Genomic DNA, 57671 nt, shown 5'->3' on the forward strand with positions numbered 1-57671 from the left:
CACCGTGGTCGTCGGAGTCAGACTAACGGATGGGCTCAAAGGCACCATAGTTCAACGACCTTCTTCACCAGCCATTAAAACATTATCGACATAGAGACCAATTTTCATTCTCTGTGGTGAAGCGCCGATTTTGCGCTTCATGGATGGCTAACGGGTGCATTAGCTAAAGATCAGAGCTGTCTTTAAGGCAGCTTTTGTCACTCTTTCGAGTTGGGATGAAGCGAGATCATATTCCTCTAATAGCTGTTCCAAGTGAAGTTTATACGCATCAAGGGCTTGTTTCGTACCAATTGAACGCTTGGCCAACGCAAGCAGGGAACGGGCTTTTTTATGCCCGGAATGTCGCTTCATACATGATTTCCACCCGGTTACGATATCTTGAGGCTGTAAGGAACATAATTCAGCTGGGGTAGGAAAGAGGCGTAGGGTTGGGATTGCCCCTTTACATGATACGTCTTTAAACACTTGCCGGAGCTCGGGAAAGACCACATCCACCCAGCGATTAATTAGGTTGATGGAGCTAACAAGACACTTAACGATCACATCTCGGTTAGCCATAAGGACACGAAGTTTTTCAAATGATTCTGAAGTGGAACGAACGAAGGTATGGAAGCCATTCTTCACCATATCAGCGATGAAAAGGGCATCTTTTTTATCACTTTTGGATTGCGTATTATCACGGTTTTCTTTGTTTCTTTTGACATGGTGAGGATTGACGGTGACGACATCCATGTTTTGTTTGACTAGCCACTTTGAAAGGTTTATCCCATAATGTCCGATAGGTTCCATTCCGACTATCGTTTTGTCTAGGTTTTTTCATGTGTTTTAGTTCCTGGATCCAGTTTAGTAATCGAGTAAAACCCTCTTCGATATTTTCAAAAGACAAGGGTTTCCCGACCACAATGCCCCTAAAGTTTACAGCACGGGCCACGTGTACGTGTTGGGCAATATCCACACCAACAACTAGATGTTGAGGCGTAATTCTCTCAATTAGTTGATTTTGTTTGTTTTGCATTTTAAAATTTATAGTAGGGCTTCCTCCTTAAGATTTTGAGTTAGATTGGTCTCTATACTCGTATCTTAGTGAGGGGCTCTATTTTTTCAAACCTGATATGCAAACGGGGCAGGTTAGTTGAATTAGCGTAGTGTATTCGTACTGCGACAATGCAAAATAACAGCAACTGATGTTTCTGTTTCTTTTTTGATTTGGAGAATTATAAATAGGGATAGTCCAATCACTATCCCTAACAATACATATTATTTCGATTAACGAGTTCTTCCGCCTAATTGTTGTTCAGCCATTTGCACTAAACGTTTTGTGATTTCTCCACCAACAGATCCGTTTGCACGAGATGTTGTATCAGCGCCAAGTGTAACACCGAATTCACTAGCGATTTCGTATTTCATTTGTTCTAGAGCTTGCTCTGCACCATTAACTACTAATTGATTATTGTTGTTATTTCTAGCCATGTTGTCAGCTCCTATGAATATAATGTGTTGCTAGTCATAGGTTTTGATATTGTTAAGGGTTATATACATAGAATTTAAAGTAAATTAAGGCAGCGATTAAGTAAAGTAAAACTCACCTGTAGCTCTAAAAGGGAAGGCCACTGGAAAACATTGAAGCCAGCGGGTCACAAGGTACGGGTTTCGGAAGCTCCGAGGCAACTGTAAATCCTGCCGGTAACTATCCATAAGGGAAACGTGTACTCCTCTAGCTTATGCTTCCCGTCAGAGTCTTTCTTCTGCTATTGCACAGTTTGTTTCAACTCTACAATAAGTCTTAAGAAACTAACGGGTTCTTTACCTCAGTAAAGAATGAGTTTTCTTATCGCACTAACGGGGCTCGATGCCAATTACTAAAACGTGTGGTAATCGTTTTGGTCGGAACAACGAGGAGATTCTAAAAGAGTGGAATGACATTACAAAAAATATCCAGGCGGATATCGTCGTTTTGGATATGCCATTGCTCGATACAACGCAATTTAAAGATAGTCCCGGTACATTCATTGCAGATTTAGTTTTGCAAATTCTTTCCTGGATGGAGGAAGAATAACGGGATAGGATCCGGAAACGGCAGCGTGAAGGAATTGATGTGGCTTTGCAAAACGGTGTGCCTTTCGGGCGACAGAAGCTCAAGTAATAGAAGAAACCCGTCCAAAAATTAGCCGGCCATCCTTAGATATTTCGCTTTATTGGGGAGGATATCCATTCTGGGTGAATGAAGGCATATACACTTTCAGCCCTCCTTTTAGAATTCGTATGAACATAAAAATAATTAACAAAACAAAAATCGAAAAGTGTCGAAAAAAGAAATCTCCAATTCATGAAGAAGCAAAATAAAGAAGAACCGTTTAATACAGAATTGGCGGATACTTTGGAAAAACTGAAATTCGATAAATAAATGGAACTTTTTGCATTCCTCTTTCCATGGAAATTGTCACACAGATTATGTACGCCAAATAAGCGCGTGATGTTCGAGAAAATGGAATAGAAATAAACAAGAGTTGCTGCTTGTTTAATCGAAGCAGCAACTCTTTGTTTTATAAGATGGGATATAGGAAATCCCATACATTTTAACTAATTATTTTAATGGTTGTCCTTCAAATGCGTTAACAATTAAAGGTGATGAGAGGAATTCTTTAGCTTTACCAACAAACGAGGTGAAGTGCTCACTTGAATTATGGCTTGCAACCGCTAGATGATCTTGCCAAACTTCAACCATTGTAAACTCATTGTCTTTTTCTGTAGCTTTGTGAAGATTGTAAGAAACATTTCCACTTTCCGCTCTTGAAGCTGCGATTAGCGGTTGAATCTCCTCTAGAAATGCATCTTGTTTTGCTGGATTAATATTGAATACGGCATGAATGATAATCATTAAACGTCATCCTCTCATTTGTTAAGCATAATAAACTTAATATATAAAAATACATCTCGGTTGAAATTTTATGAATGGATTCTTTACTTCCATTGAGCAACTTTATCAATTGGAAGACGAACTGATTGATGGCCATTATCTGCTGCTTTACCGATTGAAATTAGCATAACTGGTACGTATCGATCTTTATCTAATCCAAAAGCTTCTGCGATCTGGTCTTTTTCATAGCCACCGATTGGATTTGTATCATAGCCATAAGCACGAGCCGCAAGCATCAGTTGCATGGATACAAGACCACCATCAACTAGAACGACGTCTTTCATCTCTTCACTAGTGATTTTTTCGAAATATCCAGCAAATGAGGCTAATATGTTTTCTTTTACTTCTAAAGGCATAAGCCCTAAATCTACAGCTTTACCGTAGATTTCTTCGCCGTTATCAAAATTGTTCATATCACCAAATACGGCAATTACTGCGGAAGATGTTTCAACTTGATTTTGGTTAAAGCGAGCAAGAGGTGCAAGTGTTGCTTTTCCCTCAGGACTTTCAATTACAAGGAAGCGCCATGGTTGCATATTAACTGAAGAAGGAGCAAGTGTCGCTAACGTAAGTATTTCCTCCATTTCTTCCCTACTGATTTTTACGGATTTGTCGTAATTTTTTATGGAGCGGCGTCCTGTGACAATTTCTTTGAAATCATTTGTTAATTGTGCTGTAGTGGTCATAGTTGATAGTCTCCTCTTTTTAACTTTAGTAGTTTAATTTAAGCAAGTGTTAGACTTGGCTTATATTTTTTTGGATGCGTGTCAGCATATCTGTTAACTCTTGACGTTCTTCTTCTTTAAAATCTTTAAGCATTAAAGTGACAAAACGAGCCTTTTCAGCTTGGTAGAGAATAATCTGTTTGCGACCATGATCTGAAAGACAGACAAGAGTAAATCGATTATCCTCCGGATCTTTGCGTCTTAAAATCATCCCAGTCGCTTCAAGTTGTTTTAAATGCCGGGTAATCGCTGCACTGTCAATGTTAACCTCTTTTTGAAGTGCAGTTTGACTAATTTCATCAACTTGATAAAGCTGATATAAGATATCATGTCTTGATTGACTAATGCCTGTACAACTTTCAAATTTTGAACTTATCTGTTTGTTAAGGCAGTTCATTTTATATAAAATAATGGATTCATTAGAACATGAATTCGTCAAGAAACACCCTCTTTTCATACGTTAGACAAATTAATTGATAGCTCAATAGTTGATGCATCAATTAATATACTATACCCTAAATAATAAAGCAAGTATTTTAGTACTGCAACTTTTGCTTAAATATGATCTAGACCAAAATGGTGCTCTATCTTCTTTTTGATTAGGCAATCTTTTCAAGAAAGCTCAGTAAACCTTTGGAGCTTTTAGCCAAGGTATAAGTATGATAATCACATTGTTATAAAAACTGCCCTTAAATAAGGTGGAAAAGTTCATCTGATAGTCGTAGACCAAGACTATTCTTCGATTTATGTGCCATAATACAGAAAAGGAAGGAGCGAATGCTCCAATCGATTAAATTTCATTGAGTGCGATGCCTGAAAATTATATTCAAGTTCCTTGTCAGTTATTTGTGTGGGGATTTAAATATAATGGTGTAAGTGCAATGAATGGGCTCCTATTATCAATAAATCCAGCTAGACATAGAAGGGTTAAGTTTAGAACCATACTTTTCACATCTCATCATACCTAAGGAAATATATGGGGATAAAGTATTCGTACCAATAGATTTAAAGAGACTTTGGAAACGTTTATAGCAATGAAAAAAAGCAAAAGTTTGGATATAGAACGGTTGCTTTTTTATAAACTGTGGCCTAGGAGTTTTATAATAGTCCTCTCGGGATTCCTTCGCAGGGTGCAATACTGAATATGTATTTACAAATCCAAGTACGGAAGTTCAACATTTGGGGCTGATCTATTTACTATGCTCAATATAAGGTATCAGAAAAGTGAGCTTTTTTAGTTTGCATAATACTGATTAGAGGAAATCAAAAAGCACATGAATTTCATAGGATTCGAGGGATTTCCCATGTAACTTGGCCGTTGGGACAAACTTCAAAACAGTTATACAGATTTTTACTAATTTAGCGCATGGAAATTATTTGTAAATAATTTTATGTTTCTGATGTAATGAAAAATAGGATAAAAATTCAATTATTATTAACTGAAAATTCTTAATTCACACAAAAATAAGTGTATAATATTATAAAACAGTTATCTAAGTTTGTGGGTTACTATTTCTTAATAAGGAGGCGATTCTCTTAAACATGTATGGAAATTTAAAATATTAGTAGGGAGCAGAAAAGGAGAAATTTATTAGTCTAGAAAGGAATTTAATCAGCTACAGTAGCCAATGCGGGTTTAGGTATTGGGTTAATTAATACATATTTTAATTGATTACAACACGAAATGACTCGCTAAATGGCTGAACAAATCCTGTTGAATGCGATTTAATTTTATTATGTTGAACAAACCACTTCTTTAAAAATATTCTTTATAAAATTTGATAAGCTCCCCCAGCAAGTAACACTACATAAATTTGACCTTCCGAAACTAGTGCTGCAATAGGAGAGCGAATCCCAATAAAATAAACATTGAACGATCTGATGGGATATATACAAAAAAATCACTATATACATACTGGAGGTTTAAGGGTGAAAAAGAAAAAAGCACTATCCGGCCTGATGGCTGTGAGTTTATTAACAGTAATTCCGTGGAGTTTTGGACATGCTGAGAAACCTCAATGGACAAATGTGAATACATATGAGGAACAGGACGGAAGCAAGTTTAATAGCGAAAACTATGACTTTGTGAAATTTTCACAAATTGGTTCCAAATTAAAAGAGATTGAAAAACTTTCAAACCGTGTGAAAGTTGAAGTCCGTGGAACATCAGCTGATGGAAACCCACTCTATGTTGTCACGATTGCCGACCCAACAACACAAGGGAAGTTCGGAAAAGTGAAGGCACTTAGAAAGCAAATGTTTAAGAATCCAGGCAAAGCTCAAGAATGGGTTGCCAATAATCCTGACTTTAAAGTTCCAATCATGATTAATGGTTCTATTCATGGGACTGAATTTGTCGGAAGCGATGCAATCCTTCAATTAATTGAACGTTTTGCTACCCAAAATGATGCAACAACCAAAGACGTTTTAGAGAATAATATTCTTATTTTCAATGTCGTACAAAACCCTGATGGACGTATTGATGCCACCCGCTTTAATGGTGAAGGAATTGACATAAATCGTGACTTTATCACCCAATCGCAGCCAGAAACAAAAGAGATGGTTGAGCTCATTAAAGAATGGAACCCGATGGTGTTCCTAGATACTCATGGATATGTGAAGGATTATCAGCCAAATCTGCAGGGGTTAATTGAGCCTTGTACGCCACCGCATAATCCTAATTACGAGTATGACTTATACGGAAAATGGGCCTATAAACAGGCAGAAGCGATGGAAGCGGAAATAATGAAGGATCATGAGAACTATTCAGGATCCTTGTATCAAAACATGAAAGGTACCTATATTCCGCTGCGCGATGACTCCGCTGGCTGGGATGATTACCCACCAATTTTCACACCAATGTATGCGATGTATCATGGTGCTTACGGTCATACATTAGAAGCTCCCACAAATGATTGGGATGGCGTACGATGGATGTATAATTCGATTATGGGAGCACTGAAATTTGCAACAGCTAACAAGCAATCCATGATTACTGATCAAATTGAAATTTTTAAAAGAGGAATTAACTTTGACCATCCATTTCATAAGGAAGGGCTATTTCCAAAAGCCTACATACTTCCACTAGACCCTAAGGATCCGACTGTTACGAATAAGGCTGTAAATCATTTGATCAATAATGATATTGAAGTTGTTCAAGCTGTGAATGCATTTGAAGCGGATGGAGAGTTATATCCAAAAGGAACTTATCTTGTTGAGATGGATCAGGCGAAAGCCGGATTAGCAAACACGATGCTCTGGGATGGGGAAGACATCACGAACGATACCCCAGCAATGTACGACATTTCCGCATGGAGCTTACCGGAGCTTTGGGGATTCGAGGCAGTAGCCACACAAAATCCTATTAACGTCAATGCAACGAAAGTAAACCAGATTACAGGTCAAGGCAAGGTTTCAGGAAAAGGACCGTTTATGATACCGAACAGCTCTGTCCAATCGGTAAATTTAGTAAATGCATTGCTTAAGCAAGGAATACCTATTGTACGTGATGCACAAGGTAACTTCTTTGCAAAAACAGTAGCTAATCAGGTATCAGCAGCGGTGAAAGAATCTGGGTTACAGGTTGGAACTGCTGATGTACCGGCAGATGCAGTGGCTATTACGTCTTTAAGAGTGGCTATATTAAAGGATGGAGGTATGGGTAAACAGAAATCACACGCAGGAACAAAGCTTGCTTTGAAAAGACTAGGTTTTGATGTGACAGAAGTTACGCCAGTCGAAGTGGCTAAAAATCCCCTTAACGCTTTTGATATTTTTGTCTATAGTGGAACGGAAAGTCTCATTTCCACTAACCTTTCCGAAGCTAATAAAGAATTTGGATTACAGAACGCCGGGCAACTTAATGCATTTAAAGATAATGTGACAAGCTTCTTAAATGAAGGAGGCAAATATATAGCTGTAGGTGCTGGTGCATCTAGAGCAACTAAGACACTAGGTCTTACAGACGACACCATTAATGTAGGAGGTTCCAACAGTAATGGTATCGTAAAAGTCGATTATGAGGGAACCGGTTTAACAGCAGGTTATGGAGAAAATGATATCGGCTTTGTCTATCGTCCAACATGGTTCACGGATACTGATAATGATGAAATTGTCGCGACCCTTGCAGATTCAGATAATTTCTTCGTAGCTGGTCACTGGAAAAATAACATAACCGCCAAGGGCCAAGCCGTAATCGTAAAAGAACAGAACAAAGATGTAACTCTTATTGGGTTAGAAGCAGGTTTCCGCGACCACCCGGATTACTTGTTCCGTCTTCTATCTAATGCAATTTTCGAAAAATAGTAGAATTAGCCAAAGCCGGATTCAGCAATGAATTCGGTTTTGGTTATTTGAAAAAATGCTGAACGCTTGCTCTGAACTCATTATTTTTAAATCATCTATTTTGGTAGAAACCGCTGAATGAAGATTCTTATCAATAAGTAGTTTTTTAGACGATTAAAAATGGTGACACTACTATAATTCACAAGCTGGATTTGGATTCACTAACCAGGAATCATTATAGATGAAGTTAAAGATATGAGGTCTGATACTTATAGACTGACTACTTTACTTGAAATTGATGTAGCCCGGTGGTGAATTTATATTCATTTTGCTTGAGCTAAGTTATGTTTCCAATAAAATATTAATAATTCTTTTATCTGGAGTCACAGTAGCGGGAGTGCTTTAATCCCTCTTTTTGAAATCAATATATTAATAGGAAGAAATACGACTAGATTAACGTTAATAGATAAATACACTGTTAAAAAGCTTGTTAGCTATGTAATTAAAATAGCAAATTTCCCTTATTGGAAAAAATAACCTCGTTGTTAAATTTTTGTTATTACCTTATAATTTTCTAGAAACATATGAAATGTTATGAATAGGAGAAAAGTATGAAAAAACTGTGGACCATTTTAGTTTCATTTACGTTGTTACTTAGCTTATTCCCCCAATTAGCATCGGCAGCACCAAGCAAGAATTTTGAGCGAGAACTAACAAAATATTTAAAAGAGGTGAGCCTTGTCAGGGGTTTTGAAGTGACGAAGGATGACATAGAAACCTCTCTTTCTTTTTACGATGAAAGTATTGAGAACTTTGAATCTATTGGTGATCTAAAAGAAGCCTTAGGTGAAGTTATTAAGGCTGATTTAAGTAATTTAGATGTCATCTATGATGATTATAATCTAACTAATGAGAGCCTAATTAATCTATTACAAGAAAATGGCGAGGAACTTGACGATTATATCTTTATCTGGGACCTCGATGAAGCTGTTTATTTCTATACAGAAGAGACAGAAGAGGGCGATTTTGAACGCGATCCGAATTTTGACAAAGAATTAGTCAATTATTTAGCCAAGGTTAGTAAGGAAAGAGGCTTCGAAGTAACACAAGATGATATCGAAGCGTCATTGGAACTCTATGATTTTAGTACGGAAGAATTTGAATCTGTCGAAGAGCTTAGCGAATTCCTAGGTGACGTCATAAAGGAAGATCTAAGCAACTTAGATTATTTTAATGAGAATTATGGATTGGATAAACAAGCCTTGCTTCAAATGTTAGAAGAAAATGGTGAAGATATTAACGATTATATATACATAGATAATCTTGAAGAAACTGTTTGGAACCTTACTGGTGGCGGGATGGATGGCGAAGTTGCCGAAGATCTTCTTCCTATTTTCGAGCAGGAACTCGGTCTAACGGAAGAGGAATTGCAGCGGCTTGAAGACCACATGATGTCTTTGGAAGACCATCTTTCCAACCCGGAAACAGTCAAGCAACTTGAAGAATTGGGCAACCGTATGATGGCTTTCGAGGAATTTGATGTTGCAACCGAGCTTACAGCTGAACAGATAGCTGAAATGTCCTCAATCTATGAAGAATTACTGTCCATCTTTAAGCTTAATGTTTCCTATTCCCTTGTGAAAAGTGGCTCGGAATCACCTGTAACCCTTATGGATTTAATGAAATTGGAAGAATTGAAGGGTGCTAACCTGAAAATAATGATATATAATACTGACGGGAAGTTCTTGGCTGATCTGTTAATAACAGGTGATATGGTCGATTCTGATACTCTTACCAATGCAGGCGGACAAATAAAGGAATCTGCCAAAGAGGTACAAAAGACCATTGAAAAGGCACCAGTTGCTAAACCAGTAAAACAAAAGATCAGTGCCCATACTAATTCAGAACATCAAACCGTAAAAGGTGCTAAACTGCCAAATACCGCTTCCAATTATTTACCTAGTGCCCTTTTAGGACTAGTTCTTGTCTTGTTCGGAAGCTTGATGTATCGAAAAATCAGGAAAGCTTAATATGAAACAATTAAAGAAAAAGCGGTTGTTGCTGCTTTCTTGTACAATTGCCATCATTTTATTTGGGATTTGGTTTTCAACATCCAATATGTATAAGTTTGCAAAAGGCTACTTTCTTTACAAGACTCATTCTCCAAGTAGTCAAGGGAATGAAACAGTCCAGAAAACACCAAGTGATAAACCAGCGGGTAATAAAACAACAAAGAAAGAGCTATATCCTGTCCGACCTGAAACGGGTGAAGAAATCGGGGAATTGTATATACCCAAACTAAAAACAAAACTCCCTATTTTCCATGGCACGAATGAGGATGAATTGGAAAAAGGCGTTGGTCACTTTGCAGGAAGTGTGCTACCTGGTGAAAATGACAATTCCGTTCTTTCCGGTCATAGAGATACGGTATTCCGTAAACTCGGGCAAGTGGGCGAAGGAGATTTGTTGATAGTTAGAACATCGGCAGGAGAGTTCACATACAAAGTCAACAAAGTTCGGATTGTGGATGAGGATGATCGAACCGTAATCGTACCAAAGCCACGGGCAACGCTAACCGTCAGTACCTGTTACCCTTTTGATTATATTGGGTCAGCACCTGAACGTTATATACTTGTCGCGTATTTGACTTCAAAAACAGTAAGTTAATCAAATGTACTAAAACAAGAGTCCCAATAAGGAAACCCTATTGGGGCTCTTTTAATTTCTATTTAGAAAAGAAAACGAAGGTGAAAGTCATTATAACCAAATGAAAAAACATCGATATCGATATTTTTTCATTGCCAATTTATTTATATTATTATGTTACTTTATTACTCACTGAAGTGGATTTTAGTATTTTATGATGGTAAATATAAGAGCCGGCTATCAATATATACCCGATAATGAAAATCAGCCATCCACTGACAGGGTCGCCCACTGAAATGCTTGAATACATAGCCCCCGTCAGATCAAATACAAAACCGGCATAAGCCCATTCCTTGATTCTTGGAAAACCTGGAATGAGTATTGCCACGACACCTAATAATTTGGCAATCCCAATAAAGGGCAGGAGGTAAGTAGGATAACCTAAATGATTAAATAAAGCGACTGCATCGGGAACAGACATTATATCCGGAATAGAACCCAAAACCATTAGGGCCACCAAAAGTCCTGTGAAGATCCAATATATAATTTTTGTTTTTTTCATTTATTCTCATTCCCTCCCTTAGATTGACATTTTAATCATATTCCACTTTTCTTTTTTTAATGCATTCTAAAAAAACCTTAATCTTAAACAGTTGTTGCGCAATCCTCTAGGAATCGCGCTTGACTGTAGGATAACTTGAAGAAAAGCGAGTTTGCCTGCAGTTATTTCTTGAAAAATATTCATTTGATTTCAGAAATCTGTTCCCACAAGGTGACAGCTGAAATCATGGGTATAGTACGAACTCACGAGTAAATAGGGTGAATTCACGAGTAAAACAGCAAAACTCACGAGTAAATAAGCCGAATTCACGAGTGAATGGCCGTAACTTACGAGTAAACGGACCAAACTCACGCGTAAACGGCTCGAATTAATGGGAAAACGTACAAAATCCCGAGTACAGTACAAGCAAGATGTATATCGTAAGGGAGCACTTGTAAGTACAACTTTATCTTAAATAGTTTATTGTCTTAAAAGAATTGATTATAATGACGCAGAACCCGACACAGGATATCGTGATGAGGGAATACATTAACTTTAAGTCTTTCAATATAATGATTCCCGCGATTACTATGAGAGAATCAATGATAAAAATAATAATTCCAGGATTGGTTGTTGTGGTTTTAGATATTAATAGTGCTAGTAAATCCACTCCACCGGGGCTAATATGTTGTCTCAGCATAAAACCGACACCAATCCCAATCGTCATTCCACCGATAATGGCACTTGTTATGATCGGCAGGTGAACCAAACCGTTTAGTGGTATTAGCCAATCAATAATGGTTGAAGTGAAAACTAACCCAAGGATGGCATTAAAGAAATAAGACTTATCGTATAGAAGAGATAGAAGGTATATGGGAATATTGATCATGATCATGGTATGTCCTACCTGGATTCCCCAAACATATTTGATTAATAAACTTATGCCAAATATCCCGCCATTTATTAGATGAATGGGGATAATAAATAAGTTAAGACCTACTCCAATGCAAAAACTTGAAAAAAGCAGCGAAACAAACTTTTTCATAAAAAAATTCCCCTTGTCCAAATCATTATCTTAAAATATATGAGAGGAATCTAAATATATACTTAGCTGATTGGAAATTACGATTGCTATTTGTTCTTCATAAGATATTTTTAATTCACTTGGGAGTAAGCTAATCAAAGTAAAGGCCTTCTCGTTGAGGCCATGATGTAATTAGGGCAAAAAAAAAAGAGACACTAAAAGAGTCTCTTTTTTTTGCCTTGTTTTCATGGGGCAAGTCAGTTTAATAATATAAGAATTTTTTTTACCTTGGAAAATAGGTTGGATTTAGCCTTTTTTATTCAAGATGTTTTTTTTGATAGGCGATTTGTAATGGTATCTTCTTGTGGTGAAGTTTGCCGTATATAAAAGGCCAGAATGAATGCAACTATGGTCAAACCTGTTGCTATCATGAATGCATCATCCACTCCCATTACGCTGCCTTGTTTAATGGCCATCGCCATTTGTGATGTATTATCCGGTGATATGTTCCTTTGAGATAAGATTTCCTGAACATGTTTCGTTCCTTGGTTTGTCATGATGGACACAAAGAATGCCATGCCAACAGCACCTGCCACCATTCTCAATGTATTGACCATTGCTGTGCCGTATTTATTTAGGCTAAGTGCCAATTCATTTAATCCGGCTGTGAAGATAGGCATCATCAGTATCGACATTCCGAACATTCTAATCGTATATACCCACACCACATAAGAATAGGACGTATCTGTTTGAAGCCGCGTTAAAAGATAGGTTGTAATGATAGTGATGGCAAGTCCGCTCACCGCAAGCCATCTCGCACCAAATCGATCAAACAGCTTACCTGTGATAGGGGACATGATCCCCATTAAAATCCCGCCAGGCAATAGCATGAGACCGGATTCCATCGGAGTGAAGCCACGGATATTCTGCATATAGATCGGCATGATGATCATTCCAGAGAACATACCCATAGTTGCGATGATGTTGATGATTGTCGTTAAAGTGAACATCCGGTACCGAAAAATTCTAAATTCCAAAATAGGATGAGATACAGTAAATTGCCTCCAGACAAATAAAACTAAACTGATTCCTCCAACAAGGAACATCGTCAGTACTTCGGGACTGCCCCATCCCTTGGTACCGCCAGTAGCAAATCCATATAGAACCCCGCCGAATCCGATAGTGGATAGAATTACACCCAGTTTGTCGAGTTTAGGCCGGCTGGTTTTCCCTACTTTTTTAATGATGAAAATGGCAAAGATGAAGTCAAGCAGGGCAAATGGGAAAATGATAAAAAACAGAACCCGCCAAGAATAGTTTTGGATAATCCAGCCTGATAGAGTAGGTCCTACAGCTGGGGCAAAATTCATCGCGATACCAAATATGCCCATTGCGAAACCGCGTCTGTTAGGCGGAAATAAAGTGAAGATTACATTTGTGATCAACGGGAACAAAATCCCCGCACCTGCTGCTTGAACCACACGTCCGATCAATAAGACGGAGAAGCTGGGTGCAATTCCGCATAAAAAAGTTCCTAAGGCGAAGAGTCCCATCGAAGCTAGATATAATTGTCTTGTATTGAATCGTTCCATTAAGAAAGCGGTAATCGGGATGACAATCCCATTGACCAATAAGAAGATAGTAGTAAGCCAATTCGCTGTTGCAGCTGATATGTCAAAATGAGTCATTAATTGAGGCAATGCGATATTGATTAAAGTCTGATTTAAGAAAGCGACTAGAGCACCAGCCAGCATCACCGCAAACATGGGACCTGTACGTACTTTAGTGATGGCTGTTTTGTCGTGATTCATTATTATGGCACGTCCTTTCCGCTAGGATAGTACAAATTGTACTGTCTGCTATGTTTAAAAGTTTTAATAACTAATTCGTCTCACGAAGCATTAGTGTAAACCCACCTATATTTTCCGATAAAATACACCATTTAAGGAGATTCACCTCAATTACGGCTTTTTTGAGGTGTTTATTCTTTATTAACTACTCACTTGATAATAGTTCAGGATACAATATCTCTTGGAAATCCCCCAGGTTAACATCCATTCTACAGGTATATCATATTTCAAACAATAATCACCAATATAATACTTACCATGTATAGAGAGATTTTTGCACTGGGAATAAATACTTTAACATTTTACCATTCGTATTCACTAAAAAACAGTTAATTAGTAAAAAGGTGTGATGAACAATAAAATCATGCCTTTTCCGTATTTTGAGAACGGATGTTTTTTAAATATTCAAAATAATGATTGCAATCAATGTATTAGTTAATTATAATACAAAGCATAACAAATAAAAAGACATTATGAGGGGGTGAAATAATTGAATATTGCAGGGATGAATATCACTTTTAGGCATTTCCCTTTTCATTTTTTTTTGGATTGCATGGACAACCTTGGGATTAATAGCATTGAATTATGGGGTGGGGAGCCACATTTGTATGTTTATCGCAACATATTAGGAAATATAAGGAGTTTGAGAAGGGAAATTAAGTCTAAAAATATGAAAATCATCTGCTATACTCCAGAACAATGTATCTATCCTTATAACATTGCATCCTCGGATGCTCATTGGCGAAAAAAAAGCATGGAATATTTTATGGAGAATCTTTATGCCGCGCTGGAGTTAGACACAAACATGATGCTTATCACTTCTGGAATAGGGGACTTTTCTGTCTCACAAGAGGAATCATGGAAGTATGCAAGTGACTCAATCTTTCAATTAACCAAAGTAGCTGAGAAGGAAGGTTTGATTCTTGCTTTAGAGCCATTGACAAAATATGAATCCAATCTGGTAATTGACTCTAAGGGGCTAAAGAAAATGTTAGAGGAAATCCAATCTCCTTCGCTAAAAGGAATGATCGATACAGTTTCCATGCAACTGGCAGGTGAAACACCTGATGATTACTTTTCCTTTCTTCCCGAATTAAGCCACTTTCACCTAATCGATGGAGATGGTCAATCAGATACGCATTTGGCACTAGATGATGGTGTTTTAAATTGGAGGGAATATTTAACGAGTCTTAAAAGCCATCGTTACAAAGGAAGTTGCACTTTAGAGATTATGGGATCAAATTATTATCAAAATCCAAGCGATGCAATCATGAAATCTATTGAAAAAGCAAGGGAATTGGGAATTTAATCATCTGATTTGGAGGAACTCTTTATGAGTAATGGCACACTTACACGAAAACTGGGTTTTTGGTCTGCTCTGGCTATTGCTGTTGGAACTACAATAGGGTCGGGTATTTTCGTCTCATCCGGTGATGTTGCAAGGGCTGCGGGTACTCCTTCCATTTCCATTCTAGCCTGGATAATAGGCGGGGTGATTGCCATTCCGCAAGTAATGGTGCTGGCGGAGTTATCGACAGCATACCCCCAAAATGGAAGCGGTTACGTTTATTTAAATAAAGCTGGGTGGAGGCCTTTGGCATTTTTATATGGATGGGCCACTTTCTGGGCGTTGGATCCTCCATCCATATCGATTATGGCTTTAGCGATCGTTTCTTATTTAGCAACCTTTTTCCCATTTTTCTCAGGGGTTGCCGGGAAATTATTGGGTATTGCGATCATCCTGCTCATCACATCGATTCATTATCGAAGTGTGAAAGAAGGAGGTCTTTTCCAGGTCATTATCACGGGTATCAAGATCATTCCTTTCCTGATAGTCATTGTCCTGGGAATTATGTACATGAACCCTGATAATTTTGGTTATGCTCCAGGACCTGGTGCCCAAAATTCAAGTTTAATAGGTGGTGTATCTGCAACCACATGGGCATATACGGGAATGGCTGCGATTTGTTTCATGGCTGGGGAGTTCAAAAATCCAGGGAAAATACTTCCACGAGCTCTTATTAGTTCGGTATTCATCGTGTTGGCTTTATATACGCTGTTAGCGGTTTGTGTCATCGGTTTGATGCCATTTGAAGAATTAATCAGCTCCAATGCGGCTGTTTCTGAAGCTGTAAAATATATTCCGGGATTATCGGATATTGCATCATCATTCGTGGCCATTACGGCGATTATTGTTATCTTGGGTTCGCTGAGTTCTTGCATAATGTTTCAGCCCCGACTTGAGTACGCAATGGCAAAGGACGGACTATTCTTTCAACGTTTTGCAAGAGTTCATCCTAAATATGAAACTCCTAGTTTCTCCATCATCGTTCAGGTTACATATGCATGTATACTTGTGTGCTTCAGTAATTTAACAGTGTTACTTGGCTATTTTACACTCATTCAATTGGTAATTAATATCATGGACTTTGCCGCTGTTTATAAATGCCGTAAAAGGGATGATTATAACCCAATCTATCGTATGCCAATGTGGAGGTTAACGACAGTTTTAGCTATTCTTGGAGCATCATGGCTGGCTTGGGGAACATTTACTTGGGCGCCTATTCAAGGAGTGATTGCAGCGCTGATCGTCATCGCAACAGGTCTGCCGGTTTACTATTATTGGGAAAAGAAATATGGATCAAAGAGAAATAACGACAGCGATATCGTGGCTTAGCAGAATGATAAGGGGAGTTAGTCCTTCTATTGATAAACCAAGTTAAAATTTAAAATAAAACAATTGTACAAATCATTATGTTTAGATATAATACAAGACATAACAAATAAACAGGGATATAGGGAGGAAGCTGTTGATGCTAAAGTTTGATGAGGAGTTATTTCTTAATCTTGTCGAAAAAGAGGGCCTTGCTTTTAGAGGCCAGATTGAAGAAATCGTAGATGGAATCACAAAAAGGGGCTACAGCAATATTTTCCTTATCGGTGCTGGCGGCACCATCGCCATGATGTATCCATATGAATACATTTTAAAATCAAATTCTACCATTGATGTCCATGCAGAAATTGCTGCTGAGTTCATGGTGATGAATCATAAGCATTTCAGCAAAGATTCAGTCTGCATTTTTACATCTGTATCCGGGACTACTCAAGAAACAGTTGCAGCGGCTGAGTATTGTAAAGAAAATGGGGCGACTACAATCGCTTTAGTTGCAGAGCCAAATACTCCGTTAACACAAATTGCAGATTACTGTATAACGACCGGTTCTGAAACGCACTCTTTTGATACTTTTTTTATGCTTTTGTACATGGTCGTCTTCCGTTTCATGTATAACAACGATGAATTCCCACAATATGAACAATTCACGAAGGAGGTTTCTCTACTTCCGCGTGCAATTCTAGATGCAGTTAAATCTTTTGACAAAAAAGCAGAGGAATTCGCCATTACACATAAAGACACGGATTACCACATGATGGTCGGTTCTGGTAACCTATGGGGAAACACTTATTCATATGCCATGTGCATTTTAGAGGAAATGCAATGGATCCAGGCGAAATCCATCCACGCTGCAGAGTTTTTCCATGGAACGCTTGAACTTGTTGTAGAAGATACAAGTGTTATTTTACTTAAAGGGGAAGATGAAACTAGACCGCTGATGGACCGTGTAGAGAGATTTGTAGAAAAAATCTCAAAAAATATAACGGTTATTGATACCAAAAGCTTTGAAATGGAAGGCATCAGCGAAGAATTCAGAAAGCACTTTTCAGTTAGCATCAACTGGTCAGTATTAAGTCGAATCAGCGTATACCTTGAGCGTGAAAGAAATCATCCATTAACACTTAGAAGATACTATCGCCAAATGGAATATTAAGATAAGTGGAGCACTACTTAGTAGTGCTCTTAAGTTTAAAGAAAGCGGGGGAAAATGATGAGAACGGTTACAGTCGGAGATAACTGTATGGATATCTATCAAAAGAGCGGGGAGGTCTATCCTGGCGGTAATCCTTTAAATGTGGCTGTCTATTTAAAAGGATTAGGTGCTGACTCTGCATATATCGGCTGGGTGGGATCCGATCATTACAGTGAAAAAATGGTTAAAGCGATACAGGAAAAAGGCGTTGATATTTCTCATCTTTCGCGGAAAGAAGGAAAAACAGCTGTTACCTTTGTTGAAATGGTAGGAAATGACCGCAGGTTTGGAGAATACGACGAAGGTGTCATGAAACATTTCTGCTTAACGACGGAAGAACTCCATTACATTCAAACATACCAACTCATACATTCAGGGATTTGGGGACATGCGGATAAGTATTATTCCATATTTAAAGAAAATGGAATGCTCACGTCTTTTGATTTCTCAGATCAGCTAGATCACGATTTAGTGAAGACTTTACCGCAGTTTGTTGATTATCCTTTTTTCTCTTATACGAAGGATGATGCTTTTATCCGCCAATTTTTAAATGATGTAAAAAATCAAGGATCTAAAATTGCGGTCGCCACTTTAGGTGAAAATGGTTCACTTGCCTATGACGGCATTCAATTTTATCAATGCGGTGCCGTTGAAGCGAATGTGGTGGATACCATGGGTGCGGGGGATTCCTTCATTTCCGGTTTTATTTATGGATTATTGAAAGGTCAATCTATCGAAAATTGCTTAGAAATGGGCACAGAGTCTGCTGCGAAAACAATAAGCTATTTCGGTGCGTGGTGACTGGGACAGTAAATCATGTATAATAGGTAGTAAATAATAAATTTTGACGGATAAGGATGAATTTAATATGAATTTAAATCCTTCAACCCCCCAGCCACTATATATGCAAATAAGGCAAATGTTGAAGAATGATATTCAGAACGGTAAATACAAACCAGATGAACAGATCCCAACCGAAGCAGAGCTTTGTGAAACTTATAACGTTAGCCGAATCACCATACGGAAAGCAATCGAGGAATTGGTGAAGGAAGGAACACTGACACGTATTCCGCGCAGGGGTACCTTTGTTACCTCTAATAAGTTTCATAATGAGTTGTTATCCATAAGTGGATTCTCAGAGTTTAGTCATCAGCTTGGGAAGATACCGAATTCCCGGATTTTAAGAAGTGAGGTCATAGCCGCACCAAAAGATGTTGCAGGTCATCTCCTCATTGAAGAAGGAAGTCCGGTTCTCGAACTTGAGCGACTCATGTATGTAGATGAGCGTCCGCTTTTCTATGATACCGCTCATTATTCGTTACTCCGTTTTCCGGATTTGGAAAAGAAGATTGCAAGGGATGAATCAACTTATAAGATCCTATTGGAAGATTACCATACCGAAATAGTCAGTAACGATAAAATTATAGACGTGATTGGTGCTACAAAAAACTTTGCTAAATATTTAGAATGCGATATTGGCGCAAATTTATTTAGAATAGTGAAGATTGCTTTCGATGCAAACGACCAGCCTGTTCACCTCTCAACGTTCATGTGTGAAACCAACAAGGTCAATCTGACTGTTCATCGGGCAAAATAGGTCATGCCATTAATTTGGCATGACCTATTTAAACATCTAGTTTTGATTTTCCTCCTCCAAACTTTCTTCTTTGATCATCGCATTTAAAATATCCTTACAATTAAAACATAAGATATTCTTGTTATCTAAAAGAATACCGTTCAGAAAACCAGCCGTACAATACACATCATGTGCACAGCGAACACAAGAGCCAACTAGTTCATCCATCAATACATCCCCCTATTCAGGAAATGGTATATAGTTTGGTGTTCTATTTTGTATAAAGGTATAGACCAAAATCTTGCATAACGGAAGTGTGCCCCATTTGCCGTAACATGGTAGCTATATTGCCACGATGATATGATCCGTGAGTGACAACGTGTAATACCGATTCGGAAATGGTAGTTTCAAGCGACCCAGCATATGGGTTATCCACAACCATTACCTTTTCCATATCCTCTGTACTCAGAAGTGCTTTGTTTCTTTCGTACAAGTCTATAAATATTTTTTTCATTTCCTCAATACTTTTCTTTTCCACCTCTTTTTTTAATTCACTAGAAGATGCCATTGCTTTATCCATACTTATACCAGAGATAATATCAAACCACATGTAATCTGTGAGATAAATGTGAGACAACACTTTTGATACCGACGAAAAACCACTCTGAATTTCCTTATGGTAAATGTGTTCTGGAAGTTCATTTAACCGATCGATGATGACTCCATTTGCCCATGCGTGGTAGTTATACATTTCTAATACTGGCTCGCGGTGATTCATTAAAAAACCTCCATATACACTAGTTTTTTCGTATTGGACAATTTATGCAATAAGAACAAAAGTATTCAGATGAATTCAATACAGTATATTCATTAATATGCTGTTCTCTAATTTATATAACAATTCCTTCTGATGATTCTACCGGTATATGTGCTCCTCAAATGTAATATATATAATTAAGATGTATAAAATGAATGGATGGTGGAGCATAACATATAGGCATTTTTTCATGCAGGAAAAGAGCTCCCTATATCGAATTGATAGTAAAGGAGATGGTAATATGAATCTGAGGATCAAATATAGGCTTTATATCCATGTAGACGGAAAACTTATTCCAGAACAGTATGACCGATACGAGATACTAAACGTCAGAGAAGGTATAGATCCAAATGATACTAAGGATTACCAAGAGCTTATTAAAAAATTGAGTATGTCGATTAATCGGCCCTTAAATGAATTTGAAATAAAAAACTATGAAACAATGTAAGTGCATCCCTTCTGGAGGGAAATGAATATTTCTTTTTTGAATTTTTCTCCTTCATTACAACGAAATTCTTAACGTTTATAAGTGTAAATAAGAGAACCGTTTATAACCTGTAGCTTGCTAAATGATCCTCCTCCTTATAATAATAAATGTAAAAATATAAGGAGTGAGGAGATTTATGAACAAATTTTTCCAACCTTTATCAGTAGATTTTTGGTTTTTTTGGAAATCAAAACAAAATGATTTTTAAAACGTGAATAGGCTATCTGGATCCAACAAAAAGTACATACTAATGCCGATGTTGCCAAAGGATTTGTTTGACCAGTGACGAATTTCTTGAGGCATAATAAAAAATCACTCGAAAATTAGAAGATGTACCTTTAGCGTATATGCCTGGGAATGCAACCCTTATTCGTGTGAAAGCCGCTGGTGATTTAGCCCAGTCTGAAATGAATAAAATGGTGTAGTCTAGGCAGGGGGGAAGGAGCTTTTCATTGAGCGGAGGAAGCTTCCTTGTAGTTAAATAAGTGGAAAAAGCCACGCTCTGGGTAATTGAAATTCTTCTTCTCTGAAATTTTTATAATAAAAGGTAAAAAATTGCTTCAATGGGAGAATGGGTGAATTAATTGTATGTTACATTCATTCTAAGAAGGTAATAGATTGTTTGTTTCATGAATGAAAAGGTGTGAGTATTTGGATTTAATTGGGAATTTAGTAGCGTGCGCTATAATTGGGGAATGGATGAGGCATAAAACCCCGTCTACTCTTGCTGAATAGAATCATGTTTAGAAAACAACATCAACACCTCAGGTTTTCATACTTTTAATTTAAAACAAAAATGACTCTAGGCAAAAGTGTTCTATCTAAAAGGTAAGACAAAGTTGATTGGAGCGGGTGTACGAGACTCCTGCGGAAAAAGCGCGTCTAGGGGATACCCGCAGGCGAAAGCCGAGGGCCGACCGTCTTCGGAAAGCGAGTGCCCTACGTTCCAATCGACTTCCAAATTATACAAGTCATAAAAATAGACAAACTCAATTTTCATCGAGTTTGTCTACAGTCTGAGCCCCTCTCCATTAAGAGGGGGTTTAACTTGTTCTCAAGTATTTTTCAATGATTCAGTATATACTTACAATGTTTCATCCTGCCGTGCATTTTTTTGTAAAAGATCACGGATTTCCTTTAAATATTGCTCGGATGCGGGTACCGCTTCCAATACCTCTTCCTCGGTCTCTTGTTTTTTTCTAATAAGAGAATTCGCTACCTTCATAAACATGAAAATCGCAAATGAAATGATCAAGAAATCAATCACTGCTTGGACAAATTGACCGTATTGAACAACTGCTTTTCCAACTGGGAAAGATAACGAAGAAAAATTTACCCCACCTAATAAAATTTCTATTAGCGGTGTGATAATATTTTCGACTAGTGATGAAACGATTTTCCCAAAAGCAGCACCCATTACAACAGCTATTGCAAGATCGAGAACGTTTCCTTTAGTAATAAATTCCTTGAATTCCTTTATCATTGTAACTACACCTTTCTTTTGTCAATTGATAAAAGCATAACAGAAACATGGTGAAAATTGAATAGTGTAAGAGGCATCCTTAATACCAAAGATGGACCATCCAACCGTTTAATCATTTGAATCCTTTAATATAATGCCAATCACAACACTCCGATCAAAGGAGATAAAACGTTGGAAGGGCAGAACGGGAACGACTATGGCGTCACTTTTCAATGTCACGCAAGACCGTTTTCACCAACTTGAGGAAGGGGGTGAATATAAATGTATTCGTTTGGCGATAATTATATTATTGTACTACCCCCTAAGTGGTACTCCTCCATTGTTAAAAGCCCTTCTCTTAATTGAGAGGGGTTTTTTGTTTTGGGATTTGTTAAATGATTCTTGTTAATAGGAGGTATTTGTACTGAACTTAGATCGAATTGGATTTTTTATACTTTTTTCCAACCAACAATATAAGAGGGGAACCTATAATGCTTGGAAGAAACCAAAAAATTAATGGGTTCCATTCATTCAAGATAGTAATATTGGATACATTCACTACAAGAATTGCTGTACAAATAGCGATATAGGAACCGAGCATCCCGCTAATATGAGAGGCAATCCAGTTTTTCCATTTCTTCTTACCAGCTACATAGCCTATAAGTACAAAAGAATATGAAAATATTCCAATGAAAAATAAATATGCGCTGCTTTCCCAATTCAATATTGCCATTGTCAGGGATGTGACAAAGACTACAACATATGCACTGTGATAAATTTCACCACAAATTGTATGCATACCTCTTCTTTTCTTTGAAGACATAGCACCTATTCCACTAATAAGACATATTACTCCAGCGCAAATGTGAATGAATAGAATGGTCTTAAAGATAAGCAACCTTCCCTTCGTTAAATAATCTTTATCAAAATGTAACAAATTAAATATTTATTTTATTATAATACAAATATTCACCAAAATATGAATGTTAATTTTCAAAGAAAAAATCAATTCAGTTATGGCAGATGAGTTTCCATACAATGAAGCTTCCTTTGCAAAACGGACAGGCGCGGTGTTCGTTGCGGAAAATCGTTATTTAATCTGGTTTTTATGTGTTAATTTCTATATTAGGAATATAGGGTCAGTGCGGTACTCAAAGGGAAGTCTGTATCGTCCTTATTAGGGAAAAAGGAGGATTTTACGTTTCATTTGGAGAATATTTTGACAAATGGGGGTGGATTATTTGAGTGAACAGGATTTATCTAGAGAGGATATTTTTAGAATGATTGTTAAGCATCTTGATGTATTTCCGTTGACTAGTATAGAGGCTATCAGAGAAGTGATCAGGAGTTCTTTAAATCAAAGAGGCTTGATAGGGGGGATAACCAAACAAACAGGAGCTGCTACATATAACCGGAAAATATCAGAACAGGATATCCAATTAATAAATGATTGTATTTGTGACCTTTTAAATAGCCGCGTTATCCAACCTGGTATTAATGAAGTTAATCAGGAATTACCTTGGATTTCTGTTTCTGATAAAGAGAAACTTAAAGCTATGGTGAACTCCCAATCTTAACTTTTCAAATATAAAAGCCCTTCTCTATATCGAGAGGGGCCCATTTTAGGTTAGAATTTCTTTATCCTATAATTGCAATTTTCTAAATCCGTCAAACTCAATTAATTGTATTTGTTAACCTGTAAGGTGGGATTCAAACATATCGATAATTTCAAGGAACCGTTCGGCCTCACGGAAAACGTGATCAGCCAGAAGTGGATGGATAATGCTCTTGATTTTGCATTCTTCGATTAAATCCCTGGCCGTTTTCTTAAAGTCCCGAAGTGATACGACGGAAACACGGTTCTGATCTAGAAATTGATCCAGAAGAGGGGCGGTTTGTGATTGCGGTTTCATGGACTCTAAGTCTACGGCTTGAAAGACTAATTGATCAAAATCATTACTGAAGTTTCGCGCCATATCCACCAGCTTTCTTTCCGATGGATCAAGGAGATGTCCGATGAATTTTGCATGATCCGCCATGATTCTTAAAAAGAAAACATTTTCTTTGATGATCGCATCTGCAAGAGGTTTCAATTTACCCTCATTTAATTCTTTTAATCGTTTTCTAAAATAATTGGCTTCCCTGCTTGTATGGTCAACTAATAGCGGGAAATTGTTCGCACCAGGCAATTTACACGTTAGTATTAATCCCAATACTTTTCTTTTAAATAAAAATATGCCTGTAGCAGCTTGCTGCACCTCCGAGTTAAATCTCCTGATCTGTTCGGGATCAGCTTGATTTGTTAATGAATGGGATTGCTGTTCTATCCGTTCAAACAAATGATAAAACTGATTAGCTTCCTCAATTAGCTGTGTATCCTCACATCTGAAGCCCAGTCTTAGAAATAACGAGTGTTCCTTCATTATTCTAGACCAAAAACGAATCTCATCTAAAGAGCGCGCAACAAACATTACCGAGTTATTCCTCATATTGGCTTCCTGTATGTTCTCACTCATAACTAATGCCCCCTTTTAACAAATCCATCATTAAAAGCATATTAACGAGGGGGCATTATTATTCTGTTCAAATTGCAAATCGTATCATTACCGATATCCTTTTAATACCTCAAACCAATGTTTTTTGTTTTCTCTTGTAGGAAAAACACCGTCATTCATCCATGTTCTTGAAGAAAAGTAAGCGAGTATAAAGGAAGGGAATGGATTTCGAACTGAGGGGTGTACAAAAATCCTGGCCGATTTGAGTCTTATCTAAAGGCTGTTTTCACATACTTTGTTGCTATTTACCAGGTAGTGAGTTGTGGTTGATTTCCCCTCCAGATGCTCGCTTTCCGCGGGGCGGGCGGTGAGCCTCCTCGGCGTAAACGCCTGTGGGGTCTCACCTGTCCCGCTGCTCCCGCAGGAGTCTCGCACTTCCGCTCCAATCAACCTTAAATAGTTTCGTTTAAAAACAACAATCTTTACGAAAAGAGCCTATCTAAAAAACCCTTAGACTTAAATCATTCTAAGGGTTTCTACATTTAATTTATCCGTTTCAATAAGTTAAAGTTGATAGTCATTTGTCAGCAATTTCATTTATTTTTTTCGTAAGCTCATTAAACTTTTGGTCGAGTTCTGTGTACGCTTTATCGTTTGGAGTCATAAAGCTAAGCTTTCCTAAAACTTCTTGTCTTTCTGTTTCAAGCGTTAATCGCAGTTCTTCCAGATCATCTCTTTTTAAGGGGGATTCATACAATTGCTTTTGTATGCGATTATTTGAAATGACGAGTTTGCTGCTTGTCGTTTTTTCGAGAAAATATCGATCATGCGAAACGACGAGAAGCGTTCCGGTGTACTGAGCTAAGGTATCCTCAAGTTGTTCCCGTGAAGCTAAATCCAGGTGATTTGTCGGCTCATCCAAAATGAGCACATCTTTTTCCTCTAATATATATTCCATTAACTTACATTTCACTCGCTCACCCATACTCATATTCTTAATCGGTTCTGTCCAATGGGATACCGTGAAGCCTAAATGCTTCATTAAAGTTTGAACGTGCCCTCTAGACTCGAAAGTTTCTTTATGAAATAGCTGGGCAGGTGTTAGTTCAAGTGGTAAATCAAACACTTCCTGTGTCAAATAGCCTATTTTTACAGATGGTGAAATCCATACATCGCCTTCATAAGTTTCATGTCCAAGGATTATTTTTAATAATGTCGTCTTTCCGCTGCCATTGGGACCTATTATGGAAACCTTCTCACCATGTTGAATCGTGAAATTGACGTTTTTAAATAGTGTTCGACCGTTAAAAGACTTAGTTAAATTCTTAACTTCCAAAAAACGTTTTCCCATCTTGTTTTTTGCATTAATTGAAAAGCTTACAGTGTATTCAGGTTCAACAGGTTCAGTTTTTGCTTTTTCAAGCTCTTTTTCAAGACGCTTTTGTTTAGACTTTACCTGTGCATCCATGCGCTTTGCTTTTACGCGATAGTATTCCTTAATCCCTTCCTTTTTGGTCGATTGTGAATGGGCTTTTTTTGACCAAGAAGTGATTTCTTTCATTTGTCCCTCAATCCGTTCAACCATTTTTTGCTGTTTTTCATATTCACGTTGTTGTGTTAGTCTTCTCTGTTTACGAACCTCCATATAACTGGAATAATTCCCTCTGTGCTCAATTAGCTTTTTATCTTCAATCGACCAAATTTTCGTTGCTACAGCATCCAAAAAGTAACGATCGTGCGAAACAAAAATGATGGTACCTCCATAATTTTTAATTTGTCCTTTGAGGAATTCTAAACTTTCCTCATCAAGGTGGTTCGTCGGTTCATCTAATAGTAAAAGGTCAGCATCTTTAGAAAGTCCTTTTGCTAACCGGGCTTTCAGTTTTTCTCCCCCGCTTAATTGTGGGAAGTCATGGCTTGGTACATGCATTTTATCAAGTAATTTAACTTCTGAGGGCGTCTTATCTTCTGAAGAATGGGACTCGACTTCTTGTTCAACCATAAAAACTTTCACGTCTTGCTGCAGCCATTGGATTTGTCCATGTGCAGGCTCTAAATCATTGTTGATTAATTGCAACAACGTAGATTTTCCGGCACCATTTTTACCAATGATACCGATGATCTCACCTTGTTGAACTGTAGCATTAACTTTTTCAAAAATGTTCTGGTCCAATACTTCATAGCTTATATTGGTTAATTTTAAAAGTTCTTTCATATAATCCATCCCTCTCTTTAGGGAGAATAAAAAAAATCCTCCCAGTTCATATGGAAGGATTAGTCGTACCTGTGCATTATCAAATAAGAGCTATTTTCACAGCTCTAAAATTTATAGAAAATGGGCAGACTAATCCTATTTTGTATGATTTGAAATATGCGATTTCAAATTTAAAAAATAAGATTAGTTAATCATCGGCCACCCATCATCCCTTCTGATATTAATAAAATCAGTATAGCATAAAATAATCTTTGAAAACAAAAGGAAACAGCATAATACTTTGCTTTAATCTAAATTTAAGGCTGTTTTCACATACTTTGTTGCTATTTACCAAGTAGTGAGGTGTGGTTGATTTCCCCTCCAGATGCTCACTTTCCGCGGGGCGGGGGGAGAGCCTCCTCGGCGTAAACGCCTGTGGGGTCTCACCTGTCCCGCTGCTCCCGCAGGAGTCTCGCACTTCCGCTCCAATCAACCTTAAATCGTTTCGTTATAAAAACAACAATCTTTACGAAAAGAGCCAAATTTAAAGATATAAAATTGTTTTAACTCAATCAAATATCTTATTATAAGGGGGCAGTGGGCAACAGGACTGCATTTTTCACTATATGATGTTTTTATAAAGGATATGTTAAAATCATAAAACATTTACCCCCATAGGGTTGTTTCCTTAAGGAGGACTTTAATATGGAATATATCAAGGGAATCGATGTTTCACATTGGCAAGGTGCTATAAATTGGGGGGAAGTTGCAAAGGCAGGCGTGAAGTTCGTTTTCATTAAAGCAACAGAGGGAACGAGTTATTCTAAGCTATCCTATTTCAAAGAAAATGCACCACTAGCATTGGCAGCGGGATTGAAAGTCGGGGCCTATCATTATGCAAAGTTTGCAACTGTTGCAGAAGCAAAGGCTGAGGCTGCTTATTTTTTAGATTCAATCAGCTCTTTTGCTTTAAATTACCCTGTTGTTCTTGATCTTGAGGAAAATAAAAAAAAAGCAAATAAAAAAACGCTGACCGATGCCGCAATCGCTTTTTTAGCTGCCATTGAAAAAGCTGGATACACGGCTATGCTGTATACTGGTAAATACTTTCTTGAAAATACTTTAGATGAATCAAGGTTGAAGAACTACGCTTTTTGGATTGCCAGATACAACACGACGTTGGGGCGCAGCACGGACATTTGGCAGCATTCTGATACAGGACAAGTAAGTGGGATCAGCACAAAAGTGGATTTGAATATAGCCTATAGGGATTTTACAAATACCATAAATACTTTTAGGACTGACGAACCCCGTGCATTGAAAACTGAAACAACCAGAACTTATACTGTAACAAAAGGCGACACACTTAGCTTCATTGCAAAAAAACATAAAACAACCGTAAACTTGCTTGTCAGTCTAAACGGAATTAAAGACCCAGACAAAATTTATATCGGTCAAAAATTAAGGTTGAAATGAGTAAAGGAACTTTTTAATACGAGGGGTATGGGTTCTATCAAAAGGTCAAAACAAAGTAGAAGGGAGCGGGTGTGAGACTCCTGCGGGAAAGCAAGTCCAGGGGAGACCCCACAGGCGCGAAGGCGCCGGGGAGGCTTCCTGGAACGCCCGCGGAAGGCGAATGCCTGGAGAGTAGATCAACGTACAAATTGTACAAAACCTTAATTTACTTTAGACAAACTGGCTCTTCTTTTTAAAGAGGAGCTTATTTTAATGGATATTATATTTCTTTAAGTTCGTCTATTGCTACATCTGATCTTTCCTCTAATGGGCCTCTTAGATGTACTGTAGCCGTTCTTCCATCTTCATTTAAATTATCAATCCAAACTGAAGTTCCATTATATCTAACCTCAATGTCAGATGAAGAAGAAAGAATTTGCTTTATACGCTTAGCATCCATATGAATCCCTCCCTGTTAATTAGTCTTCCTATTATTTAGGAAAAGCCTTGATTTTATTCATTTGATTAAGGTTGCAACTTTTTAATTAAGCTTATGAAAAGATGAGAATTCTTAATCTTAATAATATTGAGTTAAATGAAAGTGAATATGCTTTTGTAACAAATATCTCCCCACTATTGCTGACGCCAGGAACATCACAAAAAGTTTTACAGAAATATCATTTAATGGCAGAATAGGAATTGAGTTGGTGCTTTTCGAAGTGCGAAGGTGTAAATCCTAACTTTTCCTAATTGGAATGAAGTCTTAGCATAAAAGAATATTATAGAGCTGATTGGACGGAAGGATTGAATAAGGAAGAAGAGAAGATGGGACAATATTGGAGGAGAAAGTGTTGTTGGGTTTGAAGTCATATACGCATTCTTTTCATGCTTTTAGGGGGGTATCATGGAACTATCGTTATTATTGGAATATGGCTGGGTGTTAATTATTCTAATTTTTTTAGAAGGTTTATTATCTGCTGATAATGCATTGGTTTTAGCCATAATGTCAAAGCATTTACCAAAAGAACAGCAAAAAAAAGCGATTAATATTGGGTTGCTTTTGGCTTTTATATTTAGGATTGGTGCAATCTTCATCATTTCGTACCTTTTCCATGTTTGGCAAGTTCAAGCCATTGGGGCTGCATACCTAATTTTCATTTCATTAAAGCATTTACTAAAAAGGGACCATGGTGACAAAGAAAAAAAAGGGAAAAGCTACCGTATGACCGTTGCGCAAATTGCATTGGCTGATATTGCTTTTGCTATTGATTCCATTTTAGCTGCAGTCGCTCTTGTGATAGCCTTGCCAGATACGCCAATGGGTGATATAGGAGGTATGGATGGGGCAAAGTTCATTGTTATTTTATTAGGGGCCATTGCAGGTTTAATCGTCATCCGGTTTGCGGCAGGATACTTCGTCAAGGTACTGACGGATCGGCCTAGCCTCGAAACGGCAGCCATGTTAATCGTTGGTTGGGTAGGGGTTAAGTTATTAATGCATACCCTTGCACATCCAGCCGTGCACATTATCTCTCATGATTTTGTTGAAGGACCGATTTGGAATATAATCTTTTGGTCAGTCATGCTTCTTATCGCTATAGGCGGATGGTTTTTATCTGGAAAAACGGTGGAAAAAAGTGAAGGTAAATAAAGTATATTCTTTTGTAATAAATAAAAATTTCCAAAAGACCGAAAAAGATTTTTCGGTCTTTTTTTGGTTCTTTATAGATCGGTAATATTGACACATCATCATAAAAAATCAGTAATTCACTCTTACTTCAATAGGCCTAACCGAAAACCATAAACGACTGCCTGTGTACGGTTTTTAGCTTTAAACTTTGTCATTAAACTGCTTACATAATCTCTAACGGTATGCTCGCTTAATTGCAGCAAATCGGCCATTTTTTTATTGTTATGGCCCTCAGCCAGCAGATATAAAATCATGGATTCACGTTCCGTCAATTGTATGTCGGTACCAATTGATACCTCATCATCCTTTCTTGATAAATATAAACCGAGTCTTTTTCCGACTTGTTCTAGTAAAGTCATTTCATCCATTGAATAATCGAATTCCTCTCCTAATTGATCAAAGGTCAGCCAGCCGAACACTTGCTGGTCATGAACAATCGGTACAAAAATGACAGATGAAAGATTAAATAGCTGTATATGTTCCTCTTTAATGTAAATATGGGGATTCTTTAAAAATACCGGCTTTTTTGAATTGAATACCATGGATTGCTTGGAGCTGACGTGTCCCCTCATACTCTGAACTTTTGGCAGTTCGGATCCAATGGCGCCGTGAAATTGATTGGACCAAGGAATATAAGCATAAAAAACACATCTTTTATAGTTAAAGAAATCCTCACATTTTTTTAGGATAAAAGCAAAATCCTTAAATCCTGCTGAGATAATTAAAAGTTCATCTAATTGGTCCAGTAGCTGCAGTCTTTTAAGTTCTGCATTCTCTTGTTTGGTTTTGTGGTGTTGCTCCGGTTCGTCGCCTGTCCACTTGTTATAGCTATGGATGAGATGAGAGAAAATGGATAATAGGAACATAAGGATGGAAAGGGTTTGGGCATGTTTCAGGTTTCCCAATGAGGTAACGATGGACTTTTCAAAGATCAATCGGAACATGCTGAAATGATTATCCTTTAAAAGGGGTAAATGTGATTGGAGCCAAGTATCCAAATGCTCTTCGTATGTGTCTTTTATGTCGTCGATATTTGGAGCGGATAAAAATCGTAAAAATGATTCCAGTAATGTTTGTATCATCTTACGTTCAGGTTCTAATATGAAGGGCTCTAGATTCAAATGAATATTGATATTTTCTTCAATCCTTTTGTTATGACTTTTTATGAATAATATGAATTGCTGAAATGTTATTTCTTCATGTGCATGAAAGGGATGAGCCATGTGAATTCCTTCTCCTAAAAACAAAATACCCTATAAAAAGGGGAAACTAACCCTATTATTATACAGCACTTTATAGGATAGTAATTCAAATTGTAAGGAGTAAAATAAATGTATGAACACAGAATGAAGCTATTTTGTGGCCATTTTATTTCAACATTGTCATCAGCTTTTTGTTTGTATAAGAATGGTCGTCCAGGGAGAACCTCTAGGGATGGAGATTTTCAGGTGCTCAAGGTATCTGTACGAATAAGAAAAGGAGATCTGGTAATATGATGAGACTTGGAAACAAAGTGGAAATCATTACAGGCGGGGTACCGGAATCGGGAAAGAAACGCATTGTTATTTCCTACGGAGGGAGCAAAAATGGTCATCACTGACATCAACCAGGAATCCGGTGATCAAGCTGTGAAAGACATTCGGGCAATCGGCGGTGAGGCCGTATTCACCCGTCATGATGTCAGCAATGAAGAAGATTGGAAAAAGGTTGCAAAGGAAACGATCGAAACTTTTGATAGGCGGACTATGCCTTTGAACAAACGGGCAGTTCAATAGATGAATTGGGTAAAGAATTCCCGTTGGGACATCTGGGCAGCGTCAATAATGTGGCGAATACAGTGCTTTTCATTGCCTCGGACGAATCTTCCTATACGAAAGGTAAACTGAATTTGTGATAGACGGCGGAGCGACTGCTCGCTAAAACCTAACTTTCTAGCGGATATTAGAAACTAAAAACTAAGGAGTGTTTAGATATGAGATTAGAAAATAAAGTGGCAATCGTAACAGGGGGAGCAAGCGGGATTGGAGCAAGTACGGCTAAATTATTTGCAGAAGAAGGAGCAAAGGTGGTCATTGCCGATTTTGCTGATCATGGACAAGCGGTGTCAGAAGAGTTAAATGGAAAAGGGCATGATACTCTTTTTGTTAAAACGGACGTGACGAATGAAAATGACGTAAAGAATATGATCGAAGAGACGGTTAACAAATATGGAAAACTGGATATCATGTTCGCAAACGCAGGAATTGCCAGAGACGGAAACATTCATGAGTTAAGCTACGAGCAATGGCAAAAAACGATTGATATTAATTTATCGGGTGTCTTCCTATCCGATAAATATGCGATAGAGCAAATGCAAAAACAATCTACTGGAGGCGCCATTGTCAATACAGGCTCCATCCATAGCCATGCAGGGAAACCGGGGGTAACAGCCTATTCTGCTGCTAAAGGCGGGGTCAAACTATTGACACAAACATTAGGTACGACTTATGCGAAAGATGGCATCCGTGTTAATGCCGTTTGCCCTGGATATATTGATACACCACTTATTGCCGAAGCACAAGGTGAAATAAGACAAGGTTTGATCGATTTACATCCAATCGGCCGTTTAGGCAGAGCGGAAGAAGTGGCTAAAGCCGTTCTCTTCCTTGCAAGTGACGATGCATCATTTGTTACTGGCACTAGCCTAATTGTCGACGGCGGTTATACGGCAGTATAAAAACGTGTAAGGGTTAATAGCTGGTTCTATCAATCAGTCAATTTCGTTTGATGTGATAATTACAGGTAAAATAGAGCTTCTTCAGGAAGATGAGTGGTGTTAGATTACTCAACTTTGCTGGAGGGCTCTTTTTTTTGCATATAAAGAAAAAATCCAAGGGAATGTTAAAAACATTTCCTTGGAAGAAGAAACGATACAGCAGTTGCAGGGGAGAGGGAATTCAGTAATTTTTATGTTTATGGAGGATACATTTATACTCTTTTTGAATGTGCAGCGATAAAAAAGGCCAAATGGATAATTTGATTACGATCTAGATCGGTCGCTTTATAGATATTCTCTATATAAATTTATATACGTCCGGGGAAAAAAGGGGGTTTTATCTAAAATTCAAAACAGAGTTGATTGGAGCGTATGTGGGAGACTCCTGCGGGACAAGCACGTCGAGGGAGACCCCACAGGCGCAAAAGCACCGAGGGCGGACCGCCCGCGAAAAACGAGTGCCCTATGTTCCAAGCGACGTTCAAGGTTTTATAAACCTAAATAAAATGGAGACAAACTTGTTCTTCATCGAGTTCGTCTACAGTCTGAACTCAGTTCTTTCTTACTTCGGAACTGAGCTTTTTGTATTTCACGTCATATCATTCTTATTGTTGATCCTATAATTAGCTTAATAGCGTATTTCGTAAAAGACACTCCTACAAAGGGGCATTTTTTTACAAAATGGCCTTATATTAATATCGCAAAAAGTATAAACAAAAGAGAAGGTTAGTTCAATGATGAAAGTAGAAGTGAATCCAATTAATAGTATTTTTATGTTAAAGTTATACAGTTGATATTTTATAGAATTTCATTAGGAAGGAACAAAATCTGTATGTTAAAGGAAGGGTTAAATGGCGAAAAGAATATTAGGTAGTATGTTGTTTTTATTACTAGGCATCGCTAGTTTTACTTTTTTATCTGGCTTAAATGTTGAAGCAGCAGATCCAGTGCATACTGTATCCTCTCAAGAAACGGTAGAATCGATTGCAGCAATCTATGATATATCGACAGAGCAATTAATGGATATGAATGGTTTACCGGATGGTAAGTTATATATTGGCCAGGAGTTAACCATTCAGACTGCTTATACTCCTTCGAACTATCAGTGGTCAGAGAGAGGGAAACAAATTGCGAATTATGCGAAATCATTTACAGGATTTAAAAAAACGGCTGGAGAAGAGACACCTATCAAAGGGTTTGATTCTAGCGGATTGATTCACTGGGTACTCTCCCGGCAAAAGGTGCCTATCGACCGTTTGTCAGTTGAAGGCTATTATAAGCAAGGAATGGATACAAATACTCCTAAGGCTGGAGATGTTATATTTTTTCTGGAAAAGGGGAGTTCAAAAGTCGTGACCGCTGGGATCTATCTGGGGGGGAATCAGTTCGTTAATTCTGGATACGGAGCGGAGACAGTTCAGGTGAGATCTACCATAGAAAAATATTTTGCACAATACCAAGCCGAGTATAAAACGTATACACCAAAAGGAGAGCATGTCGTTCAAAATAATGAAACACTTAAAAGTATCTCGGATAATTACGGTGTATCGGTGGATACAATCAAAAAGCGTAACGCGTTACCAACTGATAGCTTGATGCAGGGACAGTATCTTCAAATATACAGCAGTCCCTTGTATCCATTTTATGCAAATCAAGAGGCTTCTTATGATAGAGCTTATGATGTCATAAAGTATGCTTATACTCTACGTGGATTTACCTATGTTTTCGGAGAATATGATCCGATGATTGGAATGGATTGCAGTGGTTTTATCTATTGGGCCATGAAGGAGCAGGGCATTTCCCTTAAACGGGGTTCGGCAGCGGACTACTATTCCTTGCTGCCGAAACTCAGAGATCCCAAGGCAGGGGACTTAGTATTTTTTAGCGATACAGACTTAAGTCAAGAGATAACCCATGTCGGTATTTATCTAGGGGATGGTCGCTTTATTCATACAACAAGGAATACTGGTGTTCATATTTCTGACCTTACTTCAAGTTATTTTAATAAGAAGTTCGAAAGTTTTGGGCAAGTTCAAATCAATAATATGGACTAAGATAGACACGAGAGAGTTAGACTATTTGAATTTTTTTAGTCATATTATCCCCTTAAGGTAGGCAGTATAACAAATCATGATCAAACGATGTTACAACTACTATCTTGGGGGTTTTTAATTGCTTAAAAAGGGCAAAAGTTTTGAGCAATATACAAATGAAAAGAAAATGAAAGTTGTTAAGTATTATCGGTTTTTAATAGATGTTTTAACTGCGATAAGAATCGAAATTGTGGATTAGAAAAAAAGTTGTACTGTATATAAAAAAGAAAAACCGAAATGACCTGATTTCGGTTTTTCTTAATGAACTAAATGGGCAGTTAGTTGAAGAAAACTTTATTTTAATGGTTGTGGTAAAAATTTCAAGTCAATTTTAAGAAAATAATATTTTTGGAAGGGCTGACTATGATATTGGAAACGAATATTTAAAGATTAATCGAAAGATTTAAAAGTGTAAAAAGCCTTGGAGATGAAACGGTAAATCAATTATCCGAAAGTAAAGCATTTGAGTGGAAATATGATTTCACAAGGTGGAATGACTTTTTACTTCAGACGGAAAAGGGATATAGAAATCGTGAAGAAGAATTTATAGATGATATATCTTCAAAATCCGAGCTAACATTGTTTGGGAAAAGGATGGAAAACCCTAATTGATATATACTTCAGAAAAAACCTGTTTTCTTAGCGGGTGCCAGAATTTTATCTTGGTATAACCCATATGGGAATTTTAAATTACTTTCGTAATCTCTGCCACCAGCTTTTCTTGGTGAAATGATCTTAGATCCTTTTTACGATATTCATCGATTTCGGTTAACATAGCAGCTGTTTTTATTACTCTTCGAGTTGGTGCCTAATACTTCCAGCATGATCCTCTTGTCTTTATATCCTTAAACAATGCTTGTCTCGTTCTTTCCCTTACGTTATGAATGTGTATACTTCCAATTTTTGTGCGATTAATTGAATATTTAAAAAATATTTGTTAGTTTCTGTAGTATTATATTAGATTCTGTGGTTTCTGTGATAAATTAAAGATGTTTTTTGTAAGAGAAAATACGAAAAAACAATATATGTGTTTTGGGGTTTTATGGTATGCAAACTTTAAAGAAACGGTAGAAAGAAACTTTATAATTCTTGCAAATGGAAACAAACTTAAGAGGAGAAACCAATATGAATCATCTACAAAAGCAAATACTTTCTTTCCTTGAGGAATGCAATAGAGAAAGATGTGTAAGTAAAATTGCTCAAAAGTACGATAAAAATCTTGAAGTGGTAAGGGCTGAGTTAGTGATACTTGCGAACAAGAAACTCATAGCTATCAAAAAGAGTACAACCGGGAAGATAAGCAGAGCAACGATTAGTCCAAAAGGTAAACAGTGCTTCAGGGAAGCTACTGCAATTAAGGGTTCAGTCCAAGAGCAAATCAATGAGTTGAAACAAAAGTTGTCAGCTCTGGAAGCCTCATTCATACGTGCAAAAGAGAATCCAACTGGGGAGAATAAACAGTCACTATTGGATAATGCAAATACGGTTCAATCAGTGGCTTATGGGTTAAACTCATTCTTTAAAGTTGGATTGGATATCTTAAAGTAAACAATAACCCCAGAGGATAATCTGGGAACTCTTGTACATCTACATAATCAGGGTCAAAACAGGCTAGCTCATGGGTTTATTGTCGAGGTGAGCTAGTCTGTGATGCACCGAGGCCGTTGGAGTCAGACTAACGAATGGGCTCTATTGGTACCATAGTTCATCGCCTTACTCACCCAGCCATAGAATGAGTAGCGATTTCCCGCGATTTTCATTCTCTGTAGTGGAGCGCTGATTTTTGCGCTTAATGGATGGCTGAGAGGTGCTTTACTTCATTATCAGGAGCTGATCGGCATCTCCTTTTTAGTGAAAGTAAATGAAGGACTTGAGTCAAAAAAATTAAAGGAAGATGCCCCCTATTAATGGCGGTCATCTTCCCATGCCCTATCATAATCTCTTATATTGTGTTTTTCTATTGGAGTTTCTTCTTGTTGATCTGCTTTCTTCATTTGTTGTTGAGCTTGAGAACTGTATGATACTATCTGTTTTTTTATGAGTTTGAAGCTAGATTTGCTGGGCCACCTACAGATAGTTGAGTGTCTATTTGTTTTTGCAGTTGATTGTTTTTTGACATAATAGAAAACCCCATTAAGATAAATCATAGCTATGGGGCAGAATAGCTTAATAAAAATAGGTAGATTAAGGTTGTTAAAGAAGGAATGGTTTGTTGTGTGTAGACTAATGAGGTATAAAATATAACAGAAGAAAAAACCAGTTTTATTAGACTGGTTTTTTCAGCTTAATATAACACTTTGTTATTAAATTCAGTTTTTAAGACTTACATGCTCAATCATACGCTTCACTGCCTGAATTTGCCCCATATGAGTCGCTTCATGCATTAATGTTAAACCTGCAAGTTCTCCAACAGTGTTACATCCTAAGAATGGTGTATCCAAATCTTGATCTAGCTGTTCAGGAGGGATTTGCTTTAAACGAGTTAATTGATCTTTCAACTGCACAACCAGCTGATCCATAGCAGGTATATGTATATTCCCTGTCCAATCAGCTGGTTTTGTGCCATTCCCAAACAACTTTATATAATTCGTGGGAAGATGGGTTGTTACATTCGGGAAACCAAACATAGTTTGTTCTGTAATTGTCAAAACGTGACCAGTATGCCAATGAATTGTGTTATTAAAGCCATCTGGCTGCACATCTTTTAGTTCCATGGAAATGGACTCTACATTCTTGATGAAATATTCCCTCGTCATCTCAAATTGCTTAAATATAAGTTGATTCATCTTTTCTCCCCTCTCACTTACAAAATCATCCATATTATACCAGTTAAAACCGGAAAAGAATATGGTATAAATTTCCTGAACTTATCTTTATTTTAACCGGTTCTTGTTCCACATTAGGGAGCGATCTTTTATTAAAAATCGCTTTACTTATAGAACTATATTATTAGCATTCTTACAAAAATAAAAAGTCCCATAAGGTTTTTTGGACTTAAATGAAAATTCGATAAATACAAGTTAAATGCTAAATGATAATTGTTATACAACTGTAAAATTATACAGTTTCATTTGCGGTATAATGGAAATTATTAGAAATGTATTCTGGTGTATGAATATTTACATATAGAACTATGGTGAAGTACTCATGCTTTTTGGCTTAACCACCATTCAAGGCTATTAAACCTTTAGCTTGGTACTTTGTTCTTCCTTAGAACAAAATCTGCTTTTTGGAGCTAGTTCTGGAGAGATTGTGGAGACAAAGAGCGTTGTCTTCCTGTGAACTACCGAATAAATAAATGTAGTTATGATACCCTCAAAAGAATTACCTATTAGAAGTAATGTTTGAGGTAAAGTTAAAGGGAGGGGAATTGTTCTTGCCTATAATAGATATTGACCAATTGCTTTTTGCTACTGAAGAACTTGCCGAAGAGTCAATTCCATTTCATCTCGATGCATTTGATATTGATCAATTATTAGATAAAACGGAAAACTGGTAAAGAAAAGCATACCCGAAGTGAACTGCACCCAATGGAGGTTCAACATTGGGGTGGTCAATTTAGAGATGCAATTGGTGGGGCTTCATCGCTCCTTTAACGATTGGTTTTGTCATAGCCGCTTTCGATGGATCGTTTAATGGAGCTGTTTGGTTATTGGTTTCATTCGGAGTCGTTTGTTTTCTCGCTATTATGATCTTGAAATCGGGTAAGGGAAATTTCATGACTGAATATCCACAAACAATTCCTGCTGTAAAATAGTTTGAAATCAATGCAGGATAAAGTGGGTATTAGGATTTATAAAAGTTTGTTCGAAAGGGTATATACCACAAGTGCAAAAACTCTATCGGTTAGATCTTGAAAGCCTGATGTTACTGAATTTCAGCTAACAGGGCTTTTTATTTTTTTATATGACATTAGCAATAATATTAATCAAACAGTATGGCCTTGGCATTTTCCATGATTAAAATATAATTTTTCTAATTCTGCAATTAATCTAAATGGTGGACCTGTGAAAGGGAAATGCATATACCAGTATCGTGCAGTAAAGTCCGAGGGAAGCACTTAAATCTATGTTTTTATTAATGTATAACTTTGGTAAAATCAGATGAAAATAACCAATGTTTTTAAGGAGGAAGCAAATGAAAGTAAATAAAATACATCATGTAGCAATAATTTGTTCCGATTATGAAAAATCAAAAAACTTCTATGTGAATATTTTAGGGTGTGATATCGAGAAGGAAACATATCGGTCAGAAAGGAAATCGTATAAATTGGACTTAATCGTCGGAGGGGAATATCAGCTGGAATTGTTCTCATTTCCCGATAGCCCAAATCGACCTAGTTATCCTGAAGCTAGGGGCCTTAGACATCTTGCTTTTGAAGTGGAAGATATTAATCAAGCGATTGAAGATTTAGAAAAAGAGAACATTCCAGTCGAACCTATCCGTGTTGATGAGATAACAGGAAAAAGGTTCACTTTTTTTAGTGATCCGGATGATTTGCCTCTTGAAATATATGAAAAATAGGAATTACAAGCTTAGAGGGCTATAAAGCATGAAGTTTGATAGGGAGAGGGGAAAACTTGAGGGTATTTCTTTTTTTAGTTGATTTCAAAAATGAATACGATGATTTAAAGAGGTTACTTATGCCAATTAAACTATGAAGGTTCTCTATGATATGTCAATACTATAAATTTATCTCCACTTGTATTCCATATTTCGATAATAGCTGAAATAATCGCCAGCTATAATATCGGTAGATCGGTCATTTAAATATGTCAGGAGATAAAAAAATGAATGTTTACAAATTTACAGTGTTGATACTTTTAACGACATTTTTGATGGGTTCTTCTTTTGCAGTAGTTAAACTTGGTCTACCGTATTCATCCCCATTATTATTAGCAGCATTACGCTTCACACTTGCAGGGCTCATAATGGTGATGATCGTAAACTTTTTAAAAAGACCGCATCCAAACTCTAGAGGGGATTGGATTAAAATGCTCATTATCGGCACTTTTCAAACAGCCGGAGTAATGGGCTGCATTTTCCTGAGTTTACGCACGATTACAGCAAGTGAATCCTCCATTCTTACATTCACGAACCCGTTACTTGTTGTTGTATTCGGTACGATCTTTTCACAAACACGCTATAAACTATATCAATGGATTGGAGTTTCATTAGGATTAGTTGGAGTAATTATAACGATGGGAGCGCAACTTGAATTTAAGGTTGGTATTCTTTTCGGCATTCTTTCTGCTGTTTTCTGGGCGATTTCCACTTTATTGGCGAAAAAATGGGGGGCGATTTACGATACATGGGTTTTATCTGCCTATCAGATGCTTTTTGGCGGTTTCCTGCTTTTACTTGGCAGCTTTATTCTTGAAAAACCATTTTTCATACTGAATGGCAATTCGTTGTTCATTTTATTATGGTTAAGTATCATGTCATCGATCGTGCAATTTGCTGTTTGGTATTACCTTTTACAAAAGAGTGATCCCGGAAAAACAAGTGCCTTTTTATTTTTGGCACCTTTCTTCGGTGTTTTATCAGGGTGGGCACTATTAGGTGAGCAGATATACACGTCACTCCTAATTGGCGGACTGTTTATCATCATTGGCATCTATCTTGTAAATAGCAATTTCCAAAAGGAAAATAAATTAGTTAAAAGAGCTTTATAGTAATCGCATGGATTGTTGTAAGCCGTTAAAGACAGAAAGCCCCTCATGGTGAAAAATAAAAGATTCTTACCATGAGGGATTATTAATTATACCTCTATACAAAAAACTTCTTTAAATCCTTCTTTCCCTTTAAGTGTGACTTTTACTGCGCGAATAGATGGAACACGGATTATCCAGCCTAAATCGAAAAAATGTGTAAGAAGTCCATTCCCTAAAGCTCCGCCAAGATGATGATGTCGTTCACTCCAGTCTAAACATGAGTGGGAAAATGAACGGCGTTTTCTTCTTAAATCAAGTAAATCGATGCCGAATTCAGAAAAAAAATGATCTCCTTTGGGTGTAACTGTAAACTCCCGCTCTTCTTTTTTCATATATCCGGCTTTCAACATCGATTCAGTTAATTGGACTCCTAGCTTTCCTGCCAAATGATCATAGCAAGTTCTGGCTTCTTGGAGCATTTTGACTTGACTTGATTGCTTTAACGACCGAACTTCAGGAGGTGGGGAAATGGCAAGAAACGATTCCAAAATGTGCGCAATTTCTCCATTTGCTAGCTGATAATAGCGATGTCGTCCGTGTTTTTCAACTATAACAAGGTTTCCTTCCCCTAATTTAGCAAGGTGAAAGCTGGCCGTTTGAGGTGTTATTACAGCCATCAATGCTAATTCACCTGCCGTATGAAAACGCCCATCCAGCAGACTTGTTAGTATTGTTGCACGTGACGTTTCCCCAAGTAGGGAGGCTATCTCCGCCATATTTGGATTTATACTCAAAGTAGTTACCAACCTTTCTGCCGATAGATTAGTTAATAAGCTGAACGCCAATTAATATATTATTAAAAATAGGTAAACTTATCCTTCCATTATACAGTACCGCTGCCCAAGTGATATTCGGTATATTCACGATTCCTGCTTTAATTAAATTTGAAAAAGGATATTGGACCCTACAATAAAAGCGGTATTTCTATTTTTTCTAGGTTAAAAAGAAGACTGTAAAGAAGAAAGACTGTATCCCCTTGGATAAGCGTTTTTTACTGAAGTATATTCTTTGTAAACTAGGCATACATTTTTACATGTTCACTAATAGTAACCGTTCATAATAGTCTTGGAATAAATACCGGTGAATAGTCCCTTTTGTGAATTTAGTAGTTAAATAGGAGGGAAAGAAGAGTATGAAAATGTCAGACGTTGGATTTAAAGGCCAAGTTTTTGGATTTATAAAGTTCACACCTTTTGTGGAAAGTTTTTTGTCTGGAGATTTATATATGAATAATTTCAAAAAGTATATTGATATAGAAAGTGCTTCAGGAGAAAAAGGTGTAGGAGACAAATTTGAAGCAGCACATGTTTTTACGGAATTAACAATGAATTTCTTTACTCAAGATACCAATGAATTAATAATGTCGGGGCGAACTAAAAAATTGAATTTCAGAAAAAATATAAATGAAAAAAGACCATTATATTGTATGTTTGCCATTATTGGCGATATGTTAAAAGTGGTTAACGAGGATGAAAAGTATTACTATACCAAATTTGATTTACCTAATGAACAAATCGATAAAATGATCAGGGAGTTCGGAGATAGCTTAATTTTTGTTACCCCATCGCAATTCATTGACAGAATTACTAGAACACTCAATGAAAAAGGTTATGCTTACAGAGGGGGCTTGGTAAAATATGATGATTATAACATCAATTCCTCAGCAAGGATGAACTCTTATAAAAATCAAGGGACTGATATTTATTTTTGGAAAGATAAATACTTTGAAAATCAATATGAATATCGCATAGTTCTCACAGATCAAGAAGTTGACGAAGCCTTAATTGTGAACATAGGGGATATTTCAGACATCAGTACTATTTTTAATGCAAGCGAATTTTTCAGTGATAAATTTGAAATAAGATTACGAAAGAAAGGAAATCTAAGCATCCATTAAATTGGGTGCTTTTTATTTGCAGGAGGAAAAAAGATTTGAACTTTTTAAAGAATGAAATAGTAGAGTTAAAATAACAGGAAATTATAGGGTAATCGCTTCCACAAGGGGTTTCTATCCAAAAAGTTCTTACCATGTTTGGATCCTTTAAGAGAGCGCCATTCAATAGAGCCCAAAATACAGCAAAACTACTTTGAATATGACGACTATCTTCTATATTAACTATGGATATGGCGGAAAAACATACTGTAGATTGCTGAACAAAATTTAAAAAGTATCATTCGCTTTTAGAACATATGGACTACGGTATCAAAACGCGGAAATATACTTGCAATGGTGATTATTTGTTATAGCCAGTTAATAGTGCTCTTTATGCAATAAAAGTCGATCACTTGATAAGGTTGTTTTGATGTCTGTTGCCGCTATTTGATCTGCTCTTAAAAGGGAGTGATAATGTGCCTGGCTCAATAGTACTTCCTTAAATAAGCCAATAAGGACATCAATTGCAGCTTGTTATTCAAACAAAATCCCCTTTTAATTGTAGGGGAAGTAATGATTTACTGCCGACTTTATTGCTTTTATTTTTAACAGCAAATTACTGGAAATCTGATGTAAATTCGTGTAATCTACAAAAGTATGTTTTTTTCCAAAACGTAAAGGGGGACCATAATTGAGTTCAACAAAAAGTAAACAGTCAACAATTGTTGCTCTTTTGCTTGCGGGCACATTCATTGCGATCTTGAATCAAACATTAATGATTACCGCCATTCCTCCTGTAATGGAGGAAATGAGTGTTACGGCAAATAGTGCACAGTGGCTAACAACCGTTTTTATGCTGGTTAATGGGATCATGATCCCTGTTAGCGCGTTTTTACTGGAGCGCTTTACCACCAGACAGCTCTTCCTTTCCGCGATGGGGATTTTTGCTATTGGTACATTGGTTGCGGGGCTAGCTCCTAATTTTGGAATGCTGCTGCTAGGAAGGATGATCCAGTCGAGCGGAGCCGGAATTATGCTCCCGTTAATGCAAACAGTCTTCCTAATGATTTTCCCTGTTCATAAACGGGGTGCAGCCATGGGACTGGTCGGGCTGGTCATTTCCTTCGCGCCGGCTATTGGTCCCGCTTTATCTGGCTGGGTTACGGAGACCTACTCATGGAGGGTGTTATTCTTTATCATTCTTCCAATTGCTATTATTGATATCATAGTTGCATTCTTCGCTTTAAAAAATGTAACAGAAGTTACACGGCCAAAAGTGGATGTGCTTTCGATTGTTTTATCTTCCGTAGGTTTCGGTGGATTATTGTATGGTTTTACAGCAGCTGGTAATTATGGCTGGACAGACGAGAGTACCATCATATCCCTAGGCATTGGGACAATTTCACTTGTTTGGTTCATCAACAGGCAATTGCGATTGAAGCATCCGATGCTGGAGTTCCGTGTGTTCACGTATTCATTATTCCCGATTGCTATCATTATTGGAGCCATTACCTTTATGGGTCTGATAGGTGCCGAAACGCTCATCCCGCTATATATGCAAAACATGCGAGGATTTACTGCATTTGAAGCTGGATTAGCCATACTTCCTGGAGCACTTATTACCGGAATAATGTCACCGTTCATTGGACGTATTTTTGACCGGGTGGGGGCCAGGTGGTTGGTTATTGGCGGATTACTTCTCATAACCGCTTCATCCTTTACTTTTATGGATGTTGGTCCTTCGACAAGTTTTACATTTATAATGGTCATGTACAGTATACGGATGTTCGGATTAGCCATGGTTATGATGCCTGTTTCAACGGCCGCCTTAAACCAGCTGCCTAAACGGTTAATCGCCCATGGTGCAGCAATGGATAATACGATGAAAATGATTGCCGCATCTGTAGGTACGGCAATCCTTGTTACTGTGATGACATCAGCTACCGAAAATGCTCAGCAGCGTCCCGAGATAGTCCATCCTGATATGTATGGCGCGCAAATCTCATTTATCGTCATCGCTGTACTTTCGTTAATTAGCTTCCTCATTTCTTTTAAAATAAAGGATCAAAGATCAGCAGGAAAAGAGTTCGGGGAGAAGAATTAAAAATTTGAATATGAGTTTTTAAGCTTGAAAAGAATCACAATATAGATTTCATCTACTTGTGATTCTTTTAAACTATATCTCCTTTTTTTCGTCGCCAGGCTCCTCACCTTATTGAACTTCCTCAGTTTCTCGCCAATACCCGCTTATTCTCAGGTTTCATTTTGAATGTTTGTACGGATAAATGAAGTGTCATGCCTATCTAAGGGATTCTAAAAAGGAGGGAGAACAAGTCATCCAGATGATTTGTTCTCCCTCCTTTTTTCATTTTCTTTCTTTATAAAAAGAAGAAAACATACAAGAATTAAATGTAAGTGTTAATATATCTTATATTAAATCTGGACTATTTTTCAAATCCTTAATCTTTAAGCCATTTTCGAAACTGAATCTTTTGAGAGCGCGCCAAAAATCACAAAAACCCCGCTGGATATGAAGATATTCTTCTATATATACTCCCCAAACCACAAATGATTCGCATGGCGTTCTTTTTCAAAAACTTTCTCCAAATATATCTCTGAAGTGGAAAGCTGCTCATGGCCCAGACTCTTCATAATCTGATAGACATCCACTCAATTTAAGTGAGAAATGATGGCGTGATTTTGGAAGTGATTGAACACCTACGTCTCCAATATCGTGTGAAATTTGGCCAGGTAGAAGCAGTCTTGTATCATGAGGAATTGACAAATGGGAAACAACGGGATGTTCCCATAACAGTAACGAATAATCAAGAAGGATGGGAGGGGGATAAAGTGGAATGGTATACACAAAAGGAAGTAGCGAATTTATTAGGTGAGATCCAAGGCAACGGTCTACTATTGCGGAAAGCAGAAGAAAATCATGAAAATTTTGGACCCACATCGATTACATAAAGAGGCCCGTTATGAAAAAGCGGAAGTGGATCGGTTAGTAGAAAAGCAATCTTTCCCTACTGTCCCAATGAGGTTGCAAAGAAATTGGAGTTCTGTACAAAGTGTTTATAAGTATATTCAAGATGGTTCCATAAAAGCTGAGGCCGTCCCTTATGGGGATGAAAGAATCACGAATGTAATTTCGGAAACAGCCTTTCAGGAAGCAGAGAAGTCACTCAAACCAACTTTCACTCAGCGTCCAAAAAGATATGAATATTATGATTCAAAAAATGACATTGCTTTGTATCAAAGGATTCATTCGTCCAAAATATCATAGGCACGTGTGGTTCGTAATGAAGAAAATGTATTTGGTTTTTTACCTACCCAATATCCAAAAGTGGTTGACGTATGAAGAAGGAATGAAAACTTATACTTTAAAGCCATCATACTCGATCCACCAGTCTACTTTGGATTATAAAGGCTATGTTGAGATTCAGGTACCAAAAAACGAAGTAGTATTTTATCCCTTCATTGACTATTTATTTGAAATATGGGGAGTAGAAAACATTCGAGTTAGAGAACAAAATGAAACTGTCTTACTCTACGTTAGGACAGGGGAAAAGCCATTAATATCTGAGGTGTTTTGTATTGCTGATATATTACCGTATTTAACTAATGGAGAAATGCATCACGATGCTGATACTTTGATATTGCGAAGTCCCAATAGAAAAACTATTTTGAATTACCTATCGAATTGTTGGAAAAAATTACACATTTTGCTGAACAAGAAGGAATTAGTAATTGGGTTGAGTAAAAATTATCGTCGATAATAAAATAAATATGGGAGGAATCGAAGAAAAAATAAACTTGTATTATAATGGAATTAATGTAATATATCAAAGCCGATGTTGCTTAGAGTAGGGAAACTCGGCTTTTTTAATGTCGAATTCTGATTAATGAAATAATGAATAAGATGGTAAGTATATTACCAGAATTTTTTTAGATTTAATAAGTATCTTAGTAAGAAAGTTAAAATAGAAGCAAATGGACCATATCAAAAAAGTTATTGAAATGGCTTATTATTTTTTATTGGGCAAATTCTGCAATTAGTATGAGATCATTGTTCTTAATGAACTAAGGCTTTCTCGTGAAATTCAAACCGTTTTCATACTTTACAACTCCATTTTCAGAAATTCCCGATATATAGGGGTCCTGTACACCATTGTTGCTTTTCCATTCTCAAAAAGGTAGCATGTCACTGGTAGTATAGAAGTTTCTCCACTCATATCTTCTCTATAATCAATTGATATATAGTATCCAGTCGCTGTAATCGTTAGGGATTCACAAGTGACTTTTCATACGTATCAATCATTTTCCCTCTACCCCGGCCAAACGATTTTGGAAGTATATTTCTCACATTTCCAAACCTCTTTGTGCTTTTAATTTTTATCTGACTCTACAATATAATTAGATTTACAATGAGTGCAGTAACCAGGTTGCAAGCTTGTTTTCATTCTTTTAACATAGAAATACCTACTATGAAGCAAAGCATAATTAATGATACGACTTTAAATCTTTGCTAATTTCCGAAGGAAAATGAGACTTAAAATCTGACGCGTTATCCATTTATTAACCACTACCTTATAAGAAATCATCTAAATTAACATCAAATCGAGAGATTTTTCTTTTTTTGTATTTTTAGATCAGGAACCTCAAAGTTTTCCAAACAATGAATCCTTAATAGTTCAGTACCAGGGCGTAACCTTCCTCCGGTGTAACACTTGCAAATCCATTAACTGCTTTTTCTGTGCTTCTTTTTTCATTACTATTACTTCCAGATTTTCTTTAAACGTTTTTATTGGTCAAAAGAAAGATTTCCTCTCTCCTGCAAGTTTGTTTTTATAGATAACCCTTTTCTTTCAAAGAGATATAATTATTAGGATTATTAGTTACTACCAAGCTATCAAGAACTTCAATTGCTAGGTACTTTCCGGCTTCTGCAAGTCGTTTAGTAACTTGGATGTCCTCATTTAAGTGCTTAGGATCATATGAAAGATGGTTATGATCTACCACTTTTATATATGTATGATACTAAAAATGGGAATTTGATATGAACGTGAATAAGAGACTTAAGATTTTGTGTCATTAAAAAAAGACGGAAGCGATTAAAAAAAATTTAAGCAGGCATTATCCTACTAGTCAAATTCATGTATGTACTGAAGACATTATGTCATTTTTAACGTTATATCCAGAAGGATTAAATTCATATGACTTAATAATATCTGCTATAAGTAATGCACCAATTGAGCAAAGAATTAATGAACTACAATTGAAAGGAGTTATGACTCCACCAGTATTAAATATTTGGGTAGAACCTTATTTGGCAGCTGGACATGCAATATGGATTGAATCTACCGGTGGGATCAATATAAGTTCGCTATTCGATAAAGGGAAGTATAAATATCAAGTACTTAAAAATGGAAATCAATATACAAAAAAAGAACTGGGCTGTAGCACATCCTATGTTCCGTATGGTGCTTTAGAATTAAAGAAATTTACTACTGATGTATTGTTATTTATTTGCCAACAATGGGAAAAAGATAGGAAGGATAATATTACGTTTACATGGCTAGGTAATTTAACAGAGCAACGAAAAAATAAAAGATACTTAGAACCTCGCTGGGCGGGTGCAACTGATTTTTCAACACGCTACAATTATTTAAAAACTTATAAAGAAAGTGCAGAAAAGAATGATATATAAGTATGGAGACAAATATATTGCATTTACCGAAGAGGTTATAAAGTTTTTTGACAAATATAAGCAATACAATCACACACAATATGAGTCAGGAGGCATTTTATTAGGTAAGGTTTATAATGATATAATTATTATTGACCAAATATCAGAACCTTCTATAGAAGATAAATCTGGGCGTTTTTATTTTGTTAGAAACGTTAAAAAAGCTCAAAAGATTGTTGAAGAAGCATGGAAAGAATCAAATTGTGAAAGGATATATCTTGGTGAATGGCATACACACCCAGAGGATATTCCCACTCCTTCAAGGGACGATAAGATCCTCCTTAAAAATATGTTGAAACATTCACGTATGGAAATTGATTTTTTATTTATGGTTATTATAGGGAGAATTAGCCCCTATTTTGCAGTTATAAAAAAAGGATTGAAAGAAATGATTCCGATAGAAAGAATACATTCGACTGATGGTTTGCATATTATTATTTATAAAAATCAATTTAAACAAATTTATGGGTTTCAAGTAAGTGGATATTTAAATCTTGCACCAAAAGGTTTTGACATTTACAATGCAGTTTTTTCACAAATTTTTATTGGAACTTTTAATTCTATAATAGCACTAACTAATATACAGGCTAATATTTTGGAGAGTGGGCCTGCTTTTATAAGATTTATTATTCCAGATATCGAAAATGCTGATGAAAAGGTTAATACGCTATTGGATGCAATGGAAGTTCAAATAGCAATGGTAATTGGAGAGATGAAAAGTAAAGGTCTTGATCACCGTATTCATTTAGAAATTAAAAGTTAGTTATAAATAAGGCTAGGGTGTAACAAAAGAAAAACTAAAAAGTCATTTCTTTAGCGAAAAGAAATCTGACTTTTATTGATTGAATTACTTAGCGTATAATATAATGTATCGGTGATTCAAGAACAAATAAGCAGGTACTTGAAAGAATAGACAATGTAAAGAAATGCACTTTATCGGTATATGGGGTACCGCCACATGCCCATCAAGCTAAGCGCACAAGAGATAATATAAAAGTGTGTTCTCTTTAATTTGCTATGGTAACACTAAAAATGCGCATGACAAAAAAACCATCAAATAGGTTTTTTAAAAAAATATTAGGCAGCTTTAAGTTTTTGTGACGTACAATCATACACAATACCTAAGATATCAAAGACCGTTTTCTTGTTATAACGATGACATTTCCGTCCGTTTTTCTCCAAAAGGTGAAACAGACGTAGAAAAATTTTTGATAATTCTTTGGCGTCCTTTTGTAATCCTTGATAAAACAATAAATAATAGTCTTTTATTATATAGATGGATTTATATTCACTTAACTCCTTCTTTTTCTTATCTAAAAGTAACTGACGCATTCTAAACATCGTAGATGAACAGAGTAAAATGCTAATAAGTTGCCCATACAAGTGACACTCTAAGCGTTCCCTCTTAATCTCTTTGCACTTGTCAATTTGAAAGAAAGATTTCCATGTCTTAAATAGAATTTCAATCTGCCAACGTAACGAATACAGTTCATGAATATGTTCCGTTGGAACGTCTTCTAAAGAAAGATTTGTAATATATACGTTCATTCCACTTAATCGTTTGCTTCGGTCTCTATAGGTAATGCCCTTCTTCTTTTCTTTTTTTGCTTGTTCTTTCAATCTTTTCTCTGTTTGTACCTCAGTTAGTCGATGAATAATCACTCGGGCGGGTAGTTTTTGATACAGCCCAATGTATGCTTCTGAAATTTCAAATGTTTGACCAGGTTGTAATTGATTCATAAGCTCTTCCGTGTCTAACTGAATAAAGAGAGTACCTTTCTTCACAGTCCCATTTCGAAAAAACTCTGGTTCATCATTCTTACGATATATACGAGAATTCAACTTCAAACGTGAGACATAGTAAGCACCTTCATCATTCATTTTCTGTAAGTCGTGTAAGTCGAAATACCCTAAATCCCTTATGTATAAGTCTTTCGGTTGAATGGTTAGTAGACTCGTGGAACCGAAGGTTTTATCATTTTCTCTCCCTTCTCCTACATAAACGTGGAGGAACTTCCCACTCAATAAGTCATATTCAAGTTGGATTTTAACACCTGCGGTATGGCTACTTCCGCCAGAACCTTGATAATGTGAAGCAAACTTATCTGGAAGTTGAAATGTTGTAGAATCTAGGATCCGAATACGTTTAAAAGTCGTGGAGTATGGATGAAGTATTTCTTGTGTTGAATGAATTCTTTGAGTTAGAAGATTAGCTAGAACTTGTTGAAGAAACTGTACGGCTGAACCATTAAATCGTTGATTAAGCCCTTCGGGGCTCATGAGGACACCTGTAGATGCTTCGAGATGGCTACACAATTGTGTGAGTGGTGTACTCGCGACCTGTTGACTAAGCCATACACATAAAGCAATTAATTCTTGTGCTTGATATTTACTTGTACGTTGAACAAACCCAACTTCTTTAGCTAATTGTTGTAGAGAAGACGGAGATAAGTAGTTTTGAAGTTCTTGAGAAAAGAGATTCATTTCGTCTGAAACAGAAAAACTCATAGAAAACGCCATCCTTCCTGTATATTTCTACAAAAAGAATAGCGCTTTTTTCGTTATGATGATACAAATTCACCTTAGCTTGATGGGCATGGGGCGGGACCCCAATAAGAACGGTATCTAAGGTTGTATGAGAGGTAGAGGATAGGAACCCTTCTACTTAATTTATTTTGATTGATCATGAGGAACCGTTACAGTAGCTGTTTTGGTTGTAACATTCCCTGTGTTGTCCATAGCAGTGTATGTCACAGTGTATATACGTCCATTTCCCCTTCCCAGTCTATCTGCACGAAGTTCAAAGGAGTCAGTGGACCCACTAATAGGTTTATTATAATTTGAATTCTGAATATCATCAGATTGAAGTGTTTCATTGCTGGTAATGGATGTTAACACTACTGAATTGATTTCTGATGTACCATCAGAAGCATTAATTGTAGCTGTAATCGGAACCATTTTATGATTAGGCGGCCATATTGTAGTTTTGTCTAAACTAATGTTTAGCACAGGAGCTGTCTTATCTAGTTTAATTGTTTTTGTATTAAATTGTTCGGTATTTCCAGCGTTGTCTACGCTCCAATAGGTTAGAGTGTGGACTCCTTCATCAGAAATCTTGATTGCATTTCCACTCTGTGTGGAACCATTATCTAATTGATAATAGGTGGAAGCAACACCAGAACCCCCATCATTATCAGTTGCAGTTAAGTCAACCGTAACATCTTTATTCACCCAATCTGTTGGTGCGTTATCGGTTGTAACAGGTACCGTCTTGTCAATTTTTACAGTAGCGGTATGTTGTGTCTCTACATTTCCAGCGTTGTCTACGCTCCAATAGGTTAGAGTGTGGACTCCTTTATCAGAAATCTTGATTACATTTCCACTCTGTGTGGAACCATTATCTAATTCATAATAGGTGGAAGCAACACCAGAATCCCCATCATTATCAGTTGCAGTTAAGTCAACCGTAACATCTTTATTCACCCAATCTGTTGGTGCGTTATCGGTTGTAACAGGTACCGTCTTGTCAATTTTTACAGTAGCGGTATGTTGTGTCTCTACATTTCCAGCGTTGTCTACGCTCCAATAGGTTAGAGTGTGGACTCCTTTATCAGAAATCTTGATTGCATTTCCACTCTGTGTGGAACCATTATCTAATTCATAATAGGTGGAAGCAACACCAGAACCCCCATCATTATCAGTTGCAGTTAAGTCAACCGTAACATCTTTATTCACCCAATCTGTTGGTGCGTTATCGGTTGTAACAGGTGAAGTTGTGTCATCAAGTTTGATAAAGGTGATTCTTGCGTATCCCTTCCCTGTTTTACCTGTTTCCGTCTCGCCAGATGGAGAAGGCACGGATTGGTTTCCTTCAATGGTCTCACCATCGGAAACCCCACCAATATAACTCGATCCGCCGCCACCATAACTATATTGGTTTTTGCTTTCACCATGATAGCCTCCATACCAACCGCCACCACCAGCACCTGAATCAAATGTCATAGAGGAAACAGGTTCCCCTTGTCCGAAGCTGTTTCCATTTGTTTGAGTAGCCGTTTTATTGTTGCCATACGAAGGTCCGCCAGAAATACCGCCAGCATAACCGCCATCCATATCACGCTTTCCGCCGTAATCTACACCGCCACCACCGCCGGCTACTATTAAAACGGCAGATTTGTCATTACTTAGACTTGCAAGTAATCCATCCGCCGTGGCGATATGGGTAGCACCACCGCCAGCAGATCCGTGAACACTGTTTCCACCACCGTTATAGCCGCCATTTGTGGAAGTTCTAGTATCTGCACCTTTTCCTCCGACGACGACATAGATGGTTTCACCTTTGGTTAAACTGACTTCTCCTTCTGCGTAACCACCCAGACCGCCTTGGTGGTAGATGGTGGGTACGTTCGCGGTATCATTTCCGCCTTGTGCACCCCAAGTTTCGAGCTTGTATGTTCCAGTGTAAGGAACAGTAAAACTTTGAACGTTACCTGTGTATTGAAAATCCCACGAATTTGAATCTGCATATGCACTTGAATTGCTTATTAACGGTACTCCTCCCAATGAAATCCCTACGGATAAAACTAAACATGATAATGTCTTTTTGGTAAATATTTTTGAAATTCTTTTCAAACCATTCTTTTGTTTATGTAACCAATGGCTAGTCAAAATACATCAACCTCTCTATCTAGTATTAAATTGTTATTAAAACAAAACTATTTTTTATGGTTGTTCGAATCCAAACAGTTTAAATTTTCAGACCAAATTACCGACAAAAATTTAGAAATCCACCCTTCACATAATTATGCTTGCAATTAAAATTCCCCCAAAATAACCAGTATTTAAAATTAGAAATGACATTCCCCTTTAAAGAGTGAAATTATACGTTATAACAAACAAAAAAATTCTCGTAATTTGTATTTTTTTCAGAAAATACAAATTTAAAAAAATGATTTTATGAAAATAAAAGAAAAGATTTTAGGTTCTGGTGCAAAAACTTCAATATCCACATACATTATTTTATTGCCGTAGCGATTAGCACCACGAAGAGTAAATTTTTTCCTACTTTTCCATAATTTATTTTACTACTATGATTACATTATGTATATCACTTTTTTATAAAAAATGCGTGTTAAATGATATTGTGATATCAAATCGAATTTGGTTTAACAAGAGAGGATAGCCAAATAAGGTACTCTTTATGAATACCATTCAAATAAATCAATCTATTTAGAAGTAATCATTATTATGGAGAGAGTAGAAAAAGAATACTAAAGGACTTTGAATATGAATAATAATAGACACTATATGATTAATTCTTGATGTTTTAGACCGTTAATGGTTTACATTAATGGTGTTCAAAAGATTATATTGTGCAAAATTCTAGCATGTTTTGCCTATGTTATGGTTAATTATTAGGACAATTTATTGTTTATTTTTCATAAATTCTTTTGATTTGTTTTATATTTATTTCTTATATATTCAACTTTTTTCTTTCACAAATACTTTTATAAATTTTTATTTACTAACTCTAAAGTATGTTTTATTAAACCTTGATAAGGCGTTTGGGGTAGCGAATCTATGTTACTAACTGCTCTCTTGGCATAGATGAGTGCTTCTTCTGCCCTTCCTAGTTGCAAGAGACACTTTGCCCTATGTGCATCTGCTGTATAGAGAATACATAATTCAAGTGGATAAATAGTCGTGCTTGGCATCTTGAATTGCTCAAATGCTTCAAGGGCTTCTTCTACTTCAAAAATGTCAAATGTTCCTTGAAAATCACTTTCTGTCAGATTGTTATTTTCTAAATATTGTTTAGCTAAATTCTTTCCGTGAGTTTTTGCTTTTTCCATATTTAAAAACAGGATAAGTAGATAAAAAACGATCAGGCACTTGAAAAGTTGTAGAATCTAGAATACGTATCCGTTCAAAGTAAGCAGAGAGTGAATGAGATACCTTAGAGGAATTGGCAAGTTTAGCTCGCAAAAGTGTTGTGAACACAGTTTGGAAGAAAGCTACGGAAGCTTGATTAAACCGTTGGTTGAGTCCTTCTGGACTCAGTAAAATACCTATTGCGGATTCTAATTGACTGCAAAGTTGTGTAAGAGGAGTAGTGGCAACTGTTCTTGCTTATCATTCATAGAAAAAGCACGTCATCCCTTCTTAGTAACAAAAGAAAAGAATAACGTGCTTTTGAATTTAAGAAATTCGTTACCCTAAAAACGAAAAAAACTGAATTCTCATAAATAGGTGTAGAGAGATAAAAATTTTCGTTTTGGGGGTATTTCAAAATTTTAGGTTGATGGGTATGGGGTACCGCCAGCAAAACGCGGATTTTCAACGTTAAGAAATCTGAATACAAAAAAGAGCCGGTTTTCAATATGAAAAGTGACCCAAATCCATTAATCTACGAACTTAACGCTTCATCGAACGCTTGGTAATCAACAAGTAGGACTGAAGTCATCCCTTGCCGGCAAATTGAATTTGATAATTTTTTTTGAGACGGCTATGTAGCTCCAAAAGTTACGCCATTTTCCATATATAAACTAAGTTACTAAGATAGTAGTTTCTAATAATATGATTGCAACTGTTCATTAACGTTGGACTAACGGAACGATAATGAACAGTTGCAATAAGAAAACTATAAGTATCAATGCTTTTAACAGACTATATATAATAGAGTAGGGCTTTAAGGCTCCTTTTGTAATACTCATTTTTAAGATTAAATAACATATAATATAAACCTAATGTAAAGAGCTATTTTTAGCAATTATTACAGAGATTTAGCTACCATTTATTTAGCCTTACCAAGCGATAGAAGCTTAGATTGTGTACTTTTATTTCTACACACATACGAAAGGAGAAGACTAGAAAATTTTCTCCTTTTTCAATTAATCCTTTTCACGATATTTGGTCTTGCATTCACCTAGCAGTTCCGCAGCCTTTTTAGTCTTCTCCTGCTTAGGATTGTAAACAGGACAAGCGACACTTATCAACCACATAGGATATTTTCCCTGTAAGGGAGGGGGGGATGTATATACAACAAGAGGTGGCCGATTTACTGGGGGTCTCCAAAGCAACGGTCTATCATTATGCCAAGCAAAAGAAAATTATTAAAATTGCGGATTCCCATCGAATTCATAGAGAGGCGCGGTATGAAAAAGAGAAAGTAGATCAATTTGTGAATGAAAAGAACTCACACCCTACGGGTATGAGGCCTACTGAATTTGCAAACAAACTAGGAATGTATGTTCAAAGTGTCTATAAGTATATACAAGAGGGGGTTATAAAAGCAGAGGTAGTATCTTTGGAGATAAGCGAACGATTTATGTCATATCTGAAACGGCTATGAAGAGGCGGCTGGATTACTAAAGCTATCTGCATCCTAACGCCCAAAACGATTTGATTATTATCATTCTAGTCAAGATATTGTCTTGTTTCAAAAATTCCGTTCAGGCAAGGTGCCTGAATTACGTATTTGGATTGTCAACACTAAATCAAACAACTTTTTTAAGGGATAACTTCTTAAACTCTAGAGGGCTTACGTAGCCTAAAGTTCCTGTATTCGCAGCTTATTAAACCAGTTCACATAGTCTCCAAATTGGAGTGTTAGCTGATCTAAGCTTGTGAAGGTTGTTTGATTGGCGAACTCAGTCTTAATGATTTTAAAGGTCGCTTCCGCGACAGCGTTATCATAAGGGCAACCTTTCATACTTAGTGAACGACCAATCTCAAATATGGTTAACGTTTCGTCAATCAGCTTGTTTTTAAATTCATTCCCTCAATCTTTGAGGAAGAGTTGAATATCACGGAGGTTCCCTTTGATAGATGCAAACGCTCTTGCCACAAGCTTCGCATCCTTGTTAGTCCTGCGCTAAATCCAATAATTTCACGATTAAAGAGATCGACAAAGACACATATGTAATGCCATTTATTTTTGACATATGATAAATCGCTTACCACTTCTTTTTTCTCTTCTTTTTGTATAAATTCCCGATTTAATTCGTTTGCCTGGACTGATTCGTTACATGAGGTCTTTTGCGGTTTGTACTGAGCGATTGTATAAGAGGAAAAAAGCCCCTGTTCTTTCATGATTCGGCCAATTCGCCTTCTGGAGACCGTAAGGCCTCTTTTCTTTAATTCAACCTTATCTTACGTGTTCCGTACGCCTTACGGTTTTTATCAAAAAAATGGCGTTTGTGACATCGTCTTCTGAGGTTCGTTCTTTTGCTTCGTAGTAATAGATGCTCCGTGAAAGCTCAAGGACGCCACACATTGCTGATACCGAGTATTTATCTTTGTTCCGTTTAACATTTACTTTCGTCCTAGTATCAGCACGGCTTGCTTTAAAATATCATTCTCCATCTGTAACTTCTTCAGTTCTTTTCGTAGTTTAATAAGTTCTTGTTCCTCAGGAGAACGGTTATCTTTTTCTTTGAAAGAACCTGTGCTTTCACTCTGTTGTATCCACCGGTCCAAAGAAGAAGGAGTAAGTTCATATTCTTCAATAAGAGCCTTTCGGTTTTTCCCCTTTTGGTAGAGTTGAATGATCTGTTGTTTAAATTCGGAAGTGAACGTATGGCGTTCTCGCTTGGTCATTTTGAGTGCTCCCTTATCTGTAGTGAGTTAAGTGTATCTTCCCTTTAAACTTCTGTCCAGATAAGTGTAGACGATTCAATTATATGGAATAAGGACAATGAATGGGGTTTTAACTTAGCTATATTAAAAAATGGTTGCCCTTTGATGAAGAAATAAGGGAGTATCAGTTAAAGTTGGTGTTTATGTCCAGAATCTCATCAAATGGATCGGCATTAAGTAGTTTCGCCCACATACATCGTGACAAGCACAATTGACCATAGTCAATCAAACCCCACCCGAACTGTTACTTCAAAATTATTTTATCAAAAGGACCTAAGTATGATTCTTGGGTGCTTTTGTTTTAGATATGATTTTAAAAATTAAGAAGTTTATGAGAGATCAGAATTGAAAGGTATATAATTGTTGAGAACTATTCCCATTAGTTATTGATAACCTTAAATACTAGACCATTATATATAGGACTTTTAATATAGTATTGTCAAAAAAATCAGTGGGTATTATGATAGATAAGCTGTGTTAAATTATAGTTAAATTGGAAAAAATAAATATTAGAACCTTTTTCCCTATTTCCCTATTACATAACAACTTTACTTCTAGAGGAGGAAACAAGAATGAACGCACTGTTAGCAATAAAACAAAAATTAAGACTTAGAGATTTTTATCATGCACCTTCATGGTTTTTAGCATTATTTATAGGGTTGCAATTTAGATTTTGTTTACCTTATTTTTATCCAAATATATTTACTCCTGCACAAGATATTTTAAATGGCATGTTATCTATTTTCATATCCTATATTCTATTATCCATTATTAAGAAGGTACCTTATTTAGAACTATTAGATGCTGCTATTATTTCTTTA

The 57671-nt window shown here is 36.8% G+C and carries 50 protein-coding genes and 4 pseudogenes (1 of these 54 running past the window's edge); 29 read left to right on the top strand and 25 right to left on the bottom strand.

The window, feature by feature from the left end; all coding sequences use genetic code 11:
• Nucleotides 1-198: 198 nt before the first annotated feature.
• A pseudogene (locus tag J7I96_RS23940) lies at nucleotides 199-1027 on the bottom strand (IS110 family transposase); the annotation flags it as partial.
• Between the two features lie 239 nt (nucleotides 1028-1266).
• A complete protein-coding gene (locus tag J7I96_RS23945; protein ID WP_034315006.1) occupies nucleotides 1267-1470 on the bottom strand; it encodes an alpha/beta-type small acid-soluble spore protein in 204 nt (67 codons plus the stop codon).
• A gap of 403 nt (nucleotides 1471-1873) precedes the next feature.
• On the opposite strand from J7I96_RS23945, the pseudogene J7I96_RS23950 reads away from it, so the two are divergent.
• Nucleotides 1874-2134, top strand: a pseudogene (locus J7I96_RS23950) (recombinase family protein); the annotation flags it as partial.
• Nucleotides 2135-2584: 450 nt separating this feature from the next.
• On the opposite strand, the gene J7I96_RS23955 reads toward J7I96_RS23950, so the two are convergent.
• The 3 genes from J7I96_RS23955 to J7I96_RS23965 all read right to left on the bottom strand — a co-directional run bounded on the left by J7I96_RS23955 (nucleotide 2585) and on the right by J7I96_RS23965 (nucleotide 4081).
• Nucleotides 2585-2878, bottom strand: coding sequence for a putative quinol monooxygenase (locus J7I96_RS23955; protein WP_034313214.1), 294 nt, complete (start codon nucleotides 2876-2878; stop codon nucleotides 2585-2587).
• Between the two features lie 83 nt (nucleotides 2879-2961).
• Nucleotides 2962-3603 (bottom strand): nitroreductase family protein, encoded by a 642-nt coding sequence (locus J7I96_RS23960; protein WP_214773929.1) that lies wholly within the window; start codon nucleotides 3601-3603, stop codon nucleotides 2962-2964.
• Between the two features lie 49 nt (nucleotides 3604-3652).
• Nucleotides 3653-4081 carry a MarR family winged helix-turn-helix transcriptional regulator gene (locus tag J7I96_RS23965; protein WP_214773928.1) on the bottom strand — a complete coding sequence of 143 codons (429 nt, stop codon included), beginning with the start codon at nucleotides 4079-4081 and terminating at the stop codon, nucleotides 3653-3655.
• Between the two features lie 1490 nt (nucleotides 4082-5571).
• On the opposite strand from J7I96_RS23965, the gene J7I96_RS23970 reads away from it, so the two are divergent.
• The 3 genes from J7I96_RS23970 (at nucleotide 5572) to J7I96_RS23980 (ending at nucleotide 10593) form a co-directional block, all read left to right on the top strand.
• Nucleotides 5572-7947 carry a M14 family zinc carboxypeptidase gene (locus J7I96_RS23970; RefSeq protein WP_214773927.1) on the top strand — a complete coding sequence of 792 codons (2376 nt, stop codon included), beginning with the start codon at nucleotides 5572-5574 and terminating at the stop codon, nucleotides 7945-7947.
• 590 nt (nucleotides 7948-8537) lie between these two features.
• Nucleotides 8538-9956 carry a processed acidic surface protein gene (locus tag J7I96_RS23975; RefSeq protein ID WP_214924089.1) on the top strand — a complete coding sequence of 473 codons (1419 nt, stop codon included), beginning with the start codon at nucleotides 8538-8540 and terminating at the stop codon, nucleotides 9954-9956.
• A 1-nt stretch (nucleotide 9957) separates the two neighbouring features.
• Entirely contained in the window at nucleotides 9958-10593 is a 636-nt protein-coding gene (locus tag J7I96_RS23980) for a class D sortase (RefSeq protein ID WP_214773925.1), read from the top strand.
• A gap of 151 nt (nucleotides 10594-10744) precedes the next feature.
• Here J7I96_RS23980 and J7I96_RS23985 read toward each other — a convergent pair whose 3' ends face one another.
• From J7I96_RS23985 to J7I96_RS23995, 3 genes are all read right to left on the bottom strand, one after another.
• Nucleotides 10745-11134 carry a DoxX family protein gene (locus J7I96_RS23985; protein WP_214773924.1) on the bottom strand — a complete coding sequence of 130 codons (390 nt, stop codon included), beginning with the start codon at nucleotides 11132-11134 and terminating at the stop codon, nucleotides 10745-10747.
• A gap of 445 nt (nucleotides 11135-11579) precedes the next feature.
• Nucleotides 11580-12158 carry a YitT family protein gene (locus tag J7I96_RS23990; protein WP_214773922.1) on the bottom strand — a complete coding sequence of 193 codons (579 nt, stop codon included), beginning with the start codon at nucleotides 12156-12158 and terminating at the stop codon, nucleotides 11580-11582.
• 299 nt (nucleotides 12159-12457) lie between these two features.
• Nucleotides 12458-13948: a DHA2 family efflux MFS transporter permease subunit gene (locus tag J7I96_RS23995; protein ID WP_034313176.1), complete on the bottom strand. Its 1491-nt coding sequence runs from the start codon at nucleotides 13946-13948 to the stop codon at nucleotides 12458-12460.
• A gap of 529 nt (nucleotides 13949-14477) precedes the next feature.
• Between J7I96_RS23995 and J7I96_RS24000 the strand changes: the two genes are divergently transcribed.
• From J7I96_RS24000 to J7I96_RS24020, 5 genes are all read left to right on the top strand, one after another.
• Nucleotides 14478-15296: a TIM barrel protein gene (locus J7I96_RS24000; RefSeq protein ID WP_214773921.1), complete on the top strand. Its 819-nt coding sequence runs from the start codon at nucleotides 14478-14480 to the stop codon at nucleotides 15294-15296.
• 24 nt (nucleotides 15297-15320) lie between these two features.
• Complete coding sequence (locus tag J7I96_RS24005) at nucleotides 15321-16664, top strand: amino acid permease (protein ID WP_214924087.1); 1344 nt, start codon at nucleotides 15321-15323, stop codon at nucleotides 16662-16664.
• Between the two features lie 136 nt (nucleotides 16665-16800).
• Nucleotides 16801-17814, top strand: a complete 1014-nt coding sequence (locus tag J7I96_RS24010; protein WP_214773919.1) for an SIS domain-containing protein — start codon at nucleotides 16801-16803, stop codon at nucleotides 17812-17814.
• 57 nt (nucleotides 17815-17871) lie between these two features.
• A complete protein-coding gene (gene frlD / locus J7I96_RS24015) occupies nucleotides 17872-18654 on the top strand; it encodes a fructoselysine 6-kinase (RefSeq protein ID WP_214773918.1) in 783 nt (260 codons plus the stop codon).
• A 67-nt stretch (nucleotides 18655-18721) separates the two neighbouring features.
• Entirely contained in the window at nucleotides 18722-19450 is a 729-nt protein-coding gene (locus tag J7I96_RS24020) for a GntR family transcriptional regulator (protein WP_214773917.1), read from the top strand.
• Nucleotides 19451-19486: 36 nt separating this feature from the next.
• On the opposite strand, the gene J7I96_RS24025 is transcribed toward J7I96_RS24020, so the two are convergent.
• Both J7I96_RS24025 and J7I96_RS24030 read right to left on the bottom strand, forming a co-directional pair.
• Nucleotides 19487-19657: a hypothetical protein gene (locus J7I96_RS24025; RefSeq protein ID WP_170946962.1), complete on the bottom strand. Its 171-nt coding sequence runs from the start codon at nucleotides 19655-19657 to the stop codon at nucleotides 19487-19489.
• 43 nt (nucleotides 19658-19700) lie between these two features.
• Nucleotides 19701-20207, bottom strand: a complete 507-nt coding sequence (locus J7I96_RS24030) for a DinB family protein (RefSeq protein ID WP_214773916.1) — start codon at nucleotides 20205-20207, stop codon at nucleotides 19701-19703.
• Between the two features lie 190 nt (nucleotides 20208-20397).
• On the opposite strand from J7I96_RS24030, the gene J7I96_RS24035 reads away from it, so the two are divergent.
• Nucleotides 20398-20694 carry a hypothetical protein gene (locus J7I96_RS24035; protein ID WP_214773915.1) on the top strand — a complete coding sequence of 99 codons (297 nt, stop codon included), beginning with the start codon at nucleotides 20398-20400 and terminating at the stop codon, nucleotides 20692-20694.
• 1123 nt (nucleotides 20695-21817) lie between these two features.
• Here the strand turns inward: J7I96_RS24035 and mscL are convergent.
• Together mscL and J7I96_RS24045 are read right to left on the bottom strand one after the other, a co-directional pair.
• A complete protein-coding gene (gene mscL / locus J7I96_RS24040) occupies nucleotides 21818-22216 on the bottom strand; it encodes a large conductance mechanosensitive channel protein MscL (RefSeq protein ID WP_214773914.1) in 399 nt (132 codons plus the stop codon).
• Between the two features lie 409 nt (nucleotides 22217-22625).
• A complete protein-coding gene (locus J7I96_RS24045; protein ID WP_214924081.1) occupies nucleotides 22626-23093 on the bottom strand; it encodes a DUF2306 domain-containing protein in 468 nt (155 codons plus the stop codon).
• A 343-nt stretch (nucleotides 23094-23436) separates the two neighbouring features.
• Between J7I96_RS24045 and J7I96_RS24050 the strand changes: the two genes are divergently transcribed.
• Entirely contained in the window at nucleotides 23437-23772 is a 336-nt protein-coding gene (locus tag J7I96_RS24050; RefSeq protein ID WP_214773913.1) for a hypothetical protein, read from the top strand.
• A 114-nt stretch (nucleotides 23773-23886) separates the two neighbouring features.
• Here J7I96_RS24050 and J7I96_RS24055 read toward each other — a convergent pair whose 3' ends face one another.
• Together J7I96_RS24055 and abc-f are read right to left on the bottom strand one after the other, a co-directional pair.
• Complete coding sequence (locus J7I96_RS24055; protein ID WP_214773912.1) at nucleotides 23887-24711, bottom strand: DUF2935 domain-containing protein; 825 nt, start codon at nucleotides 24709-24711, stop codon at nucleotides 23887-23889.
• A gap of 556 nt (nucleotides 24712-25267) precedes the next feature.
• The gene (gene abc-f, locus J7I96_RS24060) at nucleotides 25268-26905 is read right to left on the bottom strand and encodes a ribosomal protection-like ABC-F family protein (protein ID WP_214773911.1); all 1638 of its coding nucleotides are present in this window, start codon (nucleotides 26903-26905) and stop codon (nucleotides 25268-25270) included.
• Nucleotides 26906-27589: 684 nt separating this feature from the next.
• On the opposite strand from abc-f, the gene J7I96_RS24065 reads away from it, so the two are divergent.
• Nucleotides 27590-28360, top strand: a complete 771-nt coding sequence (locus J7I96_RS24065; RefSeq protein ID WP_214773910.1) for a GH25 family lysozyme — start codon at nucleotides 27590-27592, stop codon at nucleotides 28358-28360.
• A 259-nt stretch (nucleotides 28361-28619) separates the two neighbouring features.
• Here the strand turns inward: J7I96_RS24065 and J7I96_RS24070 are convergent, their stop codons facing one another.
• On the bottom strand, nucleotides 28620-28799 hold the full coding sequence (locus J7I96_RS24070; protein ID WP_048679567.1) for an H-type small acid-soluble spore protein: 180 nt from the start codon (nucleotides 28797-28799) through the stop codon (nucleotides 28620-28622).
• Nucleotides 28800-29243: 444 nt separating this feature from the next.
• Between J7I96_RS24070 and J7I96_RS24075 the strand changes: the two genes are divergently transcribed.
• Nucleotides 29244-29990, top strand: coding sequence for a TerC family protein (locus tag J7I96_RS24075; RefSeq protein ID WP_214773909.1), 747 nt, complete (start codon nucleotides 29244-29246; stop codon nucleotides 29988-29990).
• A gap of 122 nt (nucleotides 29991-30112) precedes the next feature.
• Here J7I96_RS24075 and J7I96_RS24080 read toward each other — a convergent pair whose 3' ends face one another.
• Nucleotides 30113-31252, bottom strand: a complete 1140-nt coding sequence (locus tag J7I96_RS24080) for a LuxR C-terminal-related transcriptional regulator (protein ID WP_214773908.1) — start codon at nucleotides 31250-31252, stop codon at nucleotides 30113-30115.
• 363 nt (nucleotides 31253-31615) lie between these two features.
• On the opposite strand from J7I96_RS24080, the gene J7I96_RS28175 reads away from it, so the two are divergent.
• The 4 genes from J7I96_RS28175 (at nucleotide 31616) to J7I96_RS24105 (ending at nucleotide 36425) form a co-directional block, all read left to right on the top strand.
• On the top strand, nucleotides 31616-31804 hold the full coding sequence (locus J7I96_RS28175; RefSeq protein ID WP_251025433.1) for a Rossmann-fold NAD(P)-binding domain-containing protein: 189 nt from the start codon (nucleotides 31616-31618) through the stop codon (nucleotides 31802-31804).
• Between the two features lie 197 nt (nucleotides 31805-32001).
• Nucleotides 32002-32745: an SDR family NAD(P)-dependent oxidoreductase gene (locus J7I96_RS24090; RefSeq protein ID WP_214773907.1), complete on the top strand. Its 744-nt coding sequence runs from the start codon at nucleotides 32002-32004 to the stop codon at nucleotides 32743-32745.
• A gap of 890 nt (nucleotides 32746-33635) precedes the next feature.
• Nucleotides 33636-34838, top strand: coding sequence for a C40 family peptidase (locus J7I96_RS24095; RefSeq protein WP_214924078.1), 1203 nt, complete (start codon nucleotides 33636-33638; stop codon nucleotides 34836-34838).
• Nucleotides 34839-36002: 1164 nt separating this feature from the next.
• On the top strand, nucleotides 36003-36425 hold the full coding sequence (locus J7I96_RS24105) for a hypothetical protein (protein ID WP_214773905.1): 423 nt from the start codon (nucleotides 36003-36005) through the stop codon (nucleotides 36423-36425).
• Nucleotides 36426-37186: 761 nt separating this feature from the next.
• Here J7I96_RS24105 and J7I96_RS24110 read toward each other — a convergent pair.
• Nucleotides 37187-37663, bottom strand: a complete 477-nt coding sequence (locus tag J7I96_RS24110; RefSeq protein WP_214773936.1) for a DinB family protein — start codon at nucleotides 37661-37663, stop codon at nucleotides 37187-37189.
• Between the two features lie 584 nt (nucleotides 37664-38247).
• Between J7I96_RS24110 and J7I96_RS28500 the strand changes: the two genes are divergently transcribed.
• Nucleotides 38248-38376: a hypothetical protein gene (locus J7I96_RS28500; protein ID WP_285292107.1), complete on the top strand. Its 129-nt coding sequence runs from the start codon at nucleotides 38248-38250 to the stop codon at nucleotides 38374-38376.
• Nucleotides 38377-38435: 59 nt separating this feature from the next.
• Here the strand turns inward: J7I96_RS28500 and J7I96_RS24115 are convergent, their stop codons facing one another.
• Nucleotides 38436-38597, bottom strand: a complete 162-nt coding sequence (locus J7I96_RS24115) for a hypothetical protein (RefSeq protein WP_214773903.1) — start codon at nucleotides 38595-38597, stop codon at nucleotides 38436-38438.
• A gap of 417 nt (nucleotides 38598-39014) precedes the next feature.
• Here J7I96_RS24115 and gloA2 point away from each other — a divergent pair, with 417 nt between their 5' ends.
• Both gloA2 and J7I96_RS24125 read left to right on the top strand, forming a co-directional pair.
• Nucleotides 39015-39401, top strand: a complete 387-nt coding sequence (gene gloA2, locus J7I96_RS24120; RefSeq protein ID WP_214773902.1) for an SMU1112c/YaeR family gloxylase I-like metalloprotein — start codon at nucleotides 39015-39017, stop codon at nucleotides 39399-39401.
• A 266-nt stretch (nucleotides 39402-39667) separates the two neighbouring features.
• The gene (locus J7I96_RS24125; protein WP_214773901.1) at nucleotides 39668-40552 is read left to right on the top strand and encodes a DMT family transporter; all 885 of its coding nucleotides are present in this window, start codon (nucleotides 39668-39670) and stop codon (nucleotides 40550-40552) included.
• A gap of 86 nt (nucleotides 40553-40638) precedes the next feature.
• Here J7I96_RS24125 and J7I96_RS24130 read toward each other — a convergent pair whose 3' ends face one another.
• Complete coding sequence (locus tag J7I96_RS24130; RefSeq protein WP_214773935.1) at nucleotides 40639-41325, bottom strand: ArsR/SmtB family transcription factor; 687 nt, start codon at nucleotides 41323-41325, stop codon at nucleotides 40639-40641.
• A 398-nt stretch (nucleotides 41326-41723) separates the two neighbouring features.
• Here J7I96_RS24130 and J7I96_RS24135 point away from each other — a divergent pair, with 398 nt between their 5' ends.
• The 5 genes from J7I96_RS24135 to J7I96_RS24155 all read left to right on the top strand — a co-directional run bounded on the left by J7I96_RS24135 (nucleotide 41724) and on the right by J7I96_RS24155 (nucleotide 46243).
• Nucleotides 41724-42488, top strand: coding sequence for a hypothetical protein (locus J7I96_RS24135; protein WP_214773900.1), 765 nt, complete (start codon nucleotides 41724-41726; stop codon nucleotides 42486-42488).
• Nucleotides 42489-43155: 667 nt separating this feature from the next.
• Entirely contained in the window at nucleotides 43156-44568 is a 1413-nt protein-coding gene (locus tag J7I96_RS24140) for a DHA2 family efflux MFS transporter permease subunit (protein ID WP_214773899.1), read from the top strand.
• A gap of 596 nt (nucleotides 44569-45164) precedes the next feature.
• Nucleotides 45165-45434 (top strand): hypothetical protein, encoded by a 270-nt coding sequence (locus tag J7I96_RS24145; protein ID WP_214924075.1) that lies wholly within the window; start codon nucleotides 45165-45167, stop codon nucleotides 45432-45434.
• Complete coding sequence (locus J7I96_RS24150) at nucleotides 45403-45750, top strand: hypothetical protein (protein ID WP_214773897.1); 348 nt, start codon at nucleotides 45403-45405, stop codon at nucleotides 45748-45750. The genes J7I96_RS24145 and J7I96_RS24150 overlap by 32 nt, the downstream gene beginning before the upstream one ends.
• Before the next feature lie 16 nt (nucleotides 45751-45766).
• Complete coding sequence (locus tag J7I96_RS24155; protein WP_214924072.1) at nucleotides 45767-46243, top strand: hypothetical protein; 477 nt, start codon at nucleotides 45767-45769, stop codon at nucleotides 46241-46243.
• 1069 nt (nucleotides 46244-47312) lie between these two features.
• On the opposite strand, the gene J7I96_RS24160 is transcribed toward J7I96_RS24155, so the two are convergent.
• Complete coding sequence (locus J7I96_RS24160; protein ID WP_311315223.1) at nucleotides 47313-47486, bottom strand: JAB domain-containing protein; 174 nt, start codon at nucleotides 47484-47486, stop codon at nucleotides 47313-47315.
• Between the two features lie 154 nt (nucleotides 47487-47640).
• Between J7I96_RS24160 and J7I96_RS24165 the strand changes: the two genes are divergently transcribed.
• Both J7I96_RS24165 and J7I96_RS24170 read left to right on the top strand, forming a co-directional pair.
• Nucleotides 47641-48174, top strand: coding sequence for a hypothetical protein (locus J7I96_RS24165; protein ID WP_214773896.1), 534 nt, complete (start codon nucleotides 47641-47643; stop codon nucleotides 48172-48174).
• Complete coding sequence (locus J7I96_RS24170) at nucleotides 48164-48976, top strand: ribosomal-processing cysteine protease Prp (RefSeq protein ID WP_214773895.1); 813 nt, start codon at nucleotides 48164-48166, stop codon at nucleotides 48974-48976. Before J7I96_RS24165 ends, J7I96_RS24170 begins: the two co-directional genes overlap by 11 nt.
• A gap of 314 nt (nucleotides 48977-49290) precedes the next feature.
• On the opposite strand, the gene J7I96_RS24175 is transcribed toward J7I96_RS24170, so the two are convergent.
• From J7I96_RS24175 to J7I96_RS24190, 4 genes and pseudogenes are all read right to left on the bottom strand, one after another.
• A complete protein-coding gene (locus J7I96_RS24175) occupies nucleotides 49291-50721 on the bottom strand; it encodes an IS4 family transposase (RefSeq protein ID WP_215048119.1) in 1431 nt (476 codons plus the stop codon).
• A 162-nt stretch (nucleotides 50722-50883) separates the two neighbouring features.
• Nucleotides 50884-52881 (bottom strand): glycine rich domain-containing protein, encoded by a 1998-nt coding sequence (locus tag J7I96_RS24180; protein WP_215048121.1) that lies wholly within the window; start codon nucleotides 52879-52881, stop codon nucleotides 50884-50886.
• An 839-nt stretch (nucleotides 52882-53720) separates the two neighbouring features.
• The gene (locus tag J7I96_RS24185) at nucleotides 53721-54065 is read right to left on the bottom strand and encodes a hypothetical protein (RefSeq protein ID WP_251029231.1); all 345 of its coding nucleotides are present in this window, start codon (nucleotides 54063-54065) and stop codon (nucleotides 53721-53723) included.
• Between the two features lie 10 nt (nucleotides 54066-54075).
• Nucleotides 54076-54333, bottom strand: a pseudogene (locus J7I96_RS24190) (IS4 family transposase); the annotation flags it as partial.
• Nucleotides 54334-55243: 910 nt separating this feature from the next.
• Here J7I96_RS24190 and J7I96_RS24195 point away from each other — a divergent pair.
• Entirely contained in the window at nucleotides 55244-55564 is a 321-nt protein-coding gene (locus J7I96_RS24195; RefSeq protein ID WP_251025432.1) for a helix-turn-helix domain-containing protein, read from the top strand.
• A gap of 145 nt (nucleotides 55565-55709) precedes the next feature.
• Here J7I96_RS24195 and J7I96_RS24200 read toward each other — a convergent pair.
• Nucleotides 55710-56811: pseudogene (locus J7I96_RS24200) on the bottom strand (IS3 family transposase).
• Between the two features lie 611 nt (nucleotides 56812-57422).
• On the opposite strand from J7I96_RS24200, the gene J7I96_RS24205 reads away from it, so the two are divergent.
• Nucleotides 57423-57671: the 5' end (the start) of an AAA family ATPase gene (locus J7I96_RS24205; protein WP_214773894.1), read on the top strand. The gene runs 1503 nt beyond the window's last position; the window shows 249 of its 1752 coding nt (coding positions 1-249); the start codon lies at nucleotides 57423-57425; its stop codon lies off the right edge, out of view.

Source organism: Bacillus sp. ISL-78 (assembly GCF_018613455.1).
Classification (GTDB): Bacteria; Bacillota; Bacilli; order Bacillales; family DSM-1321; genus Peribacillus; species Peribacillus frigoritolerans.

What these genes read in the sequence shown, in the direction of transcription:
- J7I96_RS23945 (WP_034315006.1), bottom strand. Translation starts at nt 1,470, where the DNA reads ATGGCTAGAAATAACAACAATAATCAATTAGTAGTTAATGGTGCAGAG.
- J7I96_RS23955 (WP_034313214.1), bottom strand. Translation starts at nt 2,878, where the DNA reads ATGATTATCATTCATGCCGTATTCAATATTAATCCAGCAAAACAAGAT.
- J7I96_RS23960 (WP_214773929.1), bottom strand. Translation starts at nt 3,603, where the DNA reads ATGACCACTACAGCACAATTAACAAATGATTTCAAAGAAATTGTCACA.
- J7I96_RS23975 (WP_214924089.1), top strand. Translation starts at nt 8,538, where the DNA reads ATGAAAAAACTGTGGACCATTTTAGTTTCATTTACGTTGTTACTTAGC.
- J7I96_RS23980 (WP_214773925.1), top strand. Translation starts at nt 9,958, where the DNA reads ATGAAACAATTAAAGAAAAAGCGGTTGTTGCTGCTTTCTTGTACAATT.
- J7I96_RS23985 (WP_214773924.1), bottom strand. Translation starts at nt 11,134, where the DNA reads ATGAAAAAAACAAAAATTATATATTGGATCTTCACAGGACTTTTGGTG.
- J7I96_RS23990 (WP_214773922.1), bottom strand. Translation starts at nt 12,158, where the DNA reads ATGAAAAAGTTTGTTTCGCTGCTTTTTTCAAGTTTTTGCATTGGAGTA.
- J7I96_RS23995 (WP_034313176.1), bottom strand. Translation starts at nt 13,948, where the DNA reads ATGAATCACGACAAAACAGCCATCACTAAAGTACGTACAGGTCCCATG.
- J7I96_RS24005 (WP_214924087.1), top strand. Translation starts at nt 15,321, where the DNA reads ATGAGTAATGGCACACTTACACGAAAACTGGGTTTTTGGTCTGCTCTG.
- J7I96_RS24010 (WP_214773919.1), top strand. Translation starts at nt 16,801, where the DNA reads ATGCTAAAGTTTGATGAGGAGTTATTTCTTAATCTTGTCGAAAAAGAG.
- frlD (WP_214773918.1), top strand. Translation starts at nt 17,872, where the DNA reads ATGAGAACGGTTACAGTCGGAGATAACTGTATGGATATCTATCAAAAG.
- J7I96_RS24020 (WP_214773917.1), top strand. Translation starts at nt 18,722, where the DNA reads ATGAATTTAAATCCTTCAACCCCCCAGCCACTATATATGCAAATAAGG.
- J7I96_RS24025 (WP_170946962.1), bottom strand. Translation starts at nt 19,657, where the DNA reads ATGGATGAACTAGTTGGCTCTTGTGTTCGCTGTGCACATGATGTGTAT.
- J7I96_RS24030 (WP_214773916.1), bottom strand. Translation starts at nt 20,207, where the DNA reads ATGAATCACCGCGAGCCAGTATTAGAAATGTATAACTACCACGCATGG.
- J7I96_RS24035 (WP_214773915.1), top strand. Translation starts at nt 20,398, where the DNA reads ATGAATGGATGGTGGAGCATAACATATAGGCATTTTTTCATGCAGGAA.
- mscL (WP_214773914.1), bottom strand. Translation starts at nt 22,216, where the DNA reads ATGATAAAGGAATTCAAGGAATTTATTACTAAAGGAAACGTTCTCGAT.
- J7I96_RS24055 (WP_214773912.1), bottom strand. Translation starts at nt 24,711, where the DNA reads ATGAGTGAGAACATACAGGAAGCCAATATGAGGAATAACTCGGTAATG.
- abc-f (WP_214773911.1), bottom strand. Translation starts at nt 26,905, where the DNA reads ATGAAAGAACTTTTAAAATTAACCAATATAAGCTATGAAGTATTGGAC.
- J7I96_RS24065 (WP_214773910.1), top strand. Translation starts at nt 27,590, where the DNA reads ATGGAATATATCAAGGGAATCGATGTTTCACATTGGCAAGGTGCTATA.
- J7I96_RS24070 (WP_048679567.1), bottom strand. Translation starts at nt 28,799, where the DNA reads ATGGATGCTAAGCGTATAAAGCAAATTCTTTCTTCTTCATCTGACATT.
- J7I96_RS24075 (WP_214773909.1), top strand. Translation starts at nt 29,244, where the DNA reads ATGGAACTATCGTTATTATTGGAATATGGCTGGGTGTTAATTATTCTA.
- J7I96_RS24080 (WP_214773908.1), bottom strand. Translation starts at nt 31,252, where the DNA reads ATGGCTCATCCCTTTCATGCACATGAAGAAATAACATTTCAGCAATTC.
- J7I96_RS28175 (WP_251025433.1), top strand. Translation starts at nt 31,616, where the DNA reads ATGGTCATCACTGACATCAACCAGGAATCCGGTGATCAAGCTGTGAAA.
- J7I96_RS24090 (WP_214773907.1), top strand. Translation starts at nt 32,002, where the DNA reads ATGAGATTAGAAAATAAAGTGGCAATCGTAACAGGGGGAGCAAGCGGG.
- J7I96_RS24095 (WP_214924078.1), top strand. Translation starts at nt 33,636, where the DNA reads ATGGCGAAAAGAATATTAGGTAGTATGTTGTTTTTATTACTAGGCATC.
- J7I96_RS24105 (WP_214773905.1), top strand. Translation starts at nt 36,003, where the DNA reads ATGAATCATCTACAAAAGCAAATACTTTCTTTCCTTGAGGAATGCAAT.
- J7I96_RS24110 (WP_214773936.1), bottom strand. Translation starts at nt 37,663, where the DNA reads ATGAATCAACTTATATTTAAGCAATTTGAGATGACGAGGGAATATTTC.
- J7I96_RS24115 (WP_214773903.1), bottom strand. Translation starts at nt 38,597, where the DNA reads ATGAAATTTCCCTTACCCGATTTCAAGATCATAATAGCGAGAAAACAA.
- gloA2 (WP_214773902.1), top strand. Translation starts at nt 39,015, where the DNA reads ATGAAAGTAAATAAAATACATCATGTAGCAATAATTTGTTCCGATTAT.
- J7I96_RS24125 (WP_214773901.1), top strand. Translation starts at nt 39,668, where the DNA reads ATGAATGTTTACAAATTTACAGTGTTGATACTTTTAACGACATTTTTG.
- J7I96_RS24135 (WP_214773900.1), top strand. Translation starts at nt 41,724, where the DNA reads ATGAAAATGTCAGACGTTGGATTTAAAGGCCAAGTTTTTGGATTTATA.
- J7I96_RS24150 (WP_214773897.1), top strand. Translation starts at nt 45,403, where the DNA reads ATGAAAATTTTGGACCCACATCGATTACATAAAGAGGCCCGTTATGAA.
- J7I96_RS24155 (WP_214924072.1), top strand. Translation starts at nt 45,767, where the DNA reads ATGAAGAAAATGTATTTGGTTTTTTACCTACCCAATATCCAAAAGTGG.
- J7I96_RS24165 (WP_214773896.1), top strand. Translation starts at nt 47,641, where the DNA reads ATGTCATTTTTAACGTTATATCCAGAAGGATTAAATTCATATGACTTA.
- J7I96_RS24170 (WP_214773895.1), top strand. Translation starts at nt 48,164, where the DNA reads ATGATATATAAGTATGGAGACAAATATATTGCATTTACCGAAGAGGTT.
- J7I96_RS24175 (WP_215048119.1), bottom strand. Translation starts at nt 50,721, where the DNA reads ATGAGTTTTTCTGTTTCAGACGAAATGAATCTCTTTTCTCAAGAACTT.
- J7I96_RS24185 (WP_251029231.1), bottom strand. Translation starts at nt 54,065, where the DNA reads ATGGAAAAAGCAAAAACTCACGGAAAGAATTTAGCTAAACAATATTTA.
- J7I96_RS24195 (WP_251025432.1), top strand. Translation starts at nt 55,244, where the DNA reads ATGTATATACAACAAGAGGTGGCCGATTTACTGGGGGTCTCCAAAGCA.